The organism is Stenotrophomonas sp. GD04024 (assembly GCF_029837545.1).
GTDB classification, from domain to species: Bacteria; Pseudomonadota; Gammaproteobacteria; order Xanthomonadales; family Xanthomonadaceae; genus Stenotrophomonas; species Stenotrophomonas forensis.
In genome coordinates this window covers 1-43,214 of record NZ_JAOEDV010000035.1, presented here as the reverse complement: position 1 = coordinate 43,214, position 43,214 = coordinate 1, and the positions used below count along the sequence as shown (strand labels likewise).

The 43,214-nt window shown below is 66.7% G+C and carries 42 protein-coding genes; 22 read left to right on the top strand and 20 right to left on the bottom strand.

Annotated elements, in window-relative coordinates; genetic code table 11:
* The first annotated feature begins 62 nt into the window (after positions 1-62).
* Positions 63-974 carry a hydroxymethylbilane synthase gene (gene hemC / locus N7590_RS12805; protein WP_053450871.1) on the top strand — a complete coding sequence of 304 codons (912 nt, stop codon included), beginning with the start codon at positions 63-65 and terminating at the stop codon, positions 972-974.
* 116 nt (positions 975-1,090) lie between these two features.
* Here the strand turns inward: hemC and N7590_RS12800 are convergent, their stop codons facing one another.
* Together N7590_RS12800 and N7590_RS12795 are read right to left on the bottom strand one after the other, a co-directional pair.
* The gene (locus tag N7590_RS12800; RefSeq protein WP_006471539.1) at positions 1,091-1,867 is read right to left on the bottom strand and encodes a DUF481 domain-containing protein; all 777 of its coding nucleotides are present in this window, start codon (positions 1,865-1,867) and stop codon (positions 1,091-1,093) included.
* A 106-nt stretch (positions 1,868-1,973) separates the two neighbouring features.
* Positions 1,974-2,576 (bottom strand): hypothetical protein, encoded by a 603-nt coding sequence (locus tag N7590_RS12795; protein ID WP_164241397.1) that lies wholly within the window; start codon positions 2,574-2,576, stop codon positions 1,974-1,976.
* Positions 2,577-2,657: 81 nt separating this feature from the next.
* Here N7590_RS12795 and N7590_RS12790 point away from each other — a divergent pair, with 81 nt between their 5' ends.
* Both N7590_RS12790 and N7590_RS12785 read left to right on the top strand, forming a co-directional pair.
* Positions 2,658-3,629 carry a YafY family protein gene (locus tag N7590_RS12790; protein ID WP_008267051.1) on the top strand — a complete coding sequence of 324 codons (972 nt, stop codon included), beginning with the start codon at positions 2,658-2,660 and terminating at the stop codon, positions 3,627-3,629.
* 26 nt (positions 3,630-3,655) lie between these two features.
* Positions 3,656-4,450, top strand: a complete 795-nt coding sequence (locus N7590_RS12785; protein WP_053450869.1) for a MetQ/NlpA family ABC transporter substrate-binding protein — start codon at positions 3,656-3,658, stop codon at positions 4,448-4,450.
* A 12-nt stretch (positions 4,451-4,462) separates the two neighbouring features.
* Here N7590_RS12785 and glpK read toward each other — a convergent pair whose 3' ends face one another.
* The 3 genes from glpK to N7590_RS12770 all read right to left on the bottom strand — a co-directional run bounded on the left by glpK (position 4,463) and on the right by N7590_RS12770 (position 8,341).
* Positions 4,463-5,962 (bottom strand): glycerol kinase GlpK, encoded by a 1,500-nt coding sequence (gene glpK / locus N7590_RS12780; protein WP_164241398.1) that lies wholly within the window; start codon positions 5,960-5,962, stop codon positions 4,463-4,465.
* Positions 5,963-6,041: 79 nt separating this feature from the next.
* Positions 6,042-7,523 carry a glycerol-3-phosphate dehydrogenase gene (gene glpD, locus N7590_RS12775; protein WP_164241399.1) on the bottom strand — a complete coding sequence of 494 codons (1,482 nt, stop codon included), beginning with the start codon at positions 7,521-7,523 and terminating at the stop codon, positions 6,042-6,044.
* A gap of 182 nt (positions 7,524-7,705) precedes the next feature.
* Positions 7,706-8,341: an OmpW family outer membrane protein gene (locus N7590_RS12770; protein ID WP_164241400.1), complete on the bottom strand. Its 636-nt coding sequence runs from the start codon at positions 8,339-8,341 to the stop codon at positions 7,706-7,708.
* A 186-nt stretch (positions 8,342-8,527) separates the two neighbouring features.
* Between N7590_RS12770 and N7590_RS12765 the strand changes: the two genes are divergently transcribed.
* The 3 genes from N7590_RS12765 (at position 8,528) to lpdA (ending at position 12,839) form a co-directional block, all read left to right on the top strand.
* A complete protein-coding gene (locus N7590_RS12765; RefSeq protein ID WP_080375965.1) occupies positions 8,528-9,097 on the top strand; it encodes a DNA-deoxyinosine glycosylase in 570 nt (189 codons plus the stop codon).
* 113 nt (positions 9,098-9,210) lie between these two features.
* Positions 9,211-10,923, top strand: a complete 1,713-nt coding sequence (gene aceF, locus N7590_RS12760; protein WP_164241401.1) for a dihydrolipoyllysine-residue acetyltransferase — start codon at positions 9,211-9,213, stop codon at positions 10,921-10,923.
* A 107-nt stretch (positions 10,924-11,030) separates the two neighbouring features.
* Positions 11,031-12,839: a dihydrolipoyl dehydrogenase gene (gene lpdA / locus N7590_RS12755; RefSeq protein WP_053509679.1), complete on the top strand. Its 1,809-nt coding sequence runs from the start codon at positions 11,031-11,033 to the stop codon at positions 12,837-12,839.
* 463 nt (positions 12,840-13,302) lie between these two features.
* Here the strand turns inward: lpdA and N7590_RS12750 are convergent, their stop codons facing one another.
* Positions 13,303-14,121: a hypothetical protein gene (locus N7590_RS12750; RefSeq protein WP_053509681.1), complete on the bottom strand. Its 819-nt coding sequence runs from the start codon at positions 14,119-14,121 to the stop codon at positions 13,303-13,305.
* A gap of 460 nt (positions 14,122-14,581) precedes the next feature.
* On the opposite strand from N7590_RS12750, the gene N7590_RS12745 reads away from it, so the two are divergent.
* From N7590_RS12745 to N7590_RS12705, 9 genes are all read left to right on the top strand, one after another.
* Entirely contained in the window at positions 14,582-14,947 is a 366-nt protein-coding gene (locus N7590_RS12745; RefSeq protein WP_006471338.1) for a hypothetical protein, read from the top strand.
* Positions 14,948-14,978: 31 nt separating this feature from the next.
* Positions 14,979-15,779: a F0F1 ATP synthase subunit A gene (gene atpB / locus N7590_RS12740; RefSeq protein ID WP_049466592.1), complete on the top strand. Its 801-nt coding sequence runs from the start codon at positions 14,979-14,981 to the stop codon at positions 15,777-15,779.
* 73 nt (positions 15,780-15,852) lie between these two features.
* Positions 15,853-16,158, top strand: a complete 306-nt coding sequence (gene atpE / locus N7590_RS12735; protein ID WP_005411133.1) for a F0F1 ATP synthase subunit C — start codon at positions 15,853-15,855, stop codon at positions 16,156-16,158.
* Between the two features lie 106 nt (positions 16,159-16,264).
* Positions 16,265-16,735 carry a F0F1 ATP synthase subunit B gene (locus N7590_RS12730; RefSeq protein ID WP_005419512.1) on the top strand — a complete coding sequence of 157 codons (471 nt, stop codon included), beginning with the start codon at positions 16,265-16,267 and terminating at the stop codon, positions 16,733-16,735.
* 2 nt (positions 16,736-16,737) lie between these two features.
* Complete coding sequence (locus N7590_RS12725) at positions 16,738-17,265, top strand: F0F1 ATP synthase subunit delta (protein ID WP_006471336.1); 528 nt, start codon at positions 16,738-16,740, stop codon at positions 17,263-17,265.
* Between the two features lie 44 nt (positions 17,266-17,309).
* Entirely contained in the window at positions 17,310-18,857 is a 1,548-nt protein-coding gene (gene atpA / locus N7590_RS12720) for a F0F1 ATP synthase subunit alpha (protein WP_049461479.1), read from the top strand.
* A 97-nt stretch (positions 18,858-18,954) separates the two neighbouring features.
* A complete protein-coding gene (atpG, locus tag N7590_RS12715) occupies positions 18,955-19,818 on the top strand; it encodes a F0F1 ATP synthase subunit gamma (RefSeq protein WP_006471334.1) in 864 nt (287 codons plus the stop codon).
* A 37-nt stretch (positions 19,819-19,855) separates the two neighbouring features.
* Positions 19,856-21,262, top strand: coding sequence for a F0F1 ATP synthase subunit beta (atpD, locus tag N7590_RS12710; RefSeq protein WP_006471333.1), 1,407 nt, complete (start codon positions 19,856-19,858; stop codon positions 21,260-21,262).
* A 113-nt stretch (positions 21,263-21,375) separates the two neighbouring features.
* Positions 21,376-21,798 carry a F0F1 ATP synthase subunit epsilon gene (locus N7590_RS12705; RefSeq protein WP_006471332.1) on the top strand — a complete coding sequence of 141 codons (423 nt, stop codon included), beginning with the start codon at positions 21,376-21,378 and terminating at the stop codon, positions 21,796-21,798.
* 176 nt (positions 21,799-21,974) lie between these two features.
* On the opposite strand, the gene N7590_RS12700 is transcribed toward N7590_RS12705, so the two are convergent.
* Positions 21,975-22,361 carry a GtrA family protein gene (locus N7590_RS12700; protein WP_164241402.1) on the bottom strand — a complete coding sequence of 129 codons (387 nt, stop codon included), beginning with the start codon at positions 22,359-22,361 and terminating at the stop codon, positions 21,975-21,977.
* Between the two features lie 83 nt (positions 22,362-22,444).
* On the opposite strand from N7590_RS12700, the gene glmU reads away from it, so the two are divergent.
* Both glmU and N7590_RS12690 read left to right on the top strand, forming a co-directional pair.
* Entirely contained in the window at positions 22,445-23,812 is a 1,368-nt protein-coding gene (glmU, locus tag N7590_RS12695; protein WP_053509685.1) for a bifunctional UDP-N-acetylglucosamine diphosphorylase/glucosamine-1-phosphate N-acetyltransferase GlmU, read from the top strand.
* On the top strand, positions 23,781-24,314 hold the full coding sequence (locus N7590_RS12690) for a GNAT family N-acetyltransferase (protein WP_164241403.1): 534 nt from the start codon (positions 23,781-23,783) through the stop codon (positions 24,312-24,314). Before glmU ends, N7590_RS12690 begins: the two co-directional genes overlap by 32 nt.
* A gap of 56 nt (positions 24,315-24,370) precedes the next feature.
* Here N7590_RS12690 and N7590_RS12685 read toward each other — a convergent pair whose 3' ends face one another.
* The 7 genes from N7590_RS12685 to N7590_RS12655 form a co-directional block, all read right to left on the bottom strand.
* Entirely contained in the window at positions 24,371-25,723 is a 1,353-nt protein-coding gene (locus tag N7590_RS12685) for a HAMP domain-containing sensor histidine kinase (protein WP_053450858.1), read from the bottom strand.
* On the bottom strand, positions 25,720-27,066 hold the full coding sequence (locus N7590_RS12680; protein ID WP_053509713.1) for a sigma-54 dependent transcriptional regulator: 1,347 nt from the start codon (positions 27,064-27,066) through the stop codon (positions 25,720-25,722). The genes N7590_RS12685 and N7590_RS12680 overlap by 4 nt, the downstream gene beginning before the upstream one ends.
* Before the next feature lie 121 nt (positions 27,067-27,187).
* Positions 27,188-27,568, bottom strand: coding sequence for a PDZ domain-containing protein (locus tag N7590_RS12675; protein WP_164241404.1), 381 nt, complete (start codon positions 27,566-27,568; stop codon positions 27,188-27,190).
* Between the two features lies 1 nt (position 27,569).
* Positions 27,570-28,787 (bottom strand): FtsX-like permease family protein, encoded by a 1,218-nt coding sequence (locus N7590_RS12670; RefSeq protein WP_279935567.1) that lies wholly within the window; start codon positions 28,785-28,787, stop codon positions 27,570-27,572.
* Between the two features lie 20 nt (positions 28,788-28,807).
* Positions 28,808-30,106, bottom strand: coding sequence for an ABC transporter permease (locus tag N7590_RS12665; protein ID WP_164241405.1), 1,299 nt, complete (start codon positions 30,104-30,106; stop codon positions 28,808-28,810).
* Positions 30,107-30,116: 10 nt separating this feature from the next.
* Positions 30,117-30,842, bottom strand: a complete 726-nt coding sequence (locus N7590_RS12660; RefSeq protein WP_014038558.1) for an ABC transporter ATP-binding protein — start codon at positions 30,840-30,842, stop codon at positions 30,117-30,119.
* Between the two features lie 35 nt (positions 30,843-30,877).
* Positions 30,878-32,155, bottom strand: coding sequence for an efflux RND transporter periplasmic adaptor subunit (locus N7590_RS12655; RefSeq protein WP_049456530.1), 1,278 nt, complete (start codon positions 32,153-32,155; stop codon positions 30,878-30,880).
* 203 nt (positions 32,156-32,358) lie between these two features.
* On the opposite strand from N7590_RS12655, the gene glmS reads away from it, so the two are divergent.
* Together glmS and N7590_RS12645 are read left to right on the top strand one after the other, a co-directional pair.
* Positions 32,359-34,197 carry a glutamine--fructose-6-phosphate transaminase (isomerizing) gene (gene glmS, locus N7590_RS12650; protein WP_164241406.1) on the top strand — a complete coding sequence of 613 codons (1,839 nt, stop codon included), beginning with the start codon at positions 32,359-32,361 and terminating at the stop codon, positions 34,195-34,197.
* Between the two features lie 447 nt (positions 34,198-34,644).
* On the top strand, positions 34,645-35,076 hold the full coding sequence (locus N7590_RS12645; protein ID WP_053450852.1) for a CBS domain-containing protein: 432 nt from the start codon (positions 34,645-34,647) through the stop codon (positions 35,074-35,076).
* Positions 35,077-35,143: 67 nt separating this feature from the next.
* Here the strand turns inward: N7590_RS12645 and N7590_RS12640 are convergent, their stop codons facing one another.
* Together N7590_RS12640 and gloA are read right to left on the bottom strand one after the other, a co-directional pair.
* The gene (locus N7590_RS12640; RefSeq protein ID WP_053509696.1) at positions 35,144-35,572 is read right to left on the bottom strand and encodes a VOC family protein; all 429 of its coding nucleotides are present in this window, start codon (positions 35,570-35,572) and stop codon (positions 35,144-35,146) included.
* 91 nt (positions 35,573-35,663) lie between these two features.
* Positions 35,664-36,179, bottom strand: coding sequence for a lactoylglutathione lyase (gene gloA / locus N7590_RS12635; protein WP_053509698.1), 516 nt, complete (start codon positions 36,177-36,179; stop codon positions 35,664-35,666).
* 125 nt (positions 36,180-36,304) lie between these two features.
* On the opposite strand from gloA, the gene N7590_RS12630 reads away from it, so the two are divergent.
* A complete protein-coding gene (locus N7590_RS12630) occupies positions 36,305-37,417 on the top strand; it encodes a PLP-dependent cysteine synthase family protein (RefSeq protein ID WP_164241408.1) in 1,113 nt (370 codons plus the stop codon).
* Between the two features lie 69 nt (positions 37,418-37,486).
* Here the strand turns inward: N7590_RS12630 and N7590_RS12625 are convergent, their stop codons facing one another.
* A complete protein-coding gene (locus tag N7590_RS12625) occupies positions 37,487-37,891 on the bottom strand; it encodes a hypothetical protein (protein WP_006471153.1) in 405 nt (134 codons plus the stop codon).
* Positions 37,892-38,061: 170 nt separating this feature from the next.
* Between N7590_RS12625 and N7590_RS12620 the strand changes: the two genes are divergently transcribed.
* Positions 38,062-40,092 (top strand): M3 family metallopeptidase, encoded by a 2,031-nt coding sequence (locus N7590_RS12620; RefSeq protein WP_164241410.1) that lies wholly within the window; start codon positions 38,062-38,064, stop codon positions 40,090-40,092.
* 103 nt (positions 40,093-40,195) lie between these two features.
* On the opposite strand, the gene N7590_RS12615 is transcribed toward N7590_RS12620, so the two are convergent.
* The 3 genes from N7590_RS12615 to N7590_RS12605 form a co-directional block, all read right to left on the bottom strand.
* Entirely contained in the window at positions 40,196-40,999 is an 804-nt protein-coding gene (locus N7590_RS12615; RefSeq protein ID WP_164241411.1) for an SDR family oxidoreductase, read from the bottom strand.
* Positions 40,996-41,562 carry a DUF1415 domain-containing protein gene (locus N7590_RS12610; RefSeq protein WP_164241412.1) on the bottom strand — a complete coding sequence of 189 codons (567 nt, stop codon included), beginning with the start codon at positions 41,560-41,562 and terminating at the stop codon, positions 40,996-40,998. Before N7590_RS12610 ends, N7590_RS12615 begins: the two co-directional genes overlap by 4 nt.
* 101 nt (positions 41,563-41,663) lie before the next feature.
* Entirely contained in the window at positions 41,664-42,146 is a 483-nt protein-coding gene (locus tag N7590_RS12605; protein WP_164241413.1) for a YajQ family cyclic di-GMP-binding protein, read from the bottom strand.
* Positions 42,147-42,325: 179 nt separating this feature from the next.
* Between N7590_RS12605 and N7590_RS12600 the strand changes: the two genes are divergently transcribed.
* Positions 42,326-43,214: DMT family transporter (locus N7590_RS12600; protein WP_279935565.1), on the top strand; the 889-nt coding region annotated here is incomplete at its 3' end.

The following is a 43,214-nucleotide window of genomic DNA, read 5'->3' as shown; positions in this document are numbered from 1 at the left end:
CCGCCAGCCACGAGGGGCTCCGCCGTTGGCCGTATCCGCGCCGAAGGCGCGATAATGCCCGGATGGAAACCGTCCGCATCGCCACCCGCAAGAGCCCGCTCGCCCTCTGGCAGAGCGAACACGTCGCCGACCGCCTGCGCCAGGCCCACCCCGGCCTGCACGTGGAACTGGTGCCGATGAGCACCCGCGGCGACGAGGTGCTGGACCGCTCGCTGGCCGCCATCGGTGGCAAGGGCCTGTTCCTGAAGGAACTGGAGCTGGCCATGCTGCGCGGTGAGGCCGACTGTGCCGTGCATTCGCTGAAGGACGTACCGATGGAGCTGGACGCGCCGTTTGCGTTGCCGGCGATGCTGACCCGGCACGACCCTGCTGATGGCTTCGTCTCCAACCTGTACGCCTCGCTGGAGGCGCTGCCGATCGGTGCGCGTGTCGGCACCTCGTCGCTGCGCCGCCAGGCCCAGTTGCGCGCGCTGCGCCCGGACCTGGAACTGCTGGACCTGCGCGGCAACGTCAACACCCGCCTGGCCAAGCTCGACAATGGTGGCTACGACGCCATCGTGCTGGCGGTGGCCGGGCTGGAGCGGCTGGGCCTGGGCCAGCGCATCGTCGCGCGCCTGCAGCCGCCGCAGTGGCTGCCGGCGCCGGCACAGGGCGCGGTGGCGGTGGAGTGCGATGGCGGCAACGCACGCCTGATGGCCCTGTTCGCGGGACTTGACGACGCTTCCACCCGCGCCTGTGTGGAGGCCGAGCGGGCGATGAACCGTGCGCTGCATGGTAGCTGCCACGTGCCGGTGGCGGCCATCGCGCAGTGGCAGGGCAATGACCTGCACCTGCAGGGCCTGGTCGGCAGCGCCAGTGACGGCCGCGCGGTACGCGCCGAAGCGGTGGGGCCGGCCAGCGACCCGGATGCGCTGGGCCAGCGCGTGGCGACGATGCTGCTGGACGCCGGTGCCGGCGAGCTGTTGAACGTCTGAGCCACCGCAGGTAGTGCCGGCCGCTGGCCGGCAACCTGGTGCCCCCAGTTGGATGCAGTTGCCGGCCAGCGGCCGGCACTACCGAAAGAAGAACGGGCGCCTTTGGCGCCCGTTGCTTATTTGAACTTGTAGACCACGTTCATCGTGGTCAGCGTGTCGGTCTTGCGCTTGTCCTCGGCCACGTCACTGTTGTAACGCGCCTGCCAGCCGGCCTTCAGCGCCAGGTGCTCGTTCATGCTCACCGAGACACCGAAGTCATTCTGGCCGAAGGTGTTGTACGAACCGGATTCGACCAGCAGGGTGTTGACCAGGTCGGTGTTGTCGGTCAGCGAGTACTTCAGGTCGAACAGGCCGCGACCGATCATGCCGGTACGGGTGCGGTCGTCCTCGGTGCTGTGGGTGCGGCGCACACCGGGGCCGATCTGCGCGTCGAAGGAGAAGCGCTCGGTGTTCCACAGGCGGGTGCCGTAGCCCAGGCCGAACGAACTCTGGCGGTCGTAGGTGGCGAAGTCGTCGCGCTCGGTACGCACCGTCGCGGTCAGCTGGCGGTGCTCGCCCAGCTGCAGCGCGCTGCCGGCGCTGCCGGTGTAGCGGTTGGCGGTGGTGTTGTTGCGACGGGTGGTGGTGCCGTCGTCGGCGGTCTCGGTCACCTTCGAGCTCGAGCGCAGGCCGAACAGGTCCATGCTGTGCACCCAGTCGCCATCGGTGTAGCGCAGGCGCAGGCGGCCATTGAAGCTTTCGGTGCTGCTGTTGCCGCGTGCCGATGCGAAGCCGAGCTCGCCGCCGCTGCCGCTCCACGGCGAGGACATCGCCGCCAGTTCGGAGGCATCCTGTGCATACGCGAGCGGCGCGCACAGCAGCAGGGGAATCAGCAGGGACACGCGCAGGGACATCGAGGCTTCTCCGAAGCGGTTAACAGCCGGTGATGATACTGGAAGCGTGATGGCGGTCCGAATCGATCCAATGCGCGCTTCAGCGAACGTTGCCGCGATCGCCTATTCAGGGCAGATCGACGCGCAATGCCGGATCGTTGAAGCGCGAGTAGCGCAGGCGCAGCTGGAAGCTGCGGCCATTGCTGCTGCCGCTGCGCACCAGCTGCCGCGGCAGGCCCTGGGCATCGATCCAGTACTCCAGGCGCTCACTGGGCTGGCTGCCACGCAGCCGGTAGTGGCGGGTCTCGACCCCGTCCAGGGTCTGGTTGCCCAGGTCCTCGGCCTGCAGGTTGGCGGGCAGGGCATCGGCCGGCAACGGGTTGCGCCACTGTTCGAGCAGGCCCGGCGGGGCCGGCACCTGGCGGATCGCGCCTTCGGCCTGCAGGAACAGCGTGTCACCGATGATCGTCTGCGGTCCGGCCGGGGTCTGCACGCGGAAACGGTCGGGGGCGACGAAGTCCATGGCGCTGCGCACCGGCTGGGGGGCGCCCAGCACCTCCAGCTCGGCGTGGAAGCTGCGCAGCGCGGCGAAGCGCTGGCTGGCGCCCAGCACGGCCTGCGCCGGATCGGCGGCCGGTACCGGGGCTTCGGTGCTGGCCGGCGCTGGTGCGCGATCGCAGGCGGCCAGCAGCAGGCAGGCCAGCAGGGACAGGGCAGGCAACCGGCGCATCGGGCGTTCCATGGGGGTGGGGGCGACCACGATAGCCCAAACGTCCCACACAAGACCCGCGACTCGGACATAATCGGGGGTATGGACCGATACGAACGCATCACCGCCCTGCATCGTCTGCTCAAGTCCGCGCGCTATCCGGTGACGGTGGCGACCCTGCAGGACAAGCTCGGTTGTTCCCGTGCCACCGTCTACCGCGACCTGGCCTTCCTGCGCGACGCGCTGATGGCGCCGATCGAGGGCGACGGAGAAGCCGGCTTCCGCTACCACGCCGACGAGAGCGACCGCTTCGAGCTGCCCGGCCTGTGGCTGAGCTCGGAGGAACTGCACGCCCTGCTGGCCTCGCAGCACCTGCTGGCGCGCACCGGCGGCGGCGTGCTGTCCTCGGTGCTGGCACCGCTGCAGCAGCGCATCGAAAGCCTGCTGGCGGCCCAGGCAGGTGTCTCCAGCTGGCCGGTGGACCGCGTGCGGGTGATCCCGCACCGTGGGCGCAAGTTCGATGAAGGCAGCTTCCGCAGCGTCGCCTCGGCGGTGCTGGAGCGCCGCCAGCTGGCGTTCGAGTACCGCGCCCGTTCCACCGACGAGCCGACCAAGCGCACGGTCTCGCCGCAGCGCCTGACCCACTACCGCGACAACTGGTACCTGGATGCCTGGGACCACGACCGCGACGCGCTGCGCAGCTTTGCCGTGGACCGCATCCACAAGGCGCGGGTGGTCGACAGCACCGCCCGCGATGTTGCCGACAGCGAACTGGACGAGCAGCTGGGTGCCAGCTACGGGATCTTCTCCGGCGCGCCGAAGGGCTGGGCGACCATCCTGTTCAGCGCCAAGGCCGCGCGCTGGGTGGCCGACGAGCACTGGCACTCCAAGCAGCAGGGCCGCTTCCTGGCCGATGGCCGCTATGAACTGAAGGTGCCGTACAGCGTCTCGCGCGAGCTGTTGATGGACGTGCTGCACTATGGCTCGGATGCCGAGATCGTGGAGCCTGTGATGCTGCGCGAGCAGGCCAAGGCCCTGCTCGAGCTGGCCCTGAGCAACTACGACAACGCCTGACCCTCCCCACGAGAACCCCACCGCCCATGAAGAAGACCCTGTTGCTGCCCCTGCTTGCCGCTGCGCTGGCCCTGACCGCCTGCGGAAAATCCGGCGAACCCTCGCAGAAGCTGGTGGTGGCCGCCACGGCCGTGCCGCACGCCGAGATCCTCGAGGTGGTCAAGCCGATCCTCAAGCAGGAAGGCGTGGACCTGGACGTGCGCGTGTTCAACGACTACGTGCAGCCCAACGACCAGCTGGTGCAGAAGCAGGTGGACGCCAACTACTTCCAGACCGAGCCGTACCTGGATGCCTACAACCGCGACCGCAAGACCGACCTGGTGAAGGTGATCGGCGTGCACATCGAGCCGTTCGGTGCGTACTCGCGCAAGATCAAGTCGCTGGCCGAGCTGCGTGAGGGCGCCGACGTGGTGATCCCGAACGACCCGAGCAACAACAGCCGTGCGCTGATCCTGCTGCACAAGGCCGGCGTGATCGAACTGAAGGACCCGACCAACGCGTTGTCGACCCAGCGCGACATCATCGCCAACCCGAAGAACCTGAAGTTCCGCGAGCTGGACTCGGCGATGCTGCCGCGCGTGCTGGACCAGGTCGATCTGGCCCTGATCAACACCAACTATGCGCTGGATGCCGGCCTCAACCCGACCCAGGACGCGCTGGCGATCGAAAGCAAGGATTCGCCGTACGTGAACTTCCTGGTCGCGCGCCCGGACAACAAGGACGATGCCCGCGTTCAGAAGCTGGCCAAGGCGCTGACCAGCCCGCAGGTGAAGGCCTTCATCGAAACCAAGTACAAGGGCGCGGTGCTGCCGGCGTTCTGACCGGCGCTACCCTCAGTCGACGTGGAAGGCGAGCGTGGCGGCCACCGCCTGCTGCCACCCGGCGTACAGCTTCTCGCGCCGCGCCACCTCCATCTGTGGCTCGAAGCGCCGGTCCAGGCCCCATTGCGCGGTGATCTGCTCGCGGCTGGTCCAGAACCCCACCGCCAGCCCGGCCAGGTAGGCCGCACCCAGCGCGGTGGTCTCGGTCAGTCGCGGCCGCAGCAGCGGCACGCCGAGGATGTCGGCCTGGAAGCCGGCCAGGAAGTCGTTGCCGATCGCACCGCCATCAGCGCGCAGCTCGGTCAGCGCGATGCCTGCATCGGACTGCATCGCATCCAGCACATCGCGGGTCTGGTAGGCCATCGCTTCCAGTGCGGCGCGCACGAAGTGCGCCTTGCGCGTGCCCCGGGTCAACCCGAACATCGCGCCGCGCACGTCACTGCGCCAATAGGGCGCGCCGAGGCCGACGAACGCTGGCACCAGGTAGACCCCGCCACTGTCGGGTACCTGCGCGGCCAGTGCCTGGCTGTCGCCGGCGCGTTCGATCATGCGCAGCCCATCGCGCAGCCACTGCACCACCGAGCCGGCCACGAAGATCGAGCCCTCCAGCGCGTACTCCACGCGCCCGTCCAGGCCCCAGGCGATGGTAGTCAGCAGTCCGTTGCGCGAACGCACCGCCTGGGTGCCGGTATGCATCAGCATGAAGCAGCCGGTGCCATAGGTGTTCTTGACCATGCCCGGCTGGAAGCAGGCCTGGCCGAACAGCGCCGCCTGCTGGTCACCGGCGATGCCGGCGATCGGGATCGGATGGTCAAAGAAGAACTGCGGCCGGGTGTGCGCGTATACCGAACTGGAGTCGCGCACCTGCGGCAGCATCGCGCGCGGGATGTCCAGCAGCGCCAGCAGGTCGTCATCCCAGTCCAGCGTGTGGATGTTGAACAGCAGCGTGCGCGCGGCGTTGCTGTAATCGGTCACGTGCGCCTGGCCACCGCTGAGGTTCCACACCAGCCAGCTGTCGATGGTGCCGAACAGCAGTTCGCCGCGCTCGGCCCGCTGTTGCGCGCCCTCCACGTGGTCGAGGATCCAGCGCACTTTGGTTGCGGAAAAATACGCATCGATCAGCAGGCCGGTACGCTCGCGCACCAGCGCCTCGTGGCCATCGGACTTCAGCCGCTCGCAGAGGGCGTGGCTCTGCCGCGACTGCCAGACGATGGCGTTGTGGATCGGCTGGCCGGTGGCGCGGTCCCAGACCACGGTGGTCTCGCGCTGGTTGGTGATGCCCAGCGCGGCGATATGGCGCGGGTCGATCTGCCCGCGGCTGAGCAGTTCGGTCAGCGTGGCATAGACGCTGGTGAGGATCTCGCGCGGGTCATGCTCGACCCAGCCGGGGTGCGGGAAGATCTGCGCGAACTCGCGCTGCGCGCTGCCGACGATGTTGCCGGCACGGTCGAACAGGATCGCGCGCGAACTGGTGGTGCCCTGGTCGATGGCCAGCACGTAGCGGGGCGTCATGCAGCGTCTCCGGTAGCGATGGTATTGGTAGAGTCGAGCTTGCTCGACTGCTCTTCATGCCAGTCGAGCAAGCTCGACTCTACCGTCTATCCATCCAGGCCTGCAGCCGTGCCATCTGCGCGGCATCCAGCCGCAACCCCAGCTTGCTCCGCCGCCACAGCACATCATCGGCGTCGTGCGCCCACTCATGCTCCCGCAGGAAATCCACTTCGCGCGCATGCAGGCCCGCACCGAAGTGCTCGCCAAGATCGTCCATGGATTGCGCCGCGCCCAGCAACGACGCGCTGCGGCTGCCGTAGGCCCCGGCCCAGCGTCGCGCGATGTCCGCGGGCAACCAGGGAGCCCGCGCGCTCAGCTGCGAGCGGGCCTGTGCGGCGTCCCCCCAGTCGCTGCCCGGCAGTGCGGCTCCGGTTGCGGTCCAGGCGGGCCCCATCTGCGGCAGGGCAGGGCGCAGCAGGTCCAGTGCCTCTTCGGCCAGTACCCGATAGGTGGTCAGTTTGCCGCCGAGCACATGCAGTGCCGGCGCCGGATCGGACTGTACCTGCAGGCGGTAGTCGCGGCTAAGCTTCGCCGCACGCGGGTCCGGGTCGGCCAGCAGCGGGCGCACACCGGCGAACTGCCAGGCCACGTCTGCGGCGGTGATCGGTTCACGCAGGTAGCGGTTGGCGGCATCGCACAGGTAGGCCACCTCGGACGGCAGCACGCTGCAGCGCGCCGGATCGCCACGGTAATCGGTGTCGGTGGTGCCGACCAGCAGGTGGTCGTGGGCGAAGGGCAGCAGGAACACCACCCGGCCATCGGGTTGCTGCAGCAGGCAGGCGCTGTCTTCGGGCCAGGGGCGGCGCAGCACGATGTGGCTGCCCTGCACCAGGCGCAGGGCGGGGCCGCCGCTGCGCGCCTGCATCCGTTCCAGCAGGCCGCCCGCCCACGGGCCCGCGGCATTGGCCACTGCGCGTGCGATCACGTGCCGTTGCTGACCATCGTGGGTTTCCAGCACGGCCTGCCAACGGCCCTGCAGCGCACGCAGTTCGGTGCAGCGGCTGCGCACCTGCACCTGCGCGCCGCGCTGCGCGGCATCCAGTGCGTTCAGCAGTACCAGCCGCGCATCATCGACCTGTGCATCGGCATAGCTGAAGGCCCGCCGCAGCATCGGAGAGAGCCAGGCGCCGAGCGAATCCTGCTGCAGGTCCAGCGCCTGCGAGGCGGGGAAGGCAGGGCTGCGCCGGCCCAGGTGGTCGTACAGCCACAGCCCCACGCGCAGCATCCAGCGCGGGCGCAGGTGCGGTTCCCAGGGCAGCACGAAGCGCAACGGATGGACCAGGTGCGGTGCCTGCCGGCGCACCACCTCGCGCTCGCCCAGTGCCTTGCGCACCAGGCCCAGTTCACCCTGTTCCAGGTAACGCAGGCCGCCGTGGATCAGTTTGCTGCTGGCACTGGAGGTGTGCGCGGCCAGGTCATGCTGTTCACACAGCAGCACCCGCAGGCCGCGACCGGCCGCGTCACGGGCGATGCCGGCACCGTTGATGCCGCCACCGATCACCAGCAGGTCAACCTCCTCCATCGCGCCTCCGTGTCCTGTGTCTGTAGAGTCGAGCTTGCTCGACTGCATTGCCGATAGTCGAGCAAGCTCGACTCTACGAAAGGCAGTCGAGCAAGCTCGACTCTACAGACCGCAGGTGACGGAAACGACGACGGGCCCCGAAGGGCCCGTCGCGTTGCATCAATGGAGCGGTGCTGCCTGGATCAGAAGCGGGCGCCGATGCCGAAGCCGACGGTCCACGGATCCATCTTGGCTTCGCCGATCTTCTCGCCGCCAACCTTCACGTCCGGGCGGGCGCGCATGTAGCGGGCGTCAGCACGGGCGAACCAGGTGGAATTGATGTTCATGTCCACGCCGACGGTGCCGATCACGCCCTTGGCGTCCTTCAGGCGGATGTCGGAGCTGCTGCCGTCGGCCAGCTTTTCGCTGCTGAAGCTCGACTGGTAGTAGCCCACGCCCACGAACGGACGGAACACGTTGTCGGCCTGGCCGAAGTGGTACTGGCCGCTCAGCGCGACCGGCTGCTGCTCGACCGAACCCACGCGAACGTTGTTCGGGCCCTTGAACTTGTTGTCGAACTTGTCGGCGGCGCCCCACAGTTCAACGGCCCAGTTGTCGTTGACGTAGTAGCTGAAGCTGACGGTCGGCGCCGGGCCGCCATCGGTCTTCTTGATGCCGTCGATCGGATCATTCTTCGGCTGCAGCAGCGAGATGCCGCCAACAACGGCAAAATGCTTGCCCGAAGCGGTATCGGTGCTGCTGCTGTCCTGGGCGAAAGCGGCCGGCGCGAACGCGGCGGAGGTCAGCAGGGCGAGACTCAGGATACGGATGGAGCGCATGGGGGTATCTCCTAATGTTTCTTGTTTTGGGCCCCCGGTTGCGGGGCGAGCACACCGTAGTCGCCCCAACATGAATCGAATCCGACGCGCGTTAAAAATTGGTTTGGCTTGTTCAGCGAGCAGCGCGAAAAGCCTGTATTCATGGGGTTTTTGGCCATCCGTGACATTCATTCAGTTGGAGAAGATGTGAGCGCTGCGACGATGTGCATCGGCCTGCAAGCGCAGGTGAACGTGGATTGCAGAGTGCTGCTGCTCGGTTCGATGCCGGGTGTGGCGTCGCTGCAGGAGCAGCGCTACTACGCGCACCCGCGCAATCGCTTCTGGCCGCTTTTGGCGGAAATCTGCGGGTTTGATGCGGGCCTGCCGTATGCACAGCGATTGCAGGCATTGAACGCCGCGGGCATCGGCCTGTGGGATGTGATCGGCCAGTGCGAGCGGCGCGGCAGCCTGGACGCGGACATCGTGCGCGGCACGGAAGTGCCCAATGCGCTGCCGTCACTGATCGCCTCGCTTCCTGAGCTGGAGCTGATCGCCTGCAATGGCGCGGCGTCGATGCAGGCGTTCCAGCGCTGGGTGCTGCCCCGGCTGGAGGCGCCGCCGAGGCTGCTGGCGCTGCCCTCCACCAGCCCGGCCAACGCGGCGTGGTCGCTGCCGCGCCTGCGCCTGGCCTGGCAGCCGGTGGCCGACGTACTGGCGACATCAAGCGGACATCGTCCGGACAATACGCTACCGACTGGTCAAGGCCGCAACCCATGAGCAACAGCGTGTCCCGGCTGCGTGCGTACTGAAAACACCTGTAACGGTTGGCGCTGGACCCCGCTGGCCGCACAATAGACGTTTCCCTACACCAGATTGCCGGAGTTATCCCCATGGCCGAAATCAAGGAAGCACTTGTCCCCGATATCGGTGACTACAGCGATATCCCGGTAATCGAGGTGCTTGTCGCCGTCGGCGACACGGTCAAGAAGGACCAGGGCCTGGTGACGCTGGAAAGCGACAAGGCGACCATGGAAGTGCCGTCCTCGGTGGCGGGCGTGGTCAAGGAACTCAAGGTCAAGGTCGGCGACACCCTGTCCGAAGGCAAGGTCGTGGCGCTGATCGAAGTGGCCGAAGGCGAAGCTGCCAAGCCGGCCGCCGGCGCACCGGCACCGGCCAAGGCTGCTGCCCCGGCAGCCGCCACCCAGAGCGCGCCGGCCCCGGCCGCTGCTGCCCCGGCCGCCCCGGCCGCCAGCGGCGGTGCCGTTGAAGCGCTGGTGCCGGACATCGGCGATTACACCGACATCCCGGTCATCGAAGTGCTGGTCGCCGTCGGCGATACGGTCAAGAAGGACCAGGGCCTGGTCACGCTGGAAAGCGACAAGGCCACCATGGAAGTGCCGTCGTCGGTTGCTGGCGTGGTCAAGGAGCTGAAGGTCAAGGTCGGCGACAATCTGTCGCAGGGTGCCGTGGTCGCCATCATCGAGGCCGAGGGCGCTGCCGCGCCGGCCCCGAGCAAGGCCGCCGCTGCCGCTGCCCCGGCCGCCGCCGAAACCGCCACCAAGGTCGAGCCGGTCGCCGTTCCGGCCCAGCCGGACAAGCTGGCCGCCCGCGAGATCGCCTCGGCCGGTACCCCGTCCAGCCCGCCGGTGCAGTTCAATGCCGATGGCGTGCTGCCGGCCAAGGTGCCGTACGCCACCCCGGCGGTGCGTGTGTTCGCGCGCGAACTGGGCGTGGACCTGCTGCAGATCAACGGCACCGAGAAGGGCGGCCGCATCACCAAGGGTGACGTGCAGAAGTTCGTCAAGGCCGCGCTCGGCGGCGGCGTGCCGGCTGCTGCCGGTGCTCCCGTCGCCGCCGGTGGTGGCCTGAACCTGCTGCCGTGGCCGAAGGTCGACTTCAGCAAGTTCGGCGAGACCGAAGTGCAGCCGCTGTCGCGCATCAAGAAGATCTCCGGCGCGAACCTGGCCCGCAACTGGGCGATGATCCCGCACGTCACCCAGTTCGAACAGGCCGACATCACCGACCTGGAAGGCCTGCGCGTGGCGCTGAACAAGGAAAACGAGAAGGCCGGCATCAAGCTGACCATGCTCGCCTTCCTGATCAAGGCCAGCGCCGCGGCGCTGAAGAAGTTCCCGGAATTCAACGCCTCGCTCGATGCCAGCGGTGAAAACCTGACCCTGAAGAAGTACTTCCACATCGGTTTCGCCGCCGACACGCCGAACGGCCTGGTCGTGCCGGTCATCCGCGACGTGGACAAGAAGGGCGTGGTGCAGATCGCGCAGGAAACCGGCGAACTGGCCAAGAAGGCGCGCGACGGCAAGCTGGGCCCGGCCGACATGAGCGGCGGCTGCTTCTCGATCAGCTCGCTGGGCGGCATCGGCGGCACCGCGTTCACCCCGATCGTCAATGCACCGGAAGTGGCCATCCTCGGCGTCTCCAAGTCCTCCATCCAGCCGGTCTGGAATGGCAAGGAATTCGCGCCGAAGCTGATGCTGCCGCTGTCGCTGAGCTACGACCACCGCGTCATCGATGGCGCCCTGGCCGCACGCTTCACCACCTACCTGTCGCAGGTACTGGCCGACATGCGCCGCGTGCTGCTGTAAGGCACCGCTTCGCCCCCACCGTGCGGCTGCCGCCCCCTGGCGCGGCCGCGTGAACAGATGCAGTGACAGCCCGCCGGCCATGCCGGCCGGGCACGAGGAAAACCACCATGGCCACGATTGAAGTCAAGGTTCCCGACATCGGCGATTACAGCGATGTGCCGGTGATCGAAGTGTTGGTCGCCGTCGGCGACACGGTGAAGAAGGATCAGGGTCTGGTGACCCTGGAATCGGACAAGGCCACCCTGGAAGTGCCGTCTTCGGCCGCCGGTGTGGTCAAGGAACTGAAGGTCAAGCTGGGCGACAGCCTGTCCGAAGGCGCCGTGGTCGTGGTGCTGGAAACCGAAGGCGCCACAGAAGCCCCGGCCAAGGCCGCGGCACCGGCTCCGGCCGCAGCTGCGCCGGCCAGCAAGCCGCCGGTGACCCCGTCGCACCGCGCCCCGGCTGAACCGGCCGCACCGAAGCCGGCGCTGTCCAGCGGCAAGCCGGCCGATATCGAATGCGAAATGGTCGTGCTGGGCTCGGGCCCGGGCGGCTACACCGCCGCCTTCCGCGCCGCCGACGTTGGCCTGGATACCGTGCTGGTCGAGCGCTACGCCAGCCTCGGTGGCGTCTGCCTCAACGTCGGCTGCATTCCGTCCAAGGCGCTGCTGCATGCCGCAGCGGTGATCGACGAAGTGGCCCACGCCGGTGATTTCGGCGTCGAGTTCGGCAAGCCGACCATCACCCTGGACAAGCTGCGCCAGTACAAGGAAAAGGTCGTCAACCAGCTGACCAAGGGCCTGGCCGGCATGGCCAAGCAGCGCAAGGTCCGCAGCGTGCAGGGCGTCGGCAGGTTCGTCTCGGCCAACGAGCTGGAGATCACCGCCGCTGACGGCAGCACCCAGCTGCTGCGCTTCCAGAAGTGCATCATCGCCGCCGGTTCGCAGGCGGTGAAGCTGCCGAACTTCCCCTGGGACGACACGCGCGTGATGGACTCCACCGATGCGCTGGAGCTGGCCGAAGTGCCGGGCTCGCTGCTGGTCGTCGGCGGCGGCATCATCGGCCTGGAAATGGCCACCGTGTATGGCGCGCTGGGCAGCAAGGTCACCGTGGTCGAGTTCATGGACCAGCTGATGCCGGGTGCCGACAAGGACCTGGTCAAGCCGCTGGCCGACCGCCTGAAGAAGCAGGGCATCGAAGTGCACCTGAAGACCAAGGCCTCGGGCGTCACCGCCGATGCCAAGGGCATCACCGTGTCCTTCGAAGCCGCCGAGGAAGGCCAGTCGCCGGCGCTGGCGCAGGGCACCTTTGACCGCGTACTGGTGGCCGTCGGCCGCTCGCCGAACGGCAGGAAGATCGATGCCGAGAAGGCCGGCGTGCAGGTCACCGAGCGTGGCTTCATCCCGGTGGACCGCCAGATGCGCACCAACGTGCCGCACATCTTTGCCATCGGCGACATCGTCGGCAACCCGATGCTGGCCCACAAGGCCACGCACGAAGGCAAGCTGGCCGCCGAAGTGGCTGCCGGCCACAAGAAGGAATGGGTCGCCCGCGTGATTCCGTCGGTGGCCTACACCAACCCGGAAATCGCCTGGGTTGGCGTCACCGAGACCGAAGCCAAGGCCAAGGGCCTGAAGGTCGGCGTGGCCAAGTTCCCGTGGGCGGCCAGCGGTCGCGCGATCGGCATCGGTCGTACCGAGGGCTTCACCAAGCTGATCTTCGACGAAGAGACCCACCGCATCATCGGTGGTGCCATCGTCGGCGTGCATGCCGGTGACCTGCTGGCCGAGATCGGCCTGGCCATCGAGATGGGTGCCGAAGCCGAAGACATCGGCCACACCATCCACGCGCACCCGACGCTGAGCGAGTCGGTGGCGATGGCCTCGGAGATCTACGACGGCACGATCACCGATCTGTACATGCCGAAGAAGAAGTAAGGCGCCCGCGCCGTTCCGAACGAAAAGCCCTGGCTTCTGCCGGGGCTTTTTCGTTGGCTGCAGGAATGTCTTCGGCTGTTGTCATCGCGAGGGTTGGGGCCGCTGCGCGGGAGGCGGGCATTTCGACAAATGTCCCCCGTCGCCCGCCTGCGGCGGTCGCCTCCTCCTTTACTTTGTCGAAACGCCCACCACCCGCGCAGCGGCTCGGCTTGCGGACAGTCGAGAGCAGCTGCCAAAGCCACCCGGGTGCCTGACACGCGGAGGGAGCGGGGGCTGTGTGCGAAGTAAAGGAGGAGGTGCCGGCCGCAGGCCGGCGCCGGGGGACATTCGCACGCAGCCCCCGCTCCCTCCAGCGCTCGACCAACCCGCTTCTGCTGTCCTGTCAGGAGTCCACAAAAAAAGCGCGGCCCCGATGATCCGGAGGCCGCGCCAGGAGAGAGAGTGCGGTGGAAGGGGCGGGGGATCAGAACACGAAGCTGACGCCTGCCACCGGGCCCTTGAATTCCTGCTTCAGGCCGACGGTGCCGTCGCTGCCCTTCTTGTCCACGTCCAGCTTGAACCAGTCGTAGCCGGCGAACACGCCGAAGTTCTTGGTGAAGCGGTAATCGACGATGGCATTGGCGCGGCTCAGGTCGCCCTTGTAGTCATCGAAGCTGCCCCAACGCGTGTTCAGGTACTGGCCCTGCAGCGTGATCATCCAGCGCTCGGACGGGGTGAAGGTCATGCGCGCACCCACCACCGGCGCGATGCCGTCGGCCTTCTCGTCGAGGAACTGGCCTTCGTACACGGTGCCCAGGTCGGCATAACCCTTGGTGCTGACCTTGGCGTACTCGCCACCGATCTGCAGGCCGAGGTCGAAGGTGTCGGTATCGACGACCGAATAGTCATAGACCAGGCTGGCCACCTGGTACTTCAGTTCACCCTTCACGAAGCTGCCGGCCGGTACGTTCTCACCGCCGAAGGAAATGCCCTGGTCCAGCGTCTCGCGGCGATCCTTGTCGTACTTGAAGTAGTTGAACAGCAGGCGCTGGCGGTTGCTGATGCGGAACATGCCGTCGATGCGCGGCTCCCATTCCTTGCCGCCCAGCTTGAAGTCCTGGTCCAGGGCGATGTCCTGGCCAGCCACGTTGGTCCTGCCGCGGAGCGTGTTATCCGAATCGATGTTCATCGCACCCAGGCGGATGGCGAAACGGTCGTCGCCTTCCGCGGCGTGGGCGGCATTGGCGAACGAAGCGCCGGCGGCGAGCAGGGAGAGGGCGAGCAGGGTGGGAACGGAGCGCATCGAAGAGTCCTTGCAGTGGTTCATCAGAATGAAGACCACTGTGCCGGACGGCGGCGTCCACCATCCGTGAACGTATGGTCCACGGGATGTGCACGGTTCAGCGCTGTCGCGACGATGCAAAAAGATGGCCCCGGAGCCGGGCTTCGGGGCCATCGTGGGACCTGCGGGGCGAAGCGTCGACGAGGTTGCTGCAGGCAGGTCGAAAGATCGGACCGGCGCATTCGGCGAAAGTTCCGCAGCCTGCGACCAAAGTTCAATACTGCGCTGCAGCATCATGCGGACGTCATTGTCCCTTGGGTGGCACGCAAAAATGTAACCGTTACCGCAACTTGCGGCCTCCCGGGATGAACAGGCAGCGGTTGTCTCGCAAATTGTCCCATTGCTATAATTTGGCGGCTCGATGAGGCCCCCTCTGCTGTAGCCGCCTCAGCCCTCCACTTGCAACCACGCGGGACGTCCTGTGCTGAACTCCGTTGATGCGGGTCGGCGACTGATGCTGCGCGCCGCGGTCTACCCGCTGGCCGCGGTCGCTGTCCTGGCCCTGGCCTTCCTGCTGGTGGGTCCGAAGTATGCCCTCGGCGCGCTGGCGTCCGGTGTGGCCATTTCGGCCGGTGGCTGGGTGGCGGCGCGGATGGCACTGAGCGGGGGAGCGGTGGCCGCAGGTTCGGCGATGGCTCGCCTGATCATTGCGATCGTGGCCAAGTGGGTGGTGGTTTTCGGCGTCCTGCTGGTGGGGTTCCTGGTCTTCAAGCTGCCTGCATTGGCGCTGTTGGCCGGTATCGCCGTCGGCTTGATGTTCCAGGTCCTGGCCATGGCCAGGCGTTGACAGAATTCAATTAACTGAAGGTTCCGGACACATGGCGGGCGAGGCTCTAACCCCTACCAGCTACATCCAGCATCACCTGCACAACCTGACCGCGCCGGTCGGCAAGGGTGAGGGTATGTTCTGGCATATCCACGTCGATACCTTCCTCACCGCGGTCCTGATGGGCCTGGTGATCGTGGTCGCGTTCTGGCTGGGCACCCGCAAGGCCACCGCCGGCGTGCCGGGCAAGTGGCAGGCCTTCGTCGAGATCTGCCTGGAGTTCGTCGACCGCCAGGCCAAGGACACCTACCACGGCAAGAGCAAGCTGGTCACGCCGATCGCCATCACGATCTTCTTCTGGATCCTGATGATGAACCTGATCAAGATGATCCCGGCCGACTTCATCGCCAAGCCGCTGGAATGGGCGGGCATCCACTACTGGAAGCCGGTGCCGACCGCCGACGTCAATGCCACCCTGGGCATGGCCATCAGCGTGTTCTTCCTGATGCTGTTCTTCGCGCTGAAGTCGAAGGGCCTGCTGGGCTTCATCAAGGAATTCCTGACGGCGCCGTTCGGCAAGTGGATGATGCCGTTCAACCTGATCCTCAACATCGTCGAGTGGCTGAGCAAGCCGATCTCGCTGGCGATGCGACTGTTCGGCAACATGTTCGGCGGCGAAATCGTGTTCCTGCTGATCTGGGTGCTGGGTGGTGCCGGTTTCTTCGGTGCCATTGCCGGTGGTGCGTTCGGCCTCGGCTGGATGCTGTTCCACCTGCTGGTGATCCCGCTGCAGGCCTTCATCTTCATGATGCTGTCGATCGTGTACCTGAGCCTGTCGGAAGACGCTCACTGAGTTTCAAGCTTCAACGCGTTTCAACCTTCATCCGTTTCATCACCCTTAGCAACTTAAGTTCCTGGAGATAACCATGTACTTCGCCGTCCTGACCAACTTCGCGCAGATTCAGAGCTCCACCGCCCTTGCCGTCGGCATCATGATCGGCCTGGCCGCGCTGGGCGCCGGTCTGGGTCTGGCCATCATGGCTGGTAAGTTCCTGGAGTCGGCCGCCCGCCAGCCGGAACTGATCCCGGTCCTGCAGGTCCGCATGTTCATCACCGCCGGCCTGATCGACGCCGCGTTCATCATCTCGGTCGCCGTCGGCCTGCTGCTGGCCTTCGCCAACCCGCTGTCGGCTGCCTTCGCTGGCGCCGTCACCAAGGCTCTGGCCGGCTGATACAGCGGTTTGAGACGACCGGGTGCTGATGCACCCGGTTTCGGATGAAGGCCGGATGCGCCGCTACGGCGGCGCGTCCACCCCGAAACCAGCGATCGAGCTAACCATGAATATCAATTTCACCCTTCTTGCGCAGGCGCTCGCCTTCGCTGGTCTGATCTGGATCATCGCGACCAAGATCTGGCCGCCGCTGATGAACGCGATCGAAGAGCGCCAGCAGAAGATTGCTGAAGGCCTCGCTGCTGCCGACCGCAGCCAGAAAGATCTGGCCCAGGCGCAGGAGAAGGTCAACGAAGCGCTGAAAGAAGCACGCACCAAGGCCAACGAGATCATCGACCAGGCCCACGCGCGCGCCAACCAGATCGTTGATGCTGCCCGTAACGAAGCGATCACCGAAGCCACCCGTCAGAAGGAACTGGCCCAGGCTGAAATCGACGCCGCCGCCAACCGTGCCCGTGAAGATCTGCGCAAGCAGGTGTCCGCGCTGGCCGTGACCGGTGCCGAAAAGCTGCTCAAGCGCGAAATCGACGCCAACGCCCACAAGGCGCTGCTCGACGAGCTGGCCTCGGAGATCTAAGGATGAGCCAGGCCCTCACGCTTGCCCGCCCGTACGCCCGCGCCGCGTTCGCGACCGCGCGCGACGAAGGCGCGTTCGCGCCGTGGTCGGACGCCCTGGCGTTCTCCGCCCACGTCGCCGCCGATCCGCGCGTGGCGGCCCTGCTCGCCAACCCGGAGCTGGGCCGTGACGACGCCGTCGCCCTGCTGGCGCCGGTGACCCACGGCGAGACCTACTCGCGCTTCCTGGCCATCCTGGCCGACTCGCATCGTCTGCCGCTGCTGCCGGAAATCTCCGGCATGTTCGATGCCCTGCGCGCCGAAGCCGAGCACGTGGTCAAGGCCACCGTGACCTCGGCGGCCGAGCTGTCGGCCGGTGAGCTGGATGCGATCAAGGTCGCGCTGCGCAAGCGCTTCAACCGCGAGGTCGACGTGACCACCGCGGTCGATGCCTCGCTGATCGGCGGCGCCGTGATCGACGCCGGCGACGTGGTCATCGATGGTTCGCTGAAGGGCAAGCTGGCCCGTCTGCAGACCGCGCTCGCTAACTGAATTCATTTAACGTCCGGCCCCGCTGCCGGCACTAGGACTTGACGATGGCAACCACGCTCAACCCCTCCGAAATCAGCGAACTGATCAAGAACCGCATCGAGAAGGTCAAGCTGGCCGCGGAATCGCGCAACGAAGGCACCGTGACCAGCGTGTCCGACGGCATCGTGCGCATCTTCGGTCTGGCCGACGTGATGCAGGGCGAAATGATCGAACTGCCGAACAACACCTTCGCCCTGGCCCTGAACCTGGAGCGCGACTCGGTCGGCGCCGTGGTCCTGGGTGACTACGAGCACCTGCGCGAAGGCGACGTCGCCAAGACCACCGGCCGCATCCTGGAAGTGCCGGTCGGTCCGGAACTGCTGGGCCGCGTCGTGAACGCGCTGGGCGAGCCGATCGACGGCAAGGGCCCGCTGGGCACCGAACTGACCGCTCCGGTGGAGCGCGTTGCTCCGGGCGTGATCTGGCGCAAGTCGGTCGACCAGCCGGTGCAGACCGGTTACAAGTCGGTCGACGCCATGATCCCGATCGGCCGTGGCCAGCGCGAGCTGATCATCGGTGACCGCCAGACCGGCAAGACCGCCATGGCGATCGACGCGGTGATCAACCAGAAGGGCACCGGCATCAAGTGCGTGTACGTTGCGATCGGCCAGAAGGCTTCGACCATCGCCAACATCGTGCGCAAGCTGGAAGAGAACGGCGCGCTGGCCCACACCATCGTGGTGGCCGCGACCGCTTCCGAATCGGCTGCCATGCAGTACATCAGCGCCTACTCGGGCTGCACCATGGGTGAGTACTTCATGGACCGCGGCGAAGACGCGCTGATCGTGTACGACGATCTGTCCAAGCAGGCCGTGGCCTACCGCCAGATCTCGCTGCTGCTGAAGCGCCCGCCGGGCCGTGAAGCCTACCCGGGTGACGTGTTCTACCTGCACTCCCGCCTGCTCGAGCGCGCTGCCCGCGTGTCCGAGGAATACGTCGAGAAGTTCACCGAAGGCAAGGTCACCGGCAAGACCGGTTCGCTGACCGCGCTGCCGATCATCGAAACCCAGGCCGGCGACGTGTCCGCCTTCGTTCCGACCAACGTGATCTCGATCACCGACGGCCAGATCTTCCTGGAAACCGACCTGTTCAACGCCGGCATCCGCCCGGCCGTGAACGCCGGTATCTCGGTGTCGCGCGTCGGTGGCTCGGCCCAGACCAAGATCATCAAGAAGCTGTCGGGTGGCATCCGTATCTCGCTGGCCCAGTACCGTGAGCTGGCTGCGTTCGCGCAGTTCGCCTCGGACCTGGACGAAGCGACCCGCAAGCAGCTGGAGCGTGGCCAGCGCGTCACCGAGCTGATGAAGCAGAAGCAGTACGCGCCGATGTCGATCGCCAACCAGGCGCTGTCGATCTACGCCGTCAACGAGGGTTACCTCGACGACGTGCCGGTCAACAAGCTGCTGGCGTTCGAAGAAGGCCTGCACGCCCACTTCGCCAACACCCAGGGCGAGCTGGTCAGCAAGGTCAACGCCACCGGCGGTTGGGACAACGACATCGAAGGTGCCTTCAAGAAGGGCATCGCCGAGTTCAAGACCACCGGCAGCTGGTAATCGCGGTCCTGTAGAGCGGAGCCACCGGCTCCGCTGGACCAGATGACAAACGGTTGAACAACGCGGGGCATCAGCCCCGCGCCACGGGAAACAAGAGATGGCAAGCGGACGCGAAATCAAAACCAAGATCAAGAGCGTGCAGAACACCCGCAAGGTGACGCGCGCCCTGGAAATGGTCTCGGCCTCCAAGATCCGCAAGGCGCAGGATCGGATGAAGACCTCGCGTCCGTACGCGCAGGCGATGAAGCAGGTGATCGGCCACCTGGCCCAGGCCAGCACCGACTACCAGCATCCGTTCCTGGTCGAGCGCGAGCAGGTCAAGCGGGTCGGGTTCATCGTGATCTCCTCCGATCGCGGCCTGGCCGGCGGCCTGAACAACAACCTGTTCCGCAAGATGCTGGGCGAAGCCAAGGCATGGCAGGACAAGGGTGCCGAAGTGGACCTGGTGACCATCGGCCAGAAGGCATCGACCTTCTTCCGCCGCGTGAAGGTCAACATGGTCGGCAGCGTGACCCACATCGGCGACGTGCCGAAGCTGGAATCGCTGATCGGTGTGATCAAAGTCATGCTCGACGCCTTCACCGAAGGCAAGGTCGACCGCGTGTACCTGGTCTACAACCGCTTCGTGAACACCATGACGCAGAAGGCCAGCTTCGATCAGCTGCTGCCGCTGCCGCCGGCTGAGAAGCAGGTCGCTCACCACGACTGGGATTACCTGTACGAACCCGATGCCGCGACCGTGCTGGAGCACGTGATGACGCGTTACATCGAGTCGCTGGTGTACCAGGCACTGCTGGAAAACGTCGCCTCCGAGCATGCCGCACGCATGGTTGCGATGAAGGCGGCGAGCGACAACGCCAACAAGCTGATCGGCACCCTGCAGCTCGTCTACAACAAGGCGCGCCAGGCAGCGATCACCCAGGAAATCTCCGAAATCGTCGGCGGCGCGGCAGCAGTCTGACCGCGTTCGTTCAAAGCACACATTAGAGGATGCAGCAATGAGTCAGGGCAAGATCGTTCAGATCATCGGCGCGGTCGTCGACGTCGAATTCCCGCGTGAGTCGGTGCCGAAGGTGTACGACGCACTGAAGGTCGACAACACCGAAATCACCCTTGAAGTCCAGCAGCAGCTGGGCGACGGCGTGGTGCGCACCATCGCCCTCGGTTCCACCGATGGCCTGAAGCGCAACCTGATCGCCACCAACACCAACCGCGGCATCTCCGTGCCGGTCGGTGCTGGCACCCTGGGCCGCATCATGGACGTGCTCGGCCGTCCGATCGACGAAGCCGGCCCGGTGGCCGCCAGCGACAGCTGGGAAATCCACCGTGCGGCCCCGTCGTACGAAGACCAGTCCCCGGCCACCGAACTGCTGGAAACCGGCATCAAGGTCATCGACCTGATGTGCCCGTTCGCCAAGGGCGGCAAGGTCGGCCTGTTCGGCGGCGCCGGCGTCGGCAAGACCGTCAACATGATGGAGCTGATCAACAACATCGCCAAGGCGCACAGCGGTCTGTCCGTGTTCGCCGGCGTGGGTGAGCGTACCCGTGAGGGCAACGACTTCTACCACGAAATGAAGGACTCCAACGTCCTCGACAAGGTGGCGATGGTGTACGGCCAGATGAACGAGCCGCCGGGCAACCGTCTGCGCGTCGCCCTGACCGGCCTGACCATGGCCGAGTACTTCCGCGACGAGAAGGACGAAAACGGCAAGGGCAAGGACGTCCTGCTGTTCGTCGACAACATCTACCGCTACACCCTGGCCGGTACCGAAGTGTCGGCACTGCTGGGCCGTATGCCGTCGGCCGTGGGTTACCAGCCGACCCTGGCCGAGGAAATGGGCGTCCTGCAGGAACGCATCACCTCGACCAAGAACGGTTCGATCACCTCGATCCAGGCCGTCTACGTTCCCGCGGACGACCTGACCGACCCGTCGCCGGCGACCACCTTCGCCCACCTGGACTCGACCGTCACCCTGTCGCGTTCGATCGCCTCGCTGGGTATCTACCCGGCCGTCGATCCGCTGGACTCCACCAGCCGCCAGATGGACCCGCTGGTCATCGGCCACGAGCACTACGACACCGCCCAGCGCGTCCAGCAGACCCTGCAGAAGTACAAGGAACTGAAGGACATCATCGCCATCCTGGGCATGGACGAACTGTCCGAAGAAGACAAGCAGGCCGTGTCGCGCGCCCGCAAGATCGAGCGCTTCTTCAGCCAGCCGTTCCACGTGGCCGAAGTGTTCACCGGTTCGCCGGGCAAGTACGTGCCGCTGAAGGACACCATCCGTGGCTTCAAGGCCATCGTCGATGGCGAGTACGACCACCTGCCGGAGCAGGCGTTCTACATGGTCGGCGGCATCGAAGAAGCGGTCGAGAAGGCCAAGAAGATGGCCGAGAAGGCCTGATCCGGGACGGGCGGGAGCGATCCTGCCCGACCTGACGCCGGTGCCGGGCAACCGCCTGCACCGGTGGACTCCCACGGTGGCATTGCGCCGCCGCGAACAGCGAAGAGATTTGCATGAGCACGATCCGTTGCGACATCGTCAGCGCCGAGCAGGAAATCTTCCGTGGCGAAGCGACCCTGGTCGTGGCCACCGGTGAGCTGGGCGAACTGGGCATCGCGCCCAAGCACGCGCCGCTGATCACCCGCCTGAAGCCAGGCAAGGTGGTGGTGACCACGCCGAACGGCGAGCAGCTGGATTTCGCCATTTCCGGCGGCATCCTGGAAGTGCAGCCGCAGGTGGTGACCGTGCTGGCCGACACCGCGATCCGCGCACAGGACATCGACGAAGCCTCGGTCCGCAAGGCCAAGGAAGAAGCCGAGCGCATCCTGGCCAACCGTGGTGAAGCCATGGAAATTGCCGAAGCCCAGCAGAAGCTGGCCGAGGCCGTGGTGCAGCTGCAGGCGCTGGAGCGCCTGCGCAAGACCCTCAAGCACTGAGGTTCGCGCTGCACCCACGAGAACGCCGGCCCTGCGCCGGCGTTTTTGTTGGTGCCGACCGCACTGGGTAGAGTCGACCGTTGCTCGACTATCGCGCGCAGCGCGGGTTTTTCGCGGCCTGATCGAAAGGCAGTCGACTGACAGTCGACTCTACCGATCCGGATCCCCACCTCGTATCAGCGATACACCACGTAGCGCATCAGCAGGAACGAGACAGCGGCCAGCCCGCCTTCCACCAGCGGCTTGGCCAGCCAGGCGTACTGCAGGCCCAGCGCATGGTCCGCGGCCGCTACCAGCAGCGTGCTGGCGGCGGTGAGCAGCAGCCACAGGGGCAGGAAGCGCGCGAAGCGGTGCCAGCCCAGCCGTTGCTGGCCGTCGGCCGTGGCGAAGGTGATCCGCCCGTTCAACCAGAAACCTAGCAGCATGCCGGCCACGCGCCCGGCCAGGTTGCCCGGTACCACGGGCACGCCCGCCGCCGTGGCCAGCACGAACACCGCCCAGTCGAGCAGCAGCTGCAGTGCGCCGATGACGAGGTAGGCGCTTCCCTGGCGGAGCAGGCTCATGGTTGGGGTGAGGACGGGCAGGCCCCCATGTTAGCGGCCCACGCACTAGAATCATCGGCAACGAACTACAGATTGCCGTTGCCATGACCCAACCCCTGCACGTCATCATCCTCGCCGCCGGCGCGGGCAAGCGCATGAAATCGGTGCTGCCGAAAGTGCTGCAGCCTATCGCCGGCGAGCCGATGCTGGCACATGTGATTGCCGCGGCACGCGAGCTGCAGCCTGCCGCCATCCACGTGGTCTACGGTCATGGTGGTGAAGCGGTGCGGCAGCACTTTGCGGGCCAGCCTGACCTGCAGTGGGCCGAGCAGGCCCAGCAGCTCGGCACGGGCCATGCGGTGGCGCAGGCAATGCCGCAGGTGCCCGATGCCGCACAGGTGCTGGTGCTGTACGGCGACGTGCCGCTGATCCGCGCGCAGACCCTGCGCGACCTGCTGGCGCAGCCGGGCCGCCTGGCGGTGCTGGTCGCCGAGGTCGACGATCCCACCGGCTACGGCCGCGTGCTGCGCGATGCCGAGGGCAAGGTCGGCTCGATCGTCGAGCAGAAGGATGCCACTGACGATCAACTGCGCGTGCGCACGATCAATACCGGCATCATCGCGGCCGAGTCGACCGCACTGCGCCGCTGGCTGTCGCAGCTTTCCAACAGCAATGCACAGGGCGAGTACTACCTGACGGATGTCTTCGCCTTTGCTGCCCACGAGTACACACCGGCCGAGATGGCGCTGGTCGCCGACGCGCAGGAGGCCGAAGGCGCGAACGATCCCTGGCAGCTGTCGCAGCTGGAGCGCGCCTGGCAGCGGCGCGCGGTGCGTGCGCTGTGCGCGCAGGGGGCGCGCGTGCGTGATCCGGCGCGGCTGGATATCCGCGGCACCGTTACCGTCGGCAGCGATGTGCTGATCGACGTCGACGTCGTGCTGGAAGGCAACATCGTGCTCGGCGATGGCGTCACCGTTGGCCCGTTCAACCGTCTGAAGGACGTCAATCTCGGGCCGGGCACGGAAGTGCGCGCACACTGCGATCTGGAAGGCGTGGTCACCGAGGGCGCTGCGCTGGTCGGCCCGTTCGCGCGCCTGCGCCCAGGTACCGTGCTGGCCGATGGCGTGCACGTCGGCAACTTCGTCGAAACCAAGAAGGTCACCCTCGGCGTCGGCAGCAAGGCCAACCATTTGACCTATCTGGGCGACGCGGTCATCGGCAGCAAGGTGAACATCGGTGCCGGCACCATCACCTGCAACTACGACGGCGTGAGCAAGTCGACCACCACCATCGGCGACAACGCGTTCATCGGTTCCAACAGCTCGCTGGTGGCACCGGTGACCATCGGCGAAAGCGCAACCATCGCCGCCGGTTCGGTCATCACCCGCAACGCGCCGGATGGCAAGCTGACCCTGGCACGCGCACGGCAGGAAACCATCGATGGCTGGAAGCGCCCGCTCAAGAAGTCCTGAGCCCCGCGTTCCGCACGCCGATGAACTCGGCGTGCTGCCGGGCATCGAGCAGCGCGCTGGCGAGGTGTTGAAGGGCCACGAGGCCTATCCCGTGTTCGCGGGTCATGGGCTGGATCTGTCGACACTGCGCGAGGGCCTTCAGCGTGGTCAGCTATGGGTCGTGGATGCCGCCGGGGGCGGCATTGCCGGTTACCTGCTGGCGGGCGAGCTGTGCGGTGAATTCCATGTGCTGCAGATGGACGTCGACCCGGTGCATGCGCGTCGCGGCCATGGCCGTGCGTTGCTGCGGCATGCATTGGCGCAGGCCAGGGCCTCCGGCTTTGCTGCAGCGGTGCTGACCACCTTGAGCGACGTGCCGTGGAATGCAGCTTTCTATGCCAGCGAAGGGTTCGACGTAGTGCCTGAGGCGCAGTGGAACGACGGCCTGCGCACCGTCATGGCCGAAGAGGCTGCGCTCGGGTTTCCGATGCACCTGCGGGTGGCGATGCGACGGGTCTGGTAGGGGCCGACCTCGGTCGGCACATCCACGCATGGCGTGGATCCACCCCATCGATCCACTCAACCCGCCGGCAGCAGGATCGACACGCACAACCCGCCATCGCCGCGATTCTGCAGCGACACCCGCCCGCCATGCGCCTCCACGATCTCGCGGGTCAGCGCCAGCCCCAATCCGGTGCCATTGCGCTTGGTCGAATAGAACGGCATCAGCGCGTTCTGCAGTACCTGCTCGTTCATGCCCTTGCCGCGGTCCAGCACGTCCAGGCGCAGCCATTGCGGCAGCCGTGTCAGCTGCACCTGCACGTCATCGTTGGGCGGATCGGCTTCCGCGCAGGCTTCGTGCGCGTTCTTCAGCAGGTTCAACAGTGCCTGCCCGAACTGCGCGATGTCGATGCGGCTGCTCAGCGCCTCGTCCGGCTCGCGCTCCATGGTGAACGGAATCTGCTGGCGCAGGCTGGACAGGAACGGCGCCCAGTGCACGGTCTGCAGCTGTGGCTGGGGCAGCTTGGCAAAGCGCGCATAGCCACGGATGAAGCCCTCCAGGTGGCGCGCACGGTCTTCGATGGTGGTGAAGATTTCCGGCAGCCGGTCGAAGCGTTCGCGCTGCACCAGCACGCCGCCGGAATGGGCCAGCGAAGCGATCGGCGCCAGCGAATTGTTGAGCTCGTGGCTGATCACCCGGATCACCTTCTTCCAGGTCTGCACCTCCTGGCGGCGCAGTTCGGCGGTCAGCAGGCGTACCAGCAGCAGGTCGTGCGGGCGGCCGTTGAGCTGGAACGCGCGGCGTGAGAGGTGGTAGACCTGCTCGTCTTCCTCGTCGCCGTCCTCGCCTTCGGCATGCACCGCGAACAGGCTGTCGCCGCCGCGGGCGATCGCATCGCGCAGCTCCACCGGCACCTGTTCCAGCACATCCTCCAGGCGCTGGCCTTCCAGCTTCCAGCCGCCGTGCAGCAGCTTGCGCGCGGCCAGGTTGGAGAACACCACGCGGGCGATGCCATCGCCGCCGGACGCGATCAGCAGCATCGCCACCGGCGTGTTCTGCACCATGGTGTCGAGCAGCAGTTCGCGCTGCACCAGCCCTTGCCGCTGCGCACGCAGCACATCGCCCAGCTCGCGGTGCGCCTGCACCAGGTCGCCCAGCTCATCATTGCCCGGCCAGTGCACGCCGAAGTTGTACTCACCATCGCGGTAGCTGCTGGTGGTGCCGGAGAGCGCGCGCATCAGCGAGCGCACCGGTGCGGTCGCGCGGCGCAGGGTCCACCACATCAGCGACAGCAGGACCAGCGTCGATACCGTGGTGATCACCCAGCCGTGATCCATCCAGTACGCCAGCAGCCACGGCAACGCGGCAGCCAGCGCCAGCACCGGCAGCAGGCGCAGGAACAGGCGGAAGGTGAACGAGCGCCGCTTCATTCGCGCGGAATGCCGTGGCGGTCCATGCGCCGGTACAGCGCCTGGCGGCTGAGCCCGAGCTCGGCCGCGGCCTGCGCGATCACGCCATGGTTGCGTGCCAGCACATCTTCGATGCGCGCGCGATCAGGATCATTGCCGGCACCCGGTGCCGGGCGCGGTGCCGCCGCGGTGCGCGGCAGGTTGAGGTCAGCCACTTCGATGCGGCTGCCGGTGGCCAGCAGCTGGGCGCGCTGGATCACATTGCGCAGTTCACGCACATTGCCGGGCCACGGATGCCGCTGCAGCGCAGTGGCCGCTGCACTGGACAGTGGCTTGTCGGTGGCCAGGAAACGCTCGGCCAGGGGCACGATGTCGCCCGGGCGTTCGGCCAGTGGCGGCAGCACCAGTTCCACCGTGTTGAGGCGGTAATAGAGATCTTCGCGGAAGGTGCCGTCGCGGATCATGGCCGGAAGGTCGGCATTGGTCGCACTGACCACGCGCACCTTGACCTGGCGCTCGCGGTTGGAGCCCAGGCGCTCGAAGCGGCCGGTTTCCAGCACGCGCAGCAGCTTCATCTGCCCGCCCAGCGACAGGTTGCCGATCTCGTCGAGGAACAGGGTGCCGCCGTCGGCCGCTTCGAACTTGCCCTCGCGTGCCTTGTTGGCGCCTGTGTAGGCACCGGCCTCGGCGCCGAACAGTTCGGCTTCGATCAGTTCCGATGGCAACGCACCGCAGTTGACGGTGATGAACGGGCCCTTGGCCGCCAGCGAATTGGCCTGGATGATCTGCGCGATCTTCTCCTTGCCGGCGCCGTTGGGACCGGTGATCAGCACCGGCAGCTCCGAGCGCGCGACCTGGCAGGCCAGGGCGATGACACGCTCGCTGGCCGGGTCGGCGAACACGGCGCCGCACAGGTCGTACTTCTCTTCCAGTGCGTTGCGCTGGCGCAGTTCACGGCTGCGACGCCGGTCCAGTTCGCGACGCGCTTCGGACAACTCCAGCAGGTTGTTGACCGTGGTCAGCAGTTTGCGGTCGTCCCACGGCTTGGCCAGGTAGTCGGCGGCACCGGCCTTGACCAGGTCCACCGCGCTGCTCAGATGGGTCCAGGCCGTGAGCAGGATCACCGGCAGGTCCGGGTGGCGTTCGCGGATCTGCGCGAACAGAGCCTCGCCTTCCTCTCCGGACGTGGTGTCCTCGCTGAAATTCATGTCCTGGATCACCAGGTCGACCGGCTGCGACTCGAGCAGTGCCAGGCCCTCGGTCGGGCTCTGTGCCTGCAGGGTGTCGATGTCGTGCAGGGAGAACAGCACGTCCAGCGCGGTACCCACGCTGGCGTTGTCGTCGATGATCAGGATCGAAGGCATCAAGCGGTTCTGCAGAAAGGGATGGGCGGCGCCGTTGGAGCCGTTCGTGTCCACACGCCGGGAGAGCCCGGCGCCACCCATCAAGCATAGCCAAACCCGTGGCCGCAGGCGCGGTCCAGGCTTACCGCGGCGGAGGAGGCGGTGGCGGCGGCACCGGAGCAACCAGTGCCAGGCGCCAGGCAGCCGCATTCACCGGCACGGTCAGTTCGCGCCTGTCGCGGCGCAGCAACAGGTAGGCGGTGGGGGCGGTGGAGTGGCGCAGGGCTTCGGTCAGATGCTCGATCCTGCGCACGGCGGTGTCATCCACGCGCAGGATGCGGTCACCGCTGCGCACGCCGAAACGGGCGTCGGGGGCAGCGGCTTCCACCCGCACCTGGCCTTCGGTAGAGCGCAGCGCCAGCCGTGCATCCTGCTGGCGCCACTCCAGCGTCTGCGCGCTGCTGCTGCCGGCCAGGGCCGGCAGGGATGGAAGCAGCATCAGCAGCAGCCAGCAGGCGCGCATCTCAGGCGCCCCGGGTGGCAACCGCCGGCGGCACCGCTGCGGCACGCCGCGCCGGCCCGAACACCGCGATCTGGCCCAGTGCCCACAGCAGCAGCGCACCCAGTGGCAGGTAATACAGCGGCATGCGCGGCAGCTCGTACATGTTCATCAGGGCGAGGTTGATGGCGTAGGCCGCCAGCATGCCCAGCACGATGCCCAGTGTGGCCAGCAGGAAGTTCTCGGTCTGGAAGTAGCGCAGGATCTGCCCGCGGGTAGCGCCGAGCGCGCGGCGGATGCCGATCTGCTTGCTGCGCTGCTGCACCCAGAAGCTGGCCAGGCCGATGATGCCCAGCGCGGTGACCACCAGCAGCGAGATGCTGACGGTGATCAGCAGGCCGACCATTGCCCGGTCGTTCTTGAAGAAGTCCTTGCGCTGGTCCTCATAGGTCAGCTTGTCGCGCATCAGCCGGTTGGGGTCGATGCGTTCCAGCGCCGCGGCCCCAGCATCGAGTACTTCCTGGCGCCGTGCCGGATCGGTCCGCAGCACGTACGTGCCGCCTTCATCGAAGGACCGCTGCAGCGGCAGCAGCATCGAATTGGTCCAGTTGTCGTTCCAGCCATTGGGCGTGCTGAGCGTGTCGACGATACCGACCACGTTCAAGGGTTGCTTGCCCATGTAGTAGGTCTTGCCCAGCGCGCTGCCGTTGGGCTCCATCTTCGCGGCGGTGCTCTGGGTGAGGATCACCGGGACGGCCTTCTGCTTGGCACCGCCCTTGGAGGCTTCCTTGAACTCGATGTACTCGCCGGGAAGGAAGTCGCGGCCTGCGATGAGGTTGATTCCCATCGTGCCCAGGCCGCCTTCGGACAGGGTGTACATCGACGCATTCGTGGTCGGGCGCTCCTGGTCGACCTCGCGGGAGATGCTGCTGCTGGACGAGCCGTTGCGGAACGGCACCTGGTTGATGATGGTGGCACTGGTGACGCCGGGAATCGCGCGCAGTGCCGCCAGGTCTTCGCGGGTGCGTGCCATGGCATTGGTCTGCTCGCCGATGCCGCTGACCCGCAGCATCACCAGTTCGTTCTCGGCGATGCCGCTGGGCATGCTGATCTTGTCGACGCGCTGGCTGACCAGGAACAGTGCGTTGCAGACGATGGCGCAGGTCAGTGCGACTTCCAGCACGATCAGGGCGGCAGCGGTCTTGTGCCGGCGCAGGGTGCTGAGGATGGGGCGGATGTCCATGGGAGTCCTCGTTCTCGTGCTTACTGCGACTTGAGCTGGATGGCCGGGGTGACCTGCATCGCACGCCAGGCCGGCAGGAAGCCGGCGGCAAGGCTGGCGAACAGGGTCAGGCCCAGTGCGAGCAGCAGCATGCTGCCGTCCAGATGAGCGAGCTGGGCGTAGTCCACCGGTTGCTGGCGCACCGCGTACAGGCCGAGCAGGGCCAGCCCGATGCCGAGCACGCCGCCGACCACGCCGACCGCACCGGCTTCGACCAGGCACTGCAGGAAGATCTGCCCACGGCTGGCGCCCAGGGCGCGGCGCACGCCGATCTCACCGCTGCGGCGCAGGAACTTGGCCAGCAGCAGGCCCACCGTGTTGACTAGGCAGACGCCGAGGAAGCCCAGCGCCAGCCACAGCTGCAGGCGCACGTCGCTGGGCACCGCGCCGTTGAAGTCCAGCCATTCCATCACGGTGCGCAGGCGCACGTTCGGCGGGTGCTTGAAGCGGCCGGCCTCACGCTGCTGGGTCGAGTAGTTTTCCAGGTAGCGGCGGTAGTCGGCGGCCTTGGACGGGTCCAGTTCCACCCAGTACTGCAGCCAGGCGCACGGTGCATTGAGCGAGTAGCTGTTGCCGTCGGGGTTCTCGCCGAAGCAGTTCATGTTGCCGTTGTTGCCGAGCTTCAGGTCGAACGAGGTGGAGATCGGCAGCAGCAGATCTTCGTCCTTGCCGTAGCTGCCGGTGGTCAGATCGTAGAAGTGCGGCTCCGGGCTCCACTCCTTCATCACGCCGACCACGCGATAGCTCTGGCCTTCCATGCGCACGTCGCGCCCCACGCTGTTGGCACCCTGGAACAGCTTGTCGTTGAGCGCCTTGGAGATGACCACCACGCGGGCGCGGGCGTTGTCATCCTCGCGCGTCCAGGGGCGACCGTACTGCATGGGTACCTCGAACATCGGGAAGAAGTCGGCCGAGGTCCAACGGGTGTCGATGCTGAAGGGCTTGAGCGTGCTGTTGTCCGGCTCGATGGTGCCGCCGCCGCCGCTCATCAGCGCCTGGCGCTCACCCCTGGCTTCGCGCAGCAGCGCTTCACCGTCGAAGCGGGTCAACTGGGTTTCCGGCTCCTCGCCGGCGACATAGGCGCCGGTCGCGGCGTCGAGCTGCACGTAGAACAGCCGGTCGCTCTTGCCGGGAATCGGGTCGCCGGACAGTACGTGGAAGACGGTCAGCGTGGTCATCGAGGCGCCGATGCCGAGTGCGATGGCAACCACCATCAGCGCGGTCAGGACCTTGTTGCGGCGGAAGCTGCGCGCCGCCAATCGGGCGTAGTAAGCGAACATGGTCGGGCCCTCACTCGTTGACGGCGACGATGTGGCGCGGCGGGGTGGCCAGCACCGGCTCGCGTACCAGGTCGGTCACCTGGCCGTCGACGATGTGCACGTTGCGCTGCGCGCGCGCGGCCAGTTCCGGATCGTGGGTGACCATCACGATGGTGGTGCCGGCGGCGTTGATTTCCTCCAGCAGCTCCATCACGCCACGGGCCATCTGCGTGTCCAGGTTGCCGGTCGGTTCGTCGGCCAGCAGCAGGCGTGGGCTGCCGGCCAGGGCGCGTGCGATGGCCGCACGCTGCTGCTGGCCGCCGGACAGTTCATTCGGGTAGTGCTTCATGCGCGAGCCGAGGCCGACCTGGGTCAGTGCCTTCTCGATGCGTTCGCGGCGCTCGTTGGCGCTCATCTTTCGGTAACGCAGCGGCACGTCGACGTTGTCGAACAGGTTCAGGTCGGGGATCAGGTTGAAGCCCTGGAAGATGAAGCCGATCTTCTGGTTGCGCAGGCGGCTGCGGGCATCGTCGCCCAGCGTGCTCACGTCCTGCCCGTCCAGCATGTAGGTGCCGCTGGTGAAGGTTTCCAGCAGGCCGGCGATGTTGAGGAAGGTGGTCTTGCCGGAGCCGGACGGGCCGGTGACGGCGACGAACTCGCCTTCCTTGACCTGCAGTTCCAGCGAGCGCAGTGCGTGGGTTTCCACCTGTTCGGTACGGAAGACCTTGGCGACCGAACGCATTTCGAGCATGTACATGGGGTGTCCTCTCTCCAGGATTCAGGTATCAGGTATCAGTTGACGGAGACGCGTTCGGCGTCCTTGAACAGGTCGCTGCCGGAGACCACGATGCGGTCGCCCGGCTGCACACCCGACTTGATTTCCACTTCGCCCAGGCTGCTGACGCCCAGTTCCACCGGACGGCGCACGGCGGTGCGGCCATCCATCACGTAGGCCATGCCGTTGCCCTGTTCGACGAACGGGCCACGCTCCACCTTCAGCACGTTCCTGCGGGTATCGAGCAGCACGCGCACCGACATCCGCTGGCTCTGGCGCAGGCCTTCCGGCTGCGCGCTGGCGAAGCGCACGCGGGCGTTGACCTCGCCGTTGACCACCTCCGGCGACACCGCGCTGATCTCGCCCGGGAACGGCTGGCCGTTGCCGCCGGTCAGCTGTGCGGGCATGCCGATCGCCAGGTCACGGGCGAAGCTCTCCGGAACCTTGATCTCGACTTCGAACTTGGACAGGTCGACCACGCCCAGCACCGGCGCGTTGGCGGCGAGGTTGGTGGACTGGATCGCCTGCACCTGGCCGACCTGGCCATCGAACGGCGCGCGCAGGGTCAGTGCATCGACCTGGCGCTGGACTTCGGCCACCACGGCCTTCTGGCGATCGGCCAGCAGCCGCTTGTTGCGCGCGTCCAGGTCGGCGCCCTGACTCTGCAGGCGTGCATCAGTGGTGGCGTTGGCCAGAGTGATGTCGGCCTTCTTCAACGAGTCCTTGGCCTTGGCCAGGTCAATCTGCGGCACCGCGCCGCCGTCGTAGCCACGCTGGTAGCGCTGCAGGTCGCGGTCGGCGGCCTGCCGCTCGATGGTGGCCTGGTCGGTTTCCTTGCGCGACTTGGCGCGAGCCAGGGTCGCATCCAGCGCGGCGCGGCTGGCCTCGGCTTCCAGGCCGGCCAGGGTGGCCTGTTCCTGGGCCAGTTTGCTGCGCAGTTCCGGGCTGTCGATGATGGCCAGTTCCTGGCCCTTCTTGACCACGTCGCCGGCGACCACCTTCAGGTCCACGGTACCGGCCGAAATGGCGTACAGGATCGGGCTGTTGGCGGCGATCACCCGGCCGTCGGCGGCGATGTCGCGGACCAGGTCACCCCGCTTCACTTCGGCGATGCGCACGCGGCTGCTGTCGAAGGAGCGGCTGGCGTTGGACCAGGCGTGCACGGCCCAGCCGATGCCGGCCAGCAGCACGAGGGCACCCGCCGCCGGCCAACGGTAGCGGTGCCAGTTGGCGCGGGTGGCGCTGGCCGGTGCGGAGGAAACGATCTGGTCCTGGGCGGAAGTGTCGCGGATCATCGGATGCGTGCCTTGCGGTGGTAGCCAGTACCAAGCACGTAGCGTGCCAACTTTATTCTGTTTCAGATCAACGGCTTGGCGGACTCGCCGCGGTGTCCGGGTGTCCGCGGACACCTTTCCGGACACTTTCATTAAGCGGACAGGAGGGGGACGCCGGACACGCAGGCTAGAATGCGCCGATCGTCTTCAAGGAAACGCGTGACATGTGTGGAATCGTGGGTGCGATCGCCGATCGCGATGTGGTGCCGGTGCTGATCGAGGGCCTGAAGCGACTTGAGTACCGCGGCTACGATTCCTCGGGCATCGCCGTGATCGACCAGGGCGAACGGCCCGAGGTGCGTCGCGTGCGCCGTACCGGTCGTGTGTCGGAAATGGCCACAGCGGCCGAGGCTGAAGGCTTCAATGCGGTGCTGGGCATCGGCCACACCCGTTGGGCCACCCATGGCGGTGTCACCGAGGCCAACGCGCACCCGCATATCAGCCAGGGCGTGGCGCTGGTGCACAACGGCATCATCGAGAATCACGAAGAGCAGCGCGAAAGGCTGCGCGCGCTCGGCTACACCTTCGAATCCCAGACCGACACCGAAGTCATCGCACACCTGATCCATCATCACCTCAAGGAGGGCGATGACCTGCTGCTGGCGCTGCAGCACACGGTGAAGGAACTGACCGGTGCCTACGCACTGGCCGTGGTCAGCCGTGCCGAGCCGGAGCGCTTCGTCTGCGCGCGCATGGGCTGCCCGCTGCTGATCGGCCTGGGTGAAGGCGAGAACTTCGTTGCCTCCGATGTCTCGGCGGTGATCTCGGCCACCCGCAAGGTGATTTTCCTGGAAGAGGGTGACACGGCCGAGATCCGCCGCGACGGGGTGCGCGTCTTCGACGAGCATGACCAGCCGGTCGAGCGCGACGTGCATCTGTCCGATGTGTCGCTGGCCTCGCTGGAGCTGGGCCCGTATCGCCACTTCATGCAGAAGGAAATCCACGAACAGCCACGTGCGCTGGGCGACACCATCGAGGCGGCGATCGACGCCGGTGGCTTCCCGGCCGAGCTGTTCGGCAAGACCGCCGAAGCGGTGCTGTCGGGCATCGAAGGCGTGCAGATCATCGCCTGCGGCACCAGCTATTACGCCGGCCTGACCGCGCGCTACTGGATCGAAGCCATCGCCGGCCTGCCGTGCAGCGTGGAGATTGCCAGCGAGTACCGTTACCGCGCCGCCTATGCGAATCCGAAGCACCTGATCGTCACCATCTCCCAGTCCGGCGAAACGCTGGATACGATGGAAGCGCTGAAGTACGCCAAGTCGCTGGGCCACAAGCACACGCTGTCGATCTGCAACGTGCCGGAAAGCGCAATCCCGCGCGCCAGCGAGCTGGTCTGCTACACCCGCGCCGGTGCCGAGATCGGCGTGGCCTCGACCAAGGCCTTCACCACCCAGCTGGCCGCGCTGTTCCAGCTGACCGTGGTGTTGGGCAAGCTGCGTGGCCGCATCGACGCGGCGCAGGAAGCGGACTACCTGGAACAGCTGCGCTTCCTGCCGGGCAGCGTGCAGCACGCACTGAACATGGAGCCGCAGATCGCGGCATGGGCCGAGCGTTTCGCGCGCAAGAGCAGCGCGCTGTTCCTGGGCCGCGGCCTGCACTACCCGATCGCGCTGGAAGGCTCGCTCAAGCTCAAGGAAATCTCCTACATCCACGCCGAAGCCTATCCGGCGGGCGAGCTGAAGCACGGCCCGCTGGCGCTGGTGGACGAGGACATGCCGGTGGTGGTGATCGCCCCCAACGACAGCCTGCTGGAAAAGGTGAAGTCGAACATGCAGGAAGTGCGCGCCCGGGGTGGCGAGCTGTTCGTGTTCGCCGACCAGGACAGCAATTTCAACGAGTCCGAAGGCGTGCACGTGATCCGCACGCCGCGCCACGCCGGCGTGCTCAGCCCGATCGTGCACACCATTCCGGTGCAGCTGCTGGCGTACCACACCGCACTGGCGCGTGGCACCGACGTGGACAAGCCGCGCAACCTGGCCAAGAGCGTGACGGTGGAGTAACGCCGGCTGCTCGACCTGGATGCGGTACACGAAGGGGGCCCATGCGGCCCCCTTTCGTTTGCGCCGGTAACCGCATCAAGTGGGACAGCCGCCGGTCGTTCTGTCCGCCTGCGGCAGGGCGCGATCAATCTTTAATGCGCAATGCCGCCTGTATTCAGCGGCGGTTTCAGCCGCGGTGCCATTCTCTGGATCGTCGCTTGGTTCCCACGACGAACTGTCCTATCGATGCCGGTAGTGACCGATGGTCGCAGTCGTAGAATCGATCTGACCGAGGCATGGGTTGAGCGGTTGAGCCCACCTCGTTCGCGTTGCAGTACGTCGCCTGCCGATGCATCTCCCAGGGCAGGCACGTGCGCCAGACGTGCGCTGAAAGGTCTGTTCCCGGGGAGGGGGCGTATCGGAAGAGCACACTTTTTTGACTTCAGTGACCTGCACCAGGAAACAAGAATGAACGTCCGCGAACTCCTGCAATCCAAGAAAGAAGCTGTCATCACCATCGACGCCGAAGACACCATCGGTGCCGCCGCCCACAAGATGAGCGCGAACAGGATCGCTGCGCTGGTGGTGATGAAGGACGATGCCCCGGTCGGCATCATTTCCGAAAAGGACATCGTGCGTACCCTGGCCGATGACGGCCCGCAGGCCGGCCGCCGGGTGATTTCCAGCGTGCCGACCACCGGCCTGGAAGGCATTGCGCCGGAAGCGACCCTGAAGCAGGCCATGTCGTTGATGACGTACTCGCGGCGCCGTCATCTGATGGTCACCGAGGGCACCCGCCTGGTCGGCATCCTCAGCCTGGGCGACATCGTGAAGAACCTGCTGGGCGAGCTCGAGCTGGAAAAGGCCGTGCTTCAGGACATCTACATGGCCGCCCACTGAGGGCTGCAGTGCTGGAAGCAGAGAAGCCGGGCATTGCCCGGCTTCTTCGTTCATGGCATCGGTGAAATCAGAAAGTGACCTTCACCGAGTCGGCGCTGTAGCGGGCCGGACCGTGATAGACCACTTCGATGTTGTTGCCGTCCGGATCGAGCACAAAGGCGCCGTAGTAGCCCGGGTGGTAGGGGCGTTCGCCGGGCGCGCCGTTGTCGGTGCCGCCGGCGGCGATCGCGGCGCTGTGGAAGGCATCGACGGTGGCGCTGTCGCGGGCCTGGAAGGCCAGGTGGTGGCGGCCGGTCAGCTGGCCGGCGGCGGCCTCGCTGCTGGCGCTGGAAACGAACAGCTCATCGGCCCAGAAGTAATCTTCGCCTTCGCCGGCGATCGGCACGCCGATCGTATCGAACACCGCCTGGTAGAAGCGCCGGCTGGCGGCCAGGTCGCGTACGACCAGCTGGATGTGGTCGATCAGTCGCCCGCGGTGCAGTTCCATCGTTTCCATACCAACCTCGCAAAAAAGGGGACGGAGGGAATTAAGTCGCTTCCGGCCAATAGTGCCAGAAACGGCTTAATCCCCTCCGTCCCCTTTCTGGTCAGTTGGCGATGATTTCGACCCAGTAGCCGTCCGGGTCCTTGATGAAGGCCAGGTTCTTCATGCGGCCGTCGGTCAGGCGCTTCTGGAAGGTCACGCCGAGGTCCTCGAAGCGCTGGCAGGCGGCTTCGATGTCCGGCACCGACACGCAGATGTGGCCGAAGCCGCGCGGGTCGCTGTTGCCATCGTGGTAGACCGGGCCGTCCTGGGCCTCGGTGCCATGGTTGTGGGTCAGTTCCAGCACGCCCGGCAGGCCGGCCATCCACAGGCGGCGCTGGGCGTCGTCTTCCGGTACCACCGCGCCGGCCGGCACGTAGGCCAGGAAGTACAGGCTGAACTGGGCCTCCGGGAAGTCGCGCTTGTCGATCAGCTGGTAGCCGAGCACGCGGGTGTAGAAGTCCAGCGAGGCGGTGATGTCCTTCACCCGCAGCATGGTGTGGTTGAACACGAAGCCGCGGGTTTCGGCCGGGGCCTGGGCGGCGACGCCGGGGACATCGCGCAGGGCGGGAATGGTCATGGGGGAGATCCTTCAGACAGGGCCGTTGCCGGCCGGATGTCCCCATTCTAGCGAGCAGCACCTGACCGCACCGCGACGTACAATGACCGGATCGCACCGTTCCGTCCTGACACCGATGGCCCGCCATGTCGCAGCGTGAATGGGTGGCTGCCGCCATCCGCAAGATCGAAGCCGATTTCAACCGTTCCGCCGATACCCACCTGATCCCGCTGGCGCTGCCCGGGTTCGAGGGCATCGAGCTGTACCTGAAGGATGAATCGAGCCATCCCACCGGAAGCCTCAAGCACCGGTTGGCCCGTTCGCTGTTCCTGTATGCGCTGGCCAATGGCTGGCTGCGCGAGGGCCGGCCGGTGATCGAGGCCTCCAGCGGCTCGACCGCGGTGTCCGAAGCCTATTTCGCGCGCCTGCTCGGACTGCCGTTCATCGCGGTGATTCCGGCCACCACCTCGCCGGAGAAGATTGCGGCGATCGAATTCCATGGTGGCCGCTGCCACCTGGTCGAGCGCGCCTGCGACCTCAACTGCGATTCGGAAAAACTGGCCCGCGAAACCGGCGGCCACTTCATGGATCAGTTCACCTACGCCGAGCGCGCCACCGACTGGCGTGCCAACAACAACATTGCCGAATCCATCTTCAAGCAAATGGCCGAGGAACCCAGCCCGATCCCGGAGTGGATCGTGTGCAGCCCCGGTACCGGTGGCACCGCAGCGACGCTGGGCCGCTATGTCAGCTATCGCCGGCACGACACCCGCATCCTGTGCGCGGACCCGGAAGTCTCGGTGTTCTTCGATGGCTACAAGGCTGCCGTGGCCGGTGAGCCGGACTGGCGAGGCCTGACCTGCAGCGGTGGTTCGCGCGTGGAAGGCATTGGCCGGCCGCGGGTGGAGCCGAGCTTCATCCCGACCAGTGTCGATGCGATGGTGAAGGTGCTCGACGCGCTGAGCCTGGCCGCGATGCGCCATGTCAGCCGCCAGCTCGGCCGCCGCGTCGGTGGTTCCACCGGCACCAACTTCATTGGTGTGCTGCAGGCGGCGCAGTGGATGCGCGAGGCCGGTCACCACGGCAGCATCGTCAGCATCCTGTGCGACAGCGGCGAGCGTTACGCGCAAAGCTATTACGACCCGGCGTGGTACGTGCGGCAGGGCATTGATGTCGAGCGCGCCGATGCGCAGCTGGCGGCAGCGGTGGCCGGGCAGGGCTTGCCGGAACTGCCGTGGAGCAGCCTGGAAGCGCTGTAGCGTCCTTGTAGAGTCGAGCCATGCTCGACTCCGGTAAAGAGCCGTCGAGCATGGCTCGACGCTACATATTCAGTACCCCGCCGCGGTGAACGCATCCAGCACCGCATCACGCAAGGCATCGGGCAGCGCCTCGATGTCCATCGCGCGATCATCCAGGTGCAGGCTGGGGTCCAGCGTGCTGGCGCGGCCCTGGGCCAGGGCCTGCAGCCACAGCAGCACGCAGATCACGAACTCGCGTTCATGGCCCAGCTGCAGCTGGCTGGCGCCGCGCTCGATCACCTCGAACGGGTACCACTCCTGGGCGTCATTGAACGTGCCGCCCTGCTGCAGCACCGCCTGCAGCTGCTGCAGGTGGCGCGGGGCGTCGTCGCCGGCATCGCACAGCGCGGCGATCCAGGTCAGTTCGGCCGGGCTGGCAGACAACGCCAGAGACCGCGCCGCTGGGGCGGATGCAACTGCAGCCAGACCTTCCATGTAGGGCCTCGTTCGGTACGTACCGCTGCGGACTCCCCCGCAGCCAAAGCTTCGAACCGCGACCGTAAGGCCGACGTGAATGCCAGGCGTCACCCCCTTGTCAGCCACGCCCGCCAGCGCCATATGTACCAGGCTGCCCGCCTGCCGGGCCCGTACCCTGGAGATCTGCCGTGACCGCTGCCAACCCCCTGCTCGATTTTTCCGGCCTGCCGCGCTTCGAGGCGATCCGCCCCGAGCACGTGGCGCCGGCGCTGGATGTGCTGCTGGCCGAGGCCGAAGCGGCCGTCAGCGCCGCCGAGCAGGTGCAGCCAGTGCGCTGGGAGAGCTTCGTCGCCCCGCTGGATGACGCCACCGAGCGTCTGTGGCGCGCCTGGGGCCTGGTCGGCCATCTGCAGGGCGTGGTCAACACCCCGGAACTGCGTGAGGCGTACAACAGCAACCTGCCGCGGGTGACCCGCTTCGCCAGCGCGCTGGGCCAGAACCTGGCGCTGTACCGCCAGTACCAGGCGCTGGCCGCCAGCCCGGAAGCCGCGGGTTTCGACGAGGCCCAGCGCAAGGTGCTGGACAACACCCTGCGTGATTTCCGCCTGGGCGGTGCCGAGCTGGCGCCCGAGGCGCAGCAGCGCTTTGCTGCGATCAAGGAAGAGCTGTCGGCGCTGTCGGCGAAGTTCTCGCAGAATGTGCTCGACGCCACCGATGCGTGGTCGCTGATCATCGAGGATGAAGCGCGCCTGGCCGGCCTGCCGGAGGACGTGAAGGCCGCCGCGCACGCTGCGGCGGAAAAGGACGGAAAGCAGGGCTGGAAGCTGACCCTGCAGATGCCGTGCTACCTGCCGGTGCAGACCTGGGCCGAAGACCGTGACCTGCGCGAGATCCTGTACCGGGCCAGTGCGCAGCGCGCGTCCGAATTCGGCGACGACGCGCTGGACAACAGCGGCAACATCGACCGCATCCTGGCCCTGCGTACGGAGCTGGCCGCGCTGCTCGGCTTCGGTTCGTATGGCGATTATTCGGTGGCGACCAAGATGGCGCAGGACCCGGCCGAAGTGCTGGGTTTCCTGCGTGACCTGGCCGCGCGTGCCAAGCCGTTCGCGGCCAAGGATCGCGCCGAGCTGGAGCAGTTCGCGCGAGAACAGCTGGGCATCGACAGCCTGCAGGCCTGGGACCTGGCGTTCGCCGCCGATCGCCTGAAGCAGGCGCGCTACAGCTATTCCGAGCAGGACGTGAAGCAGTACTTCACCGAACCGAAGGTACTGGGCGGCCTGTTCTCGGTGATCGAGCAGCTGTATGGCCTGCGCGTGCAGGAAGACAGCGCGCCGGTGTGGCATGAGGATGTGCGCTTCTTCCGCCTGGTCGATGCGCAGGGCGCGCTGGTCGGCCAGTTCTACCTGGACCTGTATGCGCGCGAGGGCAAGCGTGGCGGTGCGTGGATGGATGATTGCCGCAACCGCCGCGAGCGCGCCGATGGCAGCGTGCAGACGCCGCTGGTCTACCTGGTGTGCAACTTCGGCCGTGGTGCCAACGGCAAGCCGGCCACCTTCAGCCACAACGAAGTGACCACGCTGTTCCATGAGATGGGCCACGGACTGCACCAGCTGCTGACCCGCATCGGTGAACTGGGCGTGGCCGGCATCAATGGCGTGGAGTGGGATGCGGTGGAACTGCCGAGCCAGTTCATGGAGAACTTCTGCTGGGAATGGGACCACCTGCAGGGCATGACCGCGCACGTCGATAGCGGCGAACCGCTGCCGCGCGCGCTGTACGAGCGCATGCTGGCCGCCCGCAATTTCCACAGCGGCATGGCCACCGTGCGCCAGCTGGAATTCGGCCTGTTCGACATGCTGCTGCACAGCCAGTTCGAGCCGGCGCAGGACAGCGTTCTCGCGCTGCTCGATCGCGTGCGTGCGGACGTGGCGGTGAACCATCCGCCGGTCTGGAACCGCTTCCCGCACCAGTTCAGCCACATTTTCGCCGGTGGCTACGCGGCGGGTTACTACAGCTACAAGTGGGCCGAGGTGCTCAGCGCCGATGCCTACGCCGCGTTCGAGGAAGCACCGCAGGCACTGGCTGAAACCGGTGCGCGCTTCCGCGATGAAATCCTGTCGCGCGGCGGCAGCCGTCCGGCTGCGGAGAACTTCAAGGCCTTCCGTGGCCGCGCGCCGCAGATCGACGCGCTGCTGCGCCATTCGGGCATGGCGTAAACCGTTGTGGTGGGTGCCAACCTTGGTTGGCACGTTACCGCTATCCACGCATGGCGTGGATCTACCGGAATGCCGGCCAGCGGCCGGCACTACCGGAGGCCGGTCATTCGGCGTAGATCATCTTCCGGGTCATGCCGCCGTCGGCGATGAAGTCCTGGCCGGTGGTGAAGCCGGACAGCGACGACAGCAGGTACACCGCCAGCGCGCCGATGTCCTCGGGGCGGCCGACACGGCCGACCGGGTGCTGGGCGTGATCGGTGGCCGAGTAGTCGGGTTGGTGGCGCCGCGAGGGCGCCTGCCAGGCCGAGGTGCCGATCCAGCCGGGGCTGATGCTGTTGACCCGCACCGCCGGGCCGCTGCTGATCGCCAGCGCGTGGGTGAAGGCGACCAGCCCGCCCTTGGCCGCCGCATAGGCCTCGCTGTGCGCTTCGGACTGCCAGGCGCGGGTCGAGGCGATGTTGATGATCGCGCCCTCAGTGCGGGCCGAGAGTGCCGGCAGCGCGTGCTTGCTGCACAGGAAGGCACCGTGCAGTGACGACAGGCGGCGCTGCCATTCCTCCCACGCCATGTCCTGCAGCAATGTGCCATGCGGGCCGGCGATGCCGGCATTGTTGATCAGTCCGTCGATACGGCCGAACCGCTGCAGGGCCACCGCAACGAAGTCGCGCACGCTGGCTTCGTCGGTGATGTCCAGGCGCTGGAACGCGGCGTCATCACCCCGCTGCCATTCGTCCAGGCAGGCCTGGCCCGCTTCCACGTCCAGATCGCCGATCAGCACGCGTCCGCCGGCGCCGAGCACGGCCTGGGCGATGCCACGGCCGATGCCGTTTGCGCCGCCGGTGACCAGCACCACCTTGCCCTGCAGCGGCGCCACCGGCCACGCCGCGATCGGTGGCACCGTGCTCATGACAGGTCTTCGCCGCGCAGGCGGCGATGCCAGCCGTCCACGCCGATGCGGTCCAGGGTCTGGATGTTGCGCTCGACGATCACGTCCGGGTCCGGATAGACATCCACCGCGCGCGCCACGCTGTCTTCGCGCAGCAGGTGCAGGGTGGGGAAGGGCGCCCGGTTGGTGTAGTTGCTGGCGTCGTCCGCGGCCACGCCGTCGAACTGATAGTCCGGGTGGAAGCTGGCCACCTGCAGGATGCCCTGCAGGTCCAGCGCCTCGATCGCGGCGTCGGCGTTGTCGAGGAAGTCGTTGTAGTCGAGGAAATCGGTCAGCACCTGGGGATGCACGATCAGCGTGGTGTCGATCTGCTCGGCCGGGGTATCGCGCAGCAGCACCAGCTCTTCGGCCAGTTGTTCGACCAGCGCCTCGGGCGTGGTCGCATCGCTCAGCACGATGCGGACCTGGTCCTTCACGTACACCGCCTTGGCGAACGGACACAGGTTCAGGCCGATCACGATGCGCTCCAGCCACAGGCGGGTGGCGGCGATCGGATCATCGGTGGGCAGGTGGAAATCGGTCATGGCGGGCACGTCGGCTGGCGGGGCCGCCATTGTAGGCGCGTCGCCGGCAACGCGCCGTCGTACCTGCCGGTGGCAGCGCCGGGTCACGCCCGGCGCAGGCCTCAGTCGCGGAAGTTGTTGAACTGCAGCGGCAGCTCGAACTTGCCGGCCTTGAGCACGGCAATGGCGTCCTGCAGGTCGTCGCGCTTCTTGCCCTGCACGCGCAGCTTGTCGCCGTTGATCTGGCTTTCCACCTTCAGCTTGGCGTCCTTCAGTGCAGCGGCGATCTTCTTGGCGATCTTCTGCTCGATGCCCTGCTTGACGGTGATCTTCTGCCGGGCCTGGGCCAGGTTGGTCTCGATGTCGCCGAATTCCAGGCTGAGCACGTCGATGCCGCGCGCGGCCAGGCGGGCGCGCAGGATGTCGTTCATCTGCTTGAGCTGGAACTCGGTCGGCGCGGTCTGGTTGATGACATCGCCATCGCGTTCGAATTTCGCCTCCACGCCCTTGAAGTCGAAGCGGGTGGCCAGCTCACGGTTGGCCTGGTCGATGGCGTTGGTCAGTTCGTGGGTGTCGACTTCGGACACGACGTCGAAGGAAGGCATGGGCGCGGCTCCGCAGGATTCAGTGAAGGCCATTCTATCGTGCCGGCCTGCCAGCTTTTTGTAGAGTCGAGCTTGCTCGACTGTTTTGTGAAGAGCAGTCGAGCAAGCTTGACTCTACAGAAGGGCGGCAGTCGAGCAAGCTCGACTCTACAATCCGGCGCGGTCGGCGATAATGGGCCATGAACGTGCAACGCTCCCCCTCGCGCGCGGTGGCCTGGATGGTCGCGGCAGTCGCCTGTTTCTCGCTGATGGACGCTGGCATGAAGCAGCTGTCGGCCAGCTATCCAACCCTGGAAGTGACCTTCCTGCGCGGCGCGGCCTCATTGCCATTCGTGCTGGTCTGGGTGCTGGTCAGCGCCGGCCCGCGATCGCTGGTGCCACGCCGCTGGGGCCTGCACCTGCTGCGTGGCGCACTGGGCATGGCGATGATCGGCTGCTTCGTGTTCGCCCTGCGCGACCTGCCGCTGTCCACCGCCTACACCATCTATTTCGTCGCCCCGCTGCTGATCGCGGCACTGTCGGTGCCGCTGCTGGGTGAGCGGGTCGGGCCGCGGCGCTGGGTCGCCATCGGCATCGGCCTGGTCGGCGTGCTGGTGGTGCTGCGGCCGGGAGTGGACGGCTTCATTTCTGTGCCGGGGTTGATGGTGCTGGCCGCGGCCACCGCCTACGCCGTGGCGGCGATCACGGTCAGCCTGCTGACCCGCACCGACACCTCGCAGTCGATGGTGGTCTGGTTCCTGGTGATCATGGCCGTCGGCGCCGGCCTGCTGGCCCTTCCCGGCTGGGTGCCGCTGCAATTGGCGCACGCGCCGCTGATCGCCGGCATGGGCCTGGCCGGGGCACTGGGCCAGATCGCCCTGACCAAAGCCTTCCAGCTCGGAGAAGCCTCGATGATCGCGCCGCTGGAGTACAGCGGCCTGGTCTGGGTGATCGGCTGGGATCTGGCCTTCTGGGGCCAGCTGCCGGACGGCTACACCTGGGTGGGCGCGGCGATTATTGTCGCTTCCGGCCTGTACCTGCTGCACCGTGAGCGGGTGAACCGGCAGGAGCCGCCAAAGCCGCTGGATC

What these genes read in the sequence shown, in the direction of transcription:
- N7590_RS12615 (WP_164241411.1), bottom strand. Translation starts at nt 40,999, where the DNA reads ATGAGCACGGTGCCACCGATCGCGGCGTGGCCGGTGGCGCCGCTGCAG.
- N7590_RS12725 (WP_006471336.1), top strand. Translation starts at nt 16,738, where the DNA reads ATGAGCCAGGCCCTCACGCTTGCCCGCCCGTACGCCCGCGCCGCGTTC.
- atpA (WP_049461479.1), top strand. Translation starts at nt 17,310, where the DNA reads ATGGCAACCACGCTCAACCCCTCCGAAATCAGCGAACTGATCAAGAAC.
- lpdA (WP_053509679.1), top strand. Translation starts at nt 11,031, where the DNA reads ATGGCCACGATTGAAGTCAAGGTTCCCGACATCGGCGATTACAGCGAT.
- N7590_RS12730 (WP_005419512.1), top strand. Translation starts at nt 16,265, where the DNA reads ATGAATATCAATTTCACCCTTCTTGCGCAGGCGCTCGCCTTCGCTGGT.
- N7590_RS12770 (WP_164241400.1), bottom strand. Translation starts at nt 8,341, where the DNA reads ATGCGCTCCATCCGTATCCTGAGTCTCGCCCTGCTGACCTCCGCCGCG.
- N7590_RS12790 (WP_008267051.1), top strand. Translation starts at nt 2,658, where the DNA reads ATGGACCGATACGAACGCATCACCGCCCTGCATCGTCTGCTCAAGTCC.
- N7590_RS12675 (WP_164241404.1), bottom strand. Translation starts at nt 27,568, where the DNA reads ATGCGCGCCTGCTGGCTGCTGCTGATGCTGCTTCCATCCCTGCCGGCC.
- N7590_RS12750 (WP_053509681.1), bottom strand. Translation starts at nt 14,121, where the DNA reads ATGCGCTCCGTTCCCACCCTGCTCGCCCTCTCCCTGCTCGCCGCCGGC.
- N7590_RS12610 (WP_164241412.1), bottom strand. Translation starts at nt 41,562, where the DNA reads ATGACCGATTTCCACCTGCCCACCGATGATCCGATCGCCGCCACCCGC.
- N7590_RS12700 (WP_164241402.1), bottom strand. Translation starts at nt 22,361, where the DNA reads ATGAGCCTGCTCCGCCAGGGAAGCGCCTACCTCGTCATCGGCGCACTG.
- glpD (WP_164241399.1), bottom strand. Translation starts at nt 7,523, where the DNA reads ATGGAGGAGGTTGACCTGCTGGTGATCGGTGGCGGCATCAACGGTGCC.
- N7590_RS12660 (WP_014038558.1), bottom strand. Translation starts at nt 30,842, where the DNA reads ATGTACATGCTCGAAATGCGTTCGGTCGCCAAGGTCTTCCGTACCGAA.
- N7590_RS12645 (WP_053450852.1), top strand. Translation starts at nt 34,645, where the DNA reads ATGAACGTCCGCGAACTCCTGCAATCCAAGAAAGAAGCTGTCATCACC.
- N7590_RS12655 (WP_049456530.1), bottom strand. Translation starts at nt 32,155, where the DNA reads ATGATCCGCGACACTTCCGCCCAGGACCAGATCGTTTCCTCCGCACCG.
- N7590_RS12630 (WP_164241408.1), top strand. Translation starts at nt 36,305, where the DNA reads ATGTCGCAGCGTGAATGGGTGGCTGCCGCCATCCGCAAGATCGAAGCC.
- N7590_RS12670 (WP_279935567.1), bottom strand. Translation starts at nt 28,787, where the DNA reads ATGGACATCCGCCCCATCCTCAGCACCCTGCGCCGGCACAAGACCGCT.
- N7590_RS12680 (WP_053509713.1), bottom strand. Translation starts at nt 27,066, where the DNA reads ATGCCTTCGATCCTGATCATCGACGACAACGCCAGCGTGGGTACCGCG.
- N7590_RS12625 (WP_006471153.1), bottom strand. Translation starts at nt 37,891, where the DNA reads ATGGAAGGTCTGGCTGCAGTTGCATCCGCCCCAGCGGCGCGGTCTCTG.
- atpG (WP_006471334.1), top strand. Translation starts at nt 18,955, where the DNA reads ATGGCAAGCGGACGCGAAATCAAAACCAAGATCAAGAGCGTGCAGAAC.
- atpE (WP_005411133.1), top strand. Translation starts at nt 15,853, where the DNA reads ATGTACTTCGCCGTCCTGACCAACTTCGCGCAGATTCAGAGCTCCACC.
- hemC (WP_053450871.1), top strand. Translation starts at nt 63, where the DNA reads ATGGAAACCGTCCGCATCGCCACCCGCAAGAGCCCGCTCGCCCTCTGG.
- atpD (WP_006471333.1), top strand. Translation starts at nt 19,856, where the DNA reads ATGAGTCAGGGCAAGATCGTTCAGATCATCGGCGCGGTCGTCGACGTC.
- N7590_RS12785 (WP_053450869.1), top strand. Translation starts at nt 3,656, where the DNA reads ATGAAGAAGACCCTGTTGCTGCCCCTGCTTGCCGCTGCGCTGGCCCTG.
- N7590_RS12605 (WP_164241413.1), bottom strand. Translation starts at nt 42,146, where the DNA reads ATGCCTTCCTTCGACGTCGTGTCCGAAGTCGACACCCACGAACTGACC.
- gloA (WP_053509698.1), bottom strand. Translation starts at nt 36,179, where the DNA reads ATGACCATTCCCGCCCTGCGCGATGTCCCCGGCGTCGCCGCCCAGGCC.
- N7590_RS12800 (WP_006471539.1), bottom strand. Translation starts at nt 1,867, where the DNA reads ATGTCCCTGCGCGTGTCCCTGCTGATTCCCCTGCTGCTGTGCGCGCCG.
- N7590_RS12685 (WP_053450858.1), bottom strand. Translation starts at nt 25,723, where the DNA reads ATGAAGCGGCGCTCGTTCACCTTCCGCCTGTTCCTGCGCCTGCTGCCG.
- N7590_RS12705 (WP_006471332.1), top strand. Translation starts at nt 21,376, where the DNA reads ATGAGCACGATCCGTTGCGACATCGTCAGCGCCGAGCAGGAAATCTTC.
- glpK (WP_164241398.1), bottom strand. Translation starts at nt 5,962, where the DNA reads ATGACGCCCCGCTACGTGCTGGCCATCGACCAGGGCACCACCAGTTCG.
- glmU (WP_053509685.1), top strand. Translation starts at nt 22,445, where the DNA reads ATGACCCAACCCCTGCACGTCATCATCCTCGCCGCCGGCGCGGGCAAG.
- atpB (WP_049466592.1), top strand. Translation starts at nt 14,979, where the DNA reads ATGGCGGGCGAGGCTCTAACCCCTACCAGCTACATCCAGCATCACCTG.
- N7590_RS12690 (WP_164241403.1), top strand. Translation starts at nt 23,781, where the DNA reads ATGGCTGGAAGCGCCCGCTCAAGAAGTCCTGAGCCCCGCGTTCCGCAC.
- N7590_RS12795 (WP_164241397.1), bottom strand. Translation starts at nt 2,576, where the DNA reads ATGCGCCGGTTGCCTGCCCTGTCCCTGCTGGCCTGCCTGCTGCTGGCC.
- glmS (WP_164241406.1), top strand. Translation starts at nt 32,359, where the DNA reads ATGTGTGGAATCGTGGGTGCGATCGCCGATCGCGATGTGGTGCCGGTG.
- N7590_RS12665 (WP_164241405.1), bottom strand. Translation starts at nt 30,106, where the DNA reads ATGTTCGCTTACTACGCCCGATTGGCGGCGCGCAGCTTCCGCCGCAAC.
- N7590_RS12640 (WP_053509696.1), bottom strand. Translation starts at nt 35,572, where the DNA reads ATGGAAACGATGGAACTGCACCGCGGGCGACTGATCGACCACATCCAG.
- aceF (WP_164241401.1), top strand. Translation starts at nt 9,211, where the DNA reads ATGGCCGAAATCAAGGAAGCACTTGTCCCCGATATCGGTGACTACAGC.